Source organism: Aggregicoccus sp. 17bor-14 (assembly GCF_009659535.1).
In the GTDB taxonomy this organism is placed as follows: Bacteria; Myxococcota; Myxococcia; order Myxococcales; family Myxococcaceae; genus Aggregicoccus.
This window is the reverse complement of record NZ_VJZZ01000006.1, coordinates 1-57,671: the sequence shown is the minus strand read 5'-3', so window position 1 is coordinate 57,671 and position 57,671 is coordinate 1. Positions and strand designations below refer to the sequence as shown.

Annotated in this window: 38 protein-coding genes; 16 read left to right on the top strand and 22 right to left on the bottom strand. The window is 72.5% G+C overall.

Annotation, left to right across the window (positions count from 1 at the left end; genetic code table 11):
• Window positions 1-31: 31 nt before the first annotated feature.
• Entirely contained in the window at window positions 32-991 is a 960-nt protein-coding gene (locus FGE12_RS12950; protein WP_153866770.1) for a diiron oxygenase, read from the bottom strand.
• A gap of 72 nt (window positions 992-1,063) precedes the next feature.
• On the opposite strand from FGE12_RS12950, the gene FGE12_RS12945 reads away from it, so the two are divergent.
• On the top strand, window positions 1,064-3,637 hold the full coding sequence (locus tag FGE12_RS12945) for an AAA family ATPase (protein WP_153866769.1): 2,574 nt from the start codon (window positions 1,064-1,066) through the stop codon (window positions 3,635-3,637).
• A 46-nt stretch (window positions 3,638-3,683) separates the two neighbouring features.
• On the opposite strand, the gene FGE12_RS12940 is transcribed toward FGE12_RS12945, so the two are convergent.
• Entirely contained in the window at window positions 3,684-5,507 is a 1,824-nt protein-coding gene (locus FGE12_RS12940) for a PLP-dependent transferase (RefSeq protein ID WP_153866768.1), read from the bottom strand.
• A gap of 122 nt (window positions 5,508-5,629) precedes the next feature.
• Here FGE12_RS12940 and hrpA point away from each other — a divergent pair, with 122 nt between their 5' ends.
• The 3 genes from hrpA (at window position 5,630) to FGE12_RS12925 (ending at window position 12,282) form a co-directional block, all read left to right on the top strand.
• A complete protein-coding gene (hrpA, locus tag FGE12_RS12935) occupies window positions 5,630-9,337 on the top strand; it encodes an ATP-dependent RNA helicase HrpA (protein WP_153866767.1) in 3,708 nt (1,235 codons plus the stop codon).
• A 153-nt stretch (window positions 9,338-9,490) separates the two neighbouring features.
• Window positions 9,491-10,333 carry a hypothetical protein gene (locus tag FGE12_RS12930; RefSeq protein ID WP_153866766.1) on the top strand — a complete coding sequence of 281 codons (843 nt, stop codon included), beginning with the start codon at window positions 9,491-9,493 and terminating at the stop codon, window positions 10,331-10,333.
• Window positions 10,334-10,482: 149 nt separating this feature from the next.
• On the top strand, window positions 10,483-12,282 hold the full coding sequence (locus FGE12_RS12925; protein ID WP_194797839.1) for an ABC transporter ATP-binding protein: 1,800 nt from the start codon (window positions 10,483-10,485) through the stop codon (window positions 12,280-12,282).
• An 83-nt stretch (window positions 12,283-12,365) separates the two neighbouring features.
• On the opposite strand, the gene FGE12_RS12920 is transcribed toward FGE12_RS12925, so the two are convergent.
• On the bottom strand, window positions 12,366-13,589 hold the full coding sequence (locus FGE12_RS12920) for a hypothetical protein (RefSeq protein ID WP_153866764.1): 1,224 nt from the start codon (window positions 13,587-13,589) through the stop codon (window positions 12,366-12,368).
• A 346-nt stretch (window positions 13,590-13,935) separates the two neighbouring features.
• Here FGE12_RS12920 and FGE12_RS12915 point away from each other — a divergent pair, with 346 nt between their 5' ends.
• Complete coding sequence (locus tag FGE12_RS12915) at window positions 13,936-15,021, top strand: sensor histidine kinase (RefSeq protein WP_153866763.1); 1,086 nt, start codon at window positions 13,936-13,938, stop codon at window positions 15,019-15,021.
• Window positions 15,018-15,725, top strand: coding sequence for a LytTR family DNA-binding domain-containing protein (locus FGE12_RS12910; RefSeq protein ID WP_153866762.1), 708 nt, complete (start codon window positions 15,018-15,020; stop codon window positions 15,723-15,725). The genes FGE12_RS12915 and FGE12_RS12910 overlap by 4 nt, the downstream gene beginning before the upstream one ends.
• A 20-nt stretch (window positions 15,726-15,745) precedes the next feature.
• Here the strand turns inward: FGE12_RS12910 and FGE12_RS12905 are convergent, their stop codons facing one another.
• Entirely contained in the window at window positions 15,746-19,327 is a 3,582-nt protein-coding gene (locus tag FGE12_RS12905) for a M1 family aminopeptidase (RefSeq protein ID WP_153866761.1), read from the bottom strand.
• On the bottom strand, window positions 19,317-20,225 hold the full coding sequence (locus tag FGE12_RS12900) for an ABC transporter ATP-binding protein (protein WP_153866760.1): 909 nt from the start codon (window positions 20,223-20,225) through the stop codon (window positions 19,317-19,319). The genes FGE12_RS12905 and FGE12_RS12900 overlap by 11 nt, the downstream gene beginning before the upstream one ends.
• Window positions 20,226-20,620: 395 nt before the next feature.
• Here FGE12_RS12900 and FGE12_RS12895 point away from each other — a divergent pair, with 395 nt between their 5' ends.
• Together FGE12_RS12895 and FGE12_RS12890 are read left to right on the top strand one after the other, a co-directional pair.
• Window positions 20,621-21,058 (top strand): antitoxin Xre/MbcA/ParS toxin-binding domain-containing protein, encoded by a 438-nt coding sequence (locus FGE12_RS12895; RefSeq protein WP_153866759.1) that lies wholly within the window; start codon window positions 20,621-20,623, stop codon window positions 21,056-21,058.
• A complete protein-coding gene (locus tag FGE12_RS12890; RefSeq protein ID WP_153866758.1) occupies window positions 21,058-21,531 on the top strand; it encodes an RES family NAD+ phosphorylase in 474 nt (157 codons plus the stop codon). The genes FGE12_RS12895 and FGE12_RS12890 overlap by 1 nt, the downstream gene beginning before the upstream one ends.
• 502 nt (window positions 21,532-22,033) lie before the next feature.
• Here FGE12_RS12890 and FGE12_RS12885 read toward each other — a convergent pair.
• On the bottom strand, window positions 22,034-23,098 hold the full coding sequence (locus FGE12_RS12885) for a transposase (RefSeq protein ID WP_194797838.1): 1,065 nt from the start codon (window positions 23,096-23,098) through the stop codon (window positions 22,034-22,036).
• Between the two features lie 182 nt (window positions 23,099-23,280).
• The gene (locus FGE12_RS12880) at window positions 23,281-27,189 is read right to left on the bottom strand and encodes a DEAD/DEAH box helicase (protein WP_153866756.1); all 3,909 of its coding nucleotides are present in this window, start codon (window positions 27,187-27,189) and stop codon (window positions 23,281-23,283) included.
• A 164-nt stretch (window positions 27,190-27,353) separates the two neighbouring features.
• Between FGE12_RS12880 and FGE12_RS12875 the strand changes: the two genes are divergently transcribed.
• Together FGE12_RS12875 and FGE12_RS12870 are read left to right on the top strand one after the other, a co-directional pair.
• Window positions 27,354-27,962, top strand: a complete 609-nt coding sequence (locus FGE12_RS12875) for a LemA family protein (protein ID WP_153866755.1) — start codon at window positions 27,354-27,356, stop codon at window positions 27,960-27,962.
• Window positions 27,962-29,074, top strand: coding sequence for a YgcG family protein (locus FGE12_RS12870; protein ID WP_153866754.1), 1,113 nt, complete (start codon window positions 27,962-27,964; stop codon window positions 29,072-29,074). Before FGE12_RS12875 ends, FGE12_RS12870 begins: the two co-directional genes overlap by 1 nt.
• A 52-nt stretch (window positions 29,075-29,126) precedes the next feature.
• On the opposite strand, the gene FGE12_RS30930 is transcribed toward FGE12_RS12870, so the two are convergent.
• The 3 genes from FGE12_RS30930 to FGE12_RS12855 form a co-directional block, all read right to left on the bottom strand.
• Entirely contained in the window at window positions 29,127-30,485 is a 1,359-nt protein-coding gene (locus tag FGE12_RS30930; RefSeq protein ID WP_153866753.1) for a tail fiber domain-containing protein, read from the bottom strand.
• Between the two features lie 298 nt (window positions 30,486-30,783).
• Complete coding sequence (locus tag FGE12_RS12860; protein ID WP_153866752.1) at window positions 30,784-32,958, bottom strand: S9 family peptidase; 2,175 nt, start codon at window positions 32,956-32,958, stop codon at window positions 30,784-30,786.
• Between the two features lie 9 nt (window positions 32,959-32,967).
• Window positions 32,968-34,218 carry a trans-acting enoyl reductase family protein gene (locus FGE12_RS12855; protein ID WP_153866751.1) on the bottom strand — a complete coding sequence of 417 codons (1,251 nt, stop codon included), beginning with the start codon at window positions 34,216-34,218 and terminating at the stop codon, window positions 32,968-32,970.
• Window positions 34,219-34,297: 79 nt separating this feature from the next.
• On the opposite strand from FGE12_RS12855, the gene sugE reads away from it, so the two are divergent.
• Window positions 34,298-34,624 (top strand): quaternary ammonium compound efflux SMR transporter SugE, encoded by a 327-nt coding sequence (sugE, locus tag FGE12_RS12850; RefSeq protein ID WP_153866750.1) that lies wholly within the window; start codon window positions 34,298-34,300, stop codon window positions 34,622-34,624.
• Window positions 34,625-35,785, top strand: a complete 1,161-nt coding sequence (locus FGE12_RS12845; protein ID WP_194797837.1) for a glycerate kinase — start codon at window positions 34,625-34,627, stop codon at window positions 35,783-35,785.
• Here FGE12_RS12845 and yidC read toward each other — a convergent pair.
• Both yidC and FGE12_RS12835 read right to left on the bottom strand, forming a co-directional pair.
• Window positions 35,773-36,435 (bottom strand): membrane protein insertase YidC, encoded by a 663-nt coding sequence (gene yidC, locus FGE12_RS12840; RefSeq protein WP_153866749.1) that lies wholly within the window; start codon window positions 36,433-36,435, stop codon window positions 35,773-35,775. The genes FGE12_RS12845 and yidC overlap by 13 nt on opposite strands.
• Before the next feature lie 177 nt (window positions 36,436-36,612).
• Window positions 36,613-38,436: a DUF1565 domain-containing protein gene (locus FGE12_RS12835; RefSeq protein ID WP_194797836.1), complete on the bottom strand. Its 1,824-nt coding sequence runs from the start codon at window positions 38,434-38,436 to the stop codon at window positions 36,613-36,615.
• Window positions 38,437-39,448: 1,012 nt separating this feature from the next.
• Between FGE12_RS12835 and FGE12_RS12830 the strand changes: the two genes are divergently transcribed.
• A complete protein-coding gene (locus FGE12_RS12830) occupies window positions 39,449-42,433 on the top strand; it encodes a chitobiase/beta-hexosaminidase C-terminal domain-containing protein (RefSeq protein ID WP_153866747.1) in 2,985 nt (994 codons plus the stop codon).
• A gap of 61 nt (window positions 42,434-42,494) precedes the next feature.
• On the opposite strand, the gene FGE12_RS12825 is transcribed toward FGE12_RS12830, so the two are convergent.
• The 3 genes from FGE12_RS12825 to FGE12_RS12815 form a co-directional block, all read right to left on the bottom strand.
• Window positions 42,495-43,097: an RNA methyltransferase gene (locus FGE12_RS12825; RefSeq protein WP_153866746.1), complete on the bottom strand. Its 603-nt coding sequence runs from the start codon at window positions 43,095-43,097 to the stop codon at window positions 42,495-42,497.
• A 98-nt stretch (window positions 43,098-43,195) separates the two neighbouring features.
• Window positions 43,196-44,692 carry an AMP-binding protein gene (locus tag FGE12_RS12820; RefSeq protein ID WP_153866745.1) on the bottom strand — a complete coding sequence of 499 codons (1,497 nt, stop codon included), beginning with the start codon at window positions 44,690-44,692 and terminating at the stop codon, window positions 43,196-43,198.
• A gap of 30 nt (window positions 44,693-44,722) precedes the next feature.
• A complete protein-coding gene (locus FGE12_RS12815; RefSeq protein ID WP_153866744.1) occupies window positions 44,723-45,130 on the bottom strand; it encodes a hypothetical protein in 408 nt (135 codons plus the stop codon).
• 222 nt (window positions 45,131-45,352) lie between these two features.
• Here FGE12_RS12815 and FGE12_RS12810 point away from each other — a divergent pair, with 222 nt between their 5' ends.
• Window positions 45,353-46,735 carry an ammonium transporter gene (locus FGE12_RS12810; RefSeq protein WP_153866743.1) on the top strand — a complete coding sequence of 461 codons (1,383 nt, stop codon included), beginning with the start codon at window positions 45,353-45,355 and terminating at the stop codon, window positions 46,733-46,735.
• A gap of 6 nt (window positions 46,736-46,741) precedes the next feature.
• On the opposite strand, the gene FGE12_RS12805 is transcribed toward FGE12_RS12810, so the two are convergent.
• Both FGE12_RS12805 and FGE12_RS12800 read right to left on the bottom strand, forming a co-directional pair.
• Window positions 46,742-47,683: a D-2-hydroxyacid dehydrogenase family protein gene (locus tag FGE12_RS12805; RefSeq protein WP_194797835.1), complete on the bottom strand. Its 942-nt coding sequence runs from the start codon at window positions 47,681-47,683 to the stop codon at window positions 46,742-46,744.
• A 39-nt stretch (window positions 47,684-47,722) separates the two neighbouring features.
• Complete coding sequence (locus FGE12_RS12800; RefSeq protein WP_153866741.1) at window positions 47,723-48,148, bottom strand: CHRD domain-containing protein; 426 nt, start codon at window positions 48,146-48,148, stop codon at window positions 47,723-47,725.
• Window positions 48,149-48,315: 167 nt separating this feature from the next.
• On the opposite strand from FGE12_RS12800, the gene FGE12_RS12795 reads away from it, so the two are divergent.
• Window positions 48,316-48,906 (top strand): outer membrane beta-barrel protein, encoded by a 591-nt coding sequence (locus FGE12_RS12795; RefSeq protein WP_153866740.1) that lies wholly within the window; start codon window positions 48,316-48,318, stop codon window positions 48,904-48,906.
• Between the two features lie 638 nt (window positions 48,907-49,544).
• Here FGE12_RS12795 and FGE12_RS12790 read toward each other — a convergent pair.
• The 4 genes from FGE12_RS12790 to FGE12_RS12775 are packed head-to-tail and all read right to left on the bottom strand — an operon-like array spanning window position 49,545 to window position 55,290.
• Window positions 49,545-50,066, bottom strand: a complete 522-nt coding sequence (locus FGE12_RS12790; RefSeq protein ID WP_153866739.1) for a TfoX/Sxy family protein — start codon at window positions 50,064-50,066, stop codon at window positions 49,545-49,547.
• Window positions 50,067-50,102: 36 nt separating this feature from the next.
• The gene (locus tag FGE12_RS12785) at window positions 50,103-51,887 is read right to left on the bottom strand and encodes a hypothetical protein (protein ID WP_153866738.1); all 1,785 of its coding nucleotides are present in this window, start codon (window positions 51,885-51,887) and stop codon (window positions 50,103-50,105) included.
• 50 nt (window positions 51,888-51,937) lie between these two features.
• The gene (locus tag FGE12_RS12780; RefSeq protein ID WP_370458970.1) at window positions 51,938-53,104 is read right to left on the bottom strand and encodes a DNA glycosylase AlkZ-like family protein; all 1,167 of its coding nucleotides are present in this window, start codon (window positions 53,102-53,104) and stop codon (window positions 51,938-51,940) included.
• Between the two features lie 26 nt (window positions 53,105-53,130).
• A complete protein-coding gene (locus FGE12_RS12775) occupies window positions 53,131-55,290 on the bottom strand; it encodes a peptidase (RefSeq protein WP_370458969.1) in 2,160 nt (719 codons plus the stop codon).
• Window positions 55,291-55,398: 108 nt separating this feature from the next.
• Here FGE12_RS12775 and dacB point away from each other — a divergent pair, with 108 nt between their 5' ends.
• Window positions 55,399-57,045, top strand: a complete 1,647-nt coding sequence (dacB, locus tag FGE12_RS12770; RefSeq protein WP_153866736.1) for a D-alanyl-D-alanine carboxypeptidase/D-alanyl-D-alanine-endopeptidase — start codon at window positions 55,399-55,401, stop codon at window positions 57,043-57,045.
• A gap of 95 nt (window positions 57,046-57,140) precedes the next feature.
• Here the strand turns inward: dacB and FGE12_RS12765 are convergent, their stop codons facing one another.
• The gene (locus tag FGE12_RS12765) at window positions 57,141-57,506 is read right to left on the bottom strand and encodes a type II toxin-antitoxin system PemK/MazF family toxin (RefSeq protein WP_153866735.1); all 366 of its coding nucleotides are present in this window, start codon (window positions 57,504-57,506) and stop codon (window positions 57,141-57,143) included.
• Between the last annotated feature and the right edge of the window lie 165 nt (window positions 57,507-57,671).

The following is a 57,671-nucleotide window of genomic DNA, read 5'->3' as shown; positions in this document are numbered from 1 at the left end:
GGGCCCCCTCCCGCCCCTCCTGCGGGTCGCTTCAGGCGAACATCGGTGCGGCCTCCGCGATGCGGCGGGCAGCCAGCGGCGAGTGTGCGTCGAGCGTGGCGATGAACTTCTCGTGCACCATGCCCGACCCGATGTACGTCCAGCGGGCGGCCTGGTGCTGCTGCTTGATCATCGCGTCGCGCTCGGCGTAGCGCTTGCCGGTCAGCCGCTCGAGCGCATCCACGTTGAAGGCGGCCTGCGCGGCGAGCCCGCTGTCGAGGAAGCCGCCGATCTCGAAGAACGCGTCCATGACCGCGTCCCAGGCGACGTCGCCCCGGCTCTCGACGAGCGCGTCGACGATCAGCGTGTCGAGCTTGGCGTGCTGGGCCTCCTCGATCCAGTGGCTGCGCATCAGCCGCTTGAACAGCGGGTCGATGTCGCCGTTGTCCTTGATCGAGCCGAGGTAGTGCTGCTGGGTCATCCACTCGATCATGAGGATGACGAGCCCCACCGTGAGCGCGTCGTGGCGCAGCACCTCGGCGCCGATCGCCTCGGAGGGGCCGATCAGCTGCGGCTTCGTCGGGAAGCCGCGCGTGAAGGCCGCGGCGAAGCGCTTGAACATGTGGATGTGCTTGGCCTCCTCGGTGGCGAAGTTGAGGAGCGAGCGCACCCGGTAGTCGTCGCCGCGCAGCTCGGGGCGCGCATGATCGAGCAGGAACGGGACGATGAATTCCTCGACGATGCCGAAGATCGCCAGGTACTGGTTGGCCGAAAGCTGGTTGAGCAACCGCTGCTCGCGCGCGTCGAGCATCTCGAGCGCGGCCGTCCGGGCCAGGCTCTCGGGCATGAAGTTCCTCGAGAAGTCGAGCTCCTGGTCCTGCCTCAGCACGTCGTCCAGGTTCCAGGCCCCGCGCAGCGAGGCGGCCAGCGTCTGCTCGTAATCGAAGTGGTGGTACATGGTGCGCTCCTTGGGTGAGGCCTGGAGGATGCGCCCCCGTGCGATGGCGGCCATCGGAGCGACTGCCCATCTTGGCGGGCGGAACTCCCCATTTTGCCGCCCGCACCTTCCCGGGATTGACGCTCCATGCTCCTGGAACGTGAACCGCTTCTGAGCGCCTTGAGGGCCGGCCTCGAGCAGGCGCTGGCCTCTCGAGGCGGGATGGTCCTCGTGGTAGGCGAGGCGGGGATCGGGAAGACCAGCCTGCTCCGCACGTTCGCCGAGCAGGCGAGGGGGGCGGCGCGCCTCTACACCGCGGCGTGCGAAGACCTGAGCACGCCCGAGGCGCTGGTGCTCCTTCAAGACCTCGGGCTCTCGGCGTGGCGGGGCGCCGCGGACAGAGCAAGGCTGGCGCTGTTCGCCGATGCGCTCGACGAGCTGTGCGCGGCGCCGACCGTCGTGCTCATCGAGGACCTGCACTGGGCCGACGAAGCCAGCATGGACTTCCTGCGCTTCATGGGGCGGCGTCTCGCGGGCAGGCCCCTGCTCGTGGTCATCACCTCGCGCGACGACGACGCCGCCAGCCGCTCGCAGCTTCGGCGCGTCGCCAACGACATCCCGGCCGAGCTCCGGACGCGCCTCGACCTGCCGCGCCTGAGCCCGGCGGCGGTGGCCCAGCTGTCGGTGCGCAGGGGCGTGTACGGGGTGGAGGTGCACGCGCTGACCGGCGGCAATCCCCTGCTCGTCAACGAGCTGCTGGCCAGCAAGGGCAGACAGCCCGCCTCGATTGCGGACATGGTGCTGGGCAGGGCCGACGCGCTCCCGGAGCCGGCCCGCGACGCGCTCAATCAGTGCTCGGTGTTCCCGGGGCGCGTGGGGGTGGCCACGCTCGCTCCGGCGGGCGTCCGCGCCGAAGCGATGGCCCCCTGCCTGGCCAGCGGGCTCCTGGTCAGCGACGGCGACGGCTACGCGTTTCGGCACGAGCTGACACGCCGCGCGGTCGAGGACGCGCTCGACCCGCTCCAACGCCACGCGCTGCACGCCCGCGCGCTGGAGCTGCTCGAGCGCTCGGGCGCGAGCGCAGCCCGGCGCCTGCACCACGCCATCGCGGCGCAGGACCGCCGCGCGATCCGGGCCCTTGCGCCGGAGGCCGCGCGCGCAGCGAGCGCGGCGGGCGCCCACCGGGAAGCGGCACAGTCATGGCGTGCGATGGAGCCGTACGTCGACGGGCTGCCCGCCGTCGAAGCCGCGGCCTATTGGAGCGCGCTCAGCAGCGAGCTTCACGTCACTGGCCGCCTGGCCGAGGCGATCGAGACCATGAACCGCGCGCACGACCTGTTCACCGCCGCCGGCGATGAGGAGCGCGCGGGCGACGCGCTGCGATGGCTGTCACGGTTCCACTACCTGAACGGCGACCGCCAGGCGGCCGATGACCATGCCGCCAGGGCGGTTGCCGCGCTGGAGCCGCTGGGCGAGTCCGCGACGCTGGCGATGGCCTGCTCGAACGTCGCACAGCTCGCGATGCTCGCCGACGAGCCCGCGCGGGCGGTCGAGTGGGGCGAGCGGGCGATCGCCATGGCCGAGCGGCTCGGCCGCAAGGAGATCGTCGTCCATGCGATGAACAACGTCGGGGCCGCGCTGTGCCACGTCGATCCGGAGCGCCGGAGAACCACGCTCGACGCGGCGCTCCGGATTGCGCGCGGGCTCCCGAACTGCGACTTCGAGGTGGCGCGCATCCTGATCACCCGGGCCTCGTGTGCCGCCTTCATCCTGTCGCTGGAGGAGGCGCTCGCCAACGCCAACGAGGGAATCTCCTATTGCCAGGATCGCGATCTCGACGTCTTGCGCGACTACCTCTGCGGCACGAAGGCGCTGGTCCTGCTCGCGAAGGGTGAGTGGGACGAGGCCGGCGAGACGGCGCTGCGCGTCCTCGACAATCGTGCGACCGGCCCCATCGCCCACCATCCGGCCGCACTCGCGCTGGCGACGCTGCGCATCCGTCGCGGCGAGGATGCGGATGAGCCGCTGGCCGAGCTGACCCAGCACATGCTCACCGGGCGCGAGGCGCCGCGCTATCTCGCCTATGCGGAGGTGATGGCCGAGCGGGCGTGGATCCGCCAGGAGGGGCGCGACGCTGCGCTCGCGCTGATCGACGAGGCGGTGACGCGGTTCCCGGACCAGACGAGCGCGTGGCTGACCGGCTCGCTGTGGTTCTGGACCCGCAAGCTCGGCGCAGACGCGAGCCGCTTCGAGCGCGCTCGCCTACCGCCCCCGCACCGCCTGCTCGCCGACGGTGACTGGGAGGGCGCGGCCGCCCGATGGGCCCAGCTCGGCATGCCCTACCCGCGCGCGCTGGCGCTGCTGGAGGGCGATGAGGCCGCGGCGCGCGCGGGGCTCGCCCTGCTGGACGTGCTGGGCGCGGCAGCGTCCGCGAGCCGCGCCCGCGTGGAGCTCGGGGCGCGCGGCCTGCGGGGCCTGCCGCGCGGGCCTCGCCCGTCCACGCGCGCGAACCGCTTCGGCCTGACCCGGCGGGAGATGGACGTGCTCGCGCTGCTGCACGAAGGCCTGAGCAACAAGGAGCTGGGGCGGCGCCTGTTCGTCAGCCCCAAGACCATCGACCATCATGTGTCCGCGATCCTGAGCAAGCTCGAGGCGGGGTCGCGCACCCAGGCGGCCACGATCGCCCGGCGCGAGGGCCTCCTCGACCGCTCCTCGGACTGAGCGACAGCCGCAGGCCCAGGCGTGCTGAGCCACGATGAACCGCGCGTCAGTACTTGAGCGCGAAGAAGCCGTCCATCGCGGCGAGGAGCCCGTCGACGTCCGCGTGCTCGGGCACCGAGATGCGGCAGATCTGGACGTTGTCGTGCTTCTGCGCGTTCTTGACCTCGGCGGAGAGGGCGCCCTGCGTCGACTCCTCCGGGTTGATCACGTAGAAGTAGTCGGGCCTGCCGTCGCCGACGGACTGCCCGTAGCTCACGCGGCTCTTCACCAGCTTCGGCGCGTGCTCGAGCAGATACGCGACGAACTCGTCGACGAGGTCGGCGTGCGTGGTCGGCGCCGGCGGCAGGTAGAACGACAGCATGCCGCTCGCGAGCCCCTCGGCCACCTGCGCCTCCGAGATCGCGTACAGCGTGACCTCGTGCCCCCGCGCCCGGAGCGCACTGCGCAGTCCGTTGGCCAGCCGGATGGTGTTCGCGCTGATCGTGGCCATGCGCGGCCGCAGGTCCTCGAGCCCCGCGCGGAGCTCGGCGAGCTGCGCCGGGCGCGCGAACGAGTCGGCGCCCTGCCCCAGCTCGCGGGCCCGCGCGACGATCTGGCGCGCGACCGGATGGTCCGCGCACGCGACCACCCCGAGCGTGGTCTTGCCCTTGGTGAAGTACTTCGAGCCGCTCTTCACGAGGATGAACGGCCAGTCCTGGGCGAAGTCCTTCGCGAAGATCGGATAGAGCGGAGCGAGCGTGGTGTCGACGATCACCGGCACCTGCTTGCCCGTGCGCGCCTGGTACGCGCGCAGCCCCGCCATCAAGGCCGGGAAGTCGTGCACCTGGAGCTCGGGGTTCGTCGGCGTCTCAAGAAAGAGGCAGGCCGCACCCTCGTGAGCAGCCAGCGACGCGAGCACCCGCTCGACGAGCGTGACGGGACGCCCGGCGGCGTCGCGACCGATGACCTCGAGGGGGCGCGGCTGGAGCACCCCGGCGCGCGAGAGGAGGTCCGCGATCAGCTGGCCCGTCCCGCCGTAGCCGTTCTGTGCGTAGAAGAGCGTGACCGGACCGAGCACGTCGCCGACGGCGGTGAACACCGCTGCTTCCGCAGCGAGGCCGGTGCAGTAGTACAGGCTCTCTCGAATCTGCGGGAACAGCCGCTGCAGCGCGGCGTCGCACTCGGCGGGCGTCGCCTCGGGCAAGGCGGTCGGCGCGAGCCCGGCGATCCGCTCCAGCTCCGCGCGTGCATCGGCGGCAAGCAGCGCGGAGAGCGTGCGCTTGCGGATCAGCTGGATGCCGTAGGGATCGATGCGCGACGCGTCGCGGATGAGGAGCATGCCGCCGTTCGGTACCGGGTAGCAGATCGCATCGGCCGCGCTGGCCTGCACGTCACCGGTGAACGGCTCCTCGGTGACGAGCACCGTGAGCACGTCGGGGCTGCGCGCCGGCAGCTCCCCACCCCACCGCTCGTGGACCTCGACGCCCTTCGGCGAGAAGCGCAGCGCGCCTCGCGCATAGATGCGGACCGGCAGCGTGCGCTTCGGCGACTCGATCACCGACAGCCACGGCTTGGTCACCGACGCGAACGAGAACACGCGCGCGGCGTTCGTGCGCGACTGCACGTACATCTCGAGCACGGTCGACAGCGGCTGACCGAGGCGAGCGTAGTCGAACGGAAGGCCGACCGCGGCGAGCCGCTCGCGAAGCTGGCGCGGCTCGTCGAGCCCGGCGATGTCGCCGAGCGCCGCCTCGAAGCGCGCCCCGAAGGCCGTGTCGGAATCGAAGCGGAACAGGTCGTACGTCGTCGCGCGGTGGTCCCAGTCATCGGGCAACGCACGGAGGATGCGAGGGAGGGCCTGGGTGAGCCGCGCCGCGAAGTCAGGAGTCATCGGAGTGACCATACGCGGCAGGATGCCCTCCCGCTATCGGGTAGGCAGCCTCGGCGCGTGCAGTCGCTCGCCGAGCTCTCGGCCGCGCTCGCGAGCGCCAATCGGTGGTAGGCCCTGCGACCATGTCCGGCGACTCGCCCATCCCCCCCGGCAGCGGGCCCCTCCTGCGCTTCCCCCCCGAGCTCCCCATCTCCGCGCGGGTGGAGGACATCACCCAGGCCATCCGCGCCCACCAGGTGGTCATCGTCGCGGGAGCCACGGGCTCGGGGAAGACGACGCAGCTGCCGAAGGTCCTGCTCGCCATGGGGCGCGGCCGCCCGCGCCAGATTGGCGTCACCCAGCCCCGGCGCATCGCCGCGACGAGCGTGGCGGCGCGCGTGGCGCGCGAGCTCGGCACCGAGCTGGGCACGGACGTGGGCTACCAGATCCGCTTCGAGGACCGCTCCACCCGGAGCACGGCCGTGAAGTTCATGACCGATGGCGTCCTGCTCGCGCAGATTCACAGCGACCCGCTCCTGCGCCGCTACGACACGATCGTGCTCGACGAGGCCCACGAGCGCAGCCTCACCATCGACTTCCTGCTCGGGTGGCTCAAGCGCCTCCTCCCCCAGCGCCCCGACCTCAAGGTGGTGGTGAGCTCGGCCACCATCGAGACCGAGCGCTTCTCCCGGTTCTTCGGGGGAGCGCCGGTCATCCAGGTGGAGGGCCGCACCTTCCCGGTGGACGTGCTCTACGAGCCGCCCCCCGACGAGGCCGAGCTCCCCGACGCCGTCGCCGATGCGGTGGCGAACGTGCTCTCGCTCGACCCGGACGGGGACGTGCTCGTGTTCCTCCCCGGCGAGCGGGAGATCCGCGAGACCGAGAGCGCCCTCAACGCGCGCTCGCTCCGCGGCACGGTGGTGCAGCCGCTCTATGCGCGCCTCTCCGCCGCCGAGCAGTCGCGCGTCTTCGCCAGCATCCCCGAGCGCCGGGTCATCCTCGCCACCAACGTCGCCGAGACCTCCGTCACCCTCCCGGGCATCGTGTACGTGGTGGACACGGGCGTGGCGCGCCTGTCGCGCTACGATCCGCGCTCGGGCACCACGCGCCTGCACATCGAGCCCATCTCCCAGGCCAGCGCCGACCAGCGCAAGGGGCGCTGCGGCCGCGTGCGCGAGGGCATCTGCGTGCGCCTCTACGACGAGGCGGGCTTCACCTCCCGGCCCGCCTTCACCGATCCCGAGATCAAGCGCACGGGGCTCGCGGGCGTCATCCTGCGGATGAAGTCCCTGGACCTCGGTGACGTCGAGGACTTCCCCTTCCTCGACCCGCCCCAGTCGAAGGCCATCGCGGAGGGCTGGCGGGTGCTCGAGGAGCTCGGGGCCATCGAGGGCAAGGAGCGCACCCTGACGCCGCTGGGGCACCAGCTCGCGCGCTTCCCGGTGGACCCCCGCATCGCGCGGATGATCCTCGCCGGTGCCGAGTACGGCTGCCTGGACGAGGTGCTCATCGTCGCCGCGGCGCTCAACCTGCAGGACCCGCGAGAGCGGCCCCGCGAGCTCGCGCAGAAGGCGGACGAGCTACACCGGCGCTTCCGCGACGAGAGCTCGGACTTCACGGGGCTGCTCAAGCTGTGGGCCTTCGTTCGCGAGGCGGAGGCGCGGGGCACGTCGCACCTGCGGCGCGTGTGCCGGGACAACTTCCTGTCCTTCCTCCGGGTGCGCGAGTGGCGGGACGTCCAGCGCCAGCTCGAGGAGACCGTGCGCGAGCTGCGCCTGCCGCGGAAGGGCAAGGGCGCCCCGGCCCCCGGAGACGCCCTGCACCAGGCGCTGCTCACCGGGCTCCTGTCCCGCATCGGCCAGTGGAACCCGGAGCAGCGCCACTACACGGGCGCGAAGCAGACGCGCTTCATGCTGCACCCCTCGTCGGCGCTCGCGAGGAAGCCCCCGGGCTGGGTGATGGCCTTCGAGCTCGTGGAGACGTCCCAGCTGTTCGCGCGCACGGCGGCGAAGCTCGACCCGGCGTGGCTCGCGGCGGCGGCCCCTCACCTGCTCAAGCGCAGCTACTCGGACCCGCACTGGTCGGAGAAGTCCGCGCGCGCGGTGGTGAAGGAGAGCGCGACCCTCTACGGGCTCCAGGTCTTCAAGGACCGGCCCGTGCCCCTCGCCCATACGAACGCGGCCCAGGCCCGGTGGATGTTCCTCGAGCATGCCCTGGTGAGCGGCGAGTACCGCACCAAGGGGGCCTTCCAGGAGCGGAACCGCCAGGTGCTGGAGCGCGTGGCCGTCCTGCGGGACAAGGCCCGGCGCAGCGAGCTCCTCGACGAGGACGCGGTGGCGGACTTCTTCGACCAGCGCGTCCCCCTGGACGTGACGGATGGAGCGGGCTTCGAGGCCTGGCGGCGCAAGGCCGAGGCGGCCGACCCCGACGTGCTCGTCCTCACGATGGAGGATGCGCTCGCGCACGACCCGGGTCTGTCCCCGGCGCGCTACCCGGACGTCCTCACCCTGCACGGCGCGTCCGTGCCGGTGACGTACACCTTCGACCCCTCGGCCGAGGATGACGGCATCACCCTGAGCGTGCCGCTGCTGCTCCTCGCGCAGCTCGCGCCCGGTGAGCTCGACTGGACCATCCCCGGGTGGCAGCGGGAGAAGCTCACCGCGCTGCTCGAGCAGCTGCCGCGCGCCCAGCGCAAGGCACTGGGGCCCCTGCCGGAGCTGATCGAGCGTCTCGAGAAGGAGCTCGTGCCCTTCCGCGGGCCGATGCTTCCCGCGCTCGCGGGTGCGGTGTCCCGTCTGTGCGGGGTGGAGGTGCCGGAGAGCGCCTTCCGGGCGGATGCCGTGCCGCCCTACCTGCGCACCACGCTCAGGGTGCTGGACGAGGGGGGAAAGGAGCTTGCGCGCAGCCGCGATGCCGACGCACTGATTCAGCAGTACGGGGGACGTGCACGCACGGCGCTGCGCAGCGCGGCACCGGCCACGGACTTCGAGCGCAAGGGGCTCACGGCGTGGACCTTCAGCGAGCTCCCCGCGTTCGTCACCCGGCGGGTGGGCGGGCTCGAGCTGCGCAGCTACCCCGCGCTGGTGGACCGGGGAGCGGCCGTGGACCTGGTCCTGCTCGAGACCGCCGCCGCCGCCGACGCAGCCACCCGCACGGGGGTGCGCCGGCTCCTGATGCTCGCCGCGCGCGGACACGTGGCCGTCAGCGCCGCGCGCATGCCGCCGCCCTTTCCCACCCTGGACGGCGCGCCGCCCGCGCGGGGCCACGCAGACGCCTTCAAGGCGCTCGTCCTCGCGCGCAGTGTGGACGAGGCATTCGGGCTGCTGCCGGGTGCGCCGCTGCCCCGCACGAAGGCGGCCTTCGAGGCGCTCGTCCGGGAGGGCTCCCCGCGCATCGAGCCTGCGGCCCGGGCCTGGGCGACGGCCGTCGCGGGCACCTCCGCGCCACTCGCCTCGACGCTCGCAGCACTCAAGGCCGCTGGGCGGGGGCCGAGCGGGAGTGCGGCCGTGCGGGACATCCGCGCGCAGCTCGGACACCTGTTCCCCGCAGACCTCCTCGAGTGGATTCCCCTCTCGCGCCTGCTGGACTACCCGCGCTACCTGCGCGCGGCCCAGCTGCGGCTGTCACGCGCGGTGGAGAACCCCCTCAAGGATGCGGGCAAGGCCCAGCCCTTCACGCCCCTGTGGGAGGCCTTCCTCGCCAAGCGCGCCACCGTGCGAGACCTGCAGGCAGCGGAGGAGCTGCGGTGGGCCTTCGAGGAACTGCGCGTGGCCCTTTTCGCCCCGGAGGTGACGACGCCCGTCTCGGTGACGGTGGCGAAGGTCGGCGCCGCCCTCGCGGCGCTGCGCTAGCGCAGTCGCTCCACCCGCGCCGCGAGCTCCTGCCATTCACGTCGGGCGCCAGGGATGGGGTGCTCGTTTCTCACCCCCGCGGGCACACCTCTCCCTGCGCCGCGGCCACCGGCGCCACCCGCAGGCCCTCGCCTACGTGGTAGATTTCGGTCCATGTCTGACGACGCGGTGATCGTGTTGTTCCGAGACGGCGCGCCGTTGGACGTGGCCCGGGCGGCGAACGCGCTGGTCGGCGCCTCAATCCTCCAGGCCGATGCGATGCGCGCGGTGCGAACCGGCCAGGGCTTTCTCGAGCTCTACGCTCCGGCGGCCTTGCTTCGAAGCGCTGCTGCCGCGCTGGAGAAATCGGGCTTCCCGACGGTGGTGATTCCGCTCTCGCAGCGCGTCCCGGCGCCGACGGCGTTGTCGGTTCGGCGCATCGAGCTCGCGGACGAACAGCTGCGTCTGCGAGACCCGGTAGGTGCTCCGATTTCCTGGAGGGAGATCCGGTTCATCCACCTCGCGAGGGTCCTCCCGAAAAATCTCGAGCTCGGTCTCGAGCGAGACGAGTCCTCGGCACCGAAGATCGCGGTCGGCGGCAGCCCTCTGCTCACCGCCTCGACCGCGATCGCGCGGCAGCAGTTTCAGCTGAAACAGGACGCAAAGCAGAAGGCGGCTGCGGCCGAGCGAAGCGCAGGCAATACGTTCCAGACGTGGCTCGAGCTCCTGGCGGAAACACAGCGGGTGCGAATCCGCCTCGAGTCGTTCGTCTTCGATTGTCTTCCTCCGCCGCTGGCGCCGATCGCTCGGCAGAACTTCACCCGGCTGATCTCCGAGCTGGTCCGGCGTTCACCGGGTGCGCACGCAACGCCGCTCGCAGCCGAGATCGCAAGCGGCAAACCACTCGCCGGCTCCGGACCTGGAGTCGATGAAGTGATGCACGATCGTTACATCTCGTTCCTGCTCACACGCGCGGAGCATGAGCATCGGAAGAACAACCCGGGTTTCGCCGTGTAGCCCCGCGAGACACCCGCGCCCGAAAGCGCCGCGAGCCCCTGCCATTCACGTCGGGCGCCAGAAAAAGGGGTGATGGCTTGGGGGGCAGCCGCGTCGGGTAGCCGACACCGCGCGGGCGCGCCGGTGGCGGGGTGCCTAGCTTGGCGGCCGTGCGTACCGCCGCTGCCCACAAGCCACGTCTCGAGCCCAACGAGCGGCCGAAGAAGGTCGAGCGCACGACGCTCGCGCGCATCGCGCGCTACGGCCGCCCCTACGCGCGGCACGCCGCCGGCGCGGTCGGGCTGATCCTCGGCGCGTCGCTGCTCAACCTCGCTCCGCCGCTGTTGATCAAGCGCATCGTCGATCGCGCCATCCCCGAGGCGGACGTGCGGCAGCTGCTCGTGCTGTGCGCGCTGATGGTCGCCGGCCCGCTCGTGGCCGGCGTGCTCGGCGTCGGCCAGCGCTACCTCTCGTCGCTGATCGGCGAGCGCATGATGTTCGACCTGCGCGTCGACCTCTTCAAGCAGCTCCAGAAGCAGCCGATGGGCTACTTCGCCTCGACGCGCCCCGGCGAGCCGCTCTCGCGCGTGCTCAACGACGTGCAGGGCGTGGGGCAGACGGTGAGCAAGACGCTCACCGAGGTGGTGCAGAACGCGATCGTGCTGCTCAGCACCGCGGTCGCGATCGTCTGGCTCGACTGGCGGCTGGCGCTCGTCTCGCTGTGCATGCTCCCGCTGTTCATCGCGCCCACGCGGCGGGTGGGCAAGAAGCGCAAGGCGCTCAAGCGCAAGGCGCAGGAGCGCATGGGCGAGCTCACCGGCATGCTCTCCGAGACGCTCTCGATCTCGGGCGTCCTGCTGCTCAAGACCTTCGGCACCGCCAAGCGCGAGCGCAAACGCCTAGAGGCCAAGTCGCGCGAGCTGATGGAGCTCTCGCTCGAGCAGACGCTGGTCGGCCGCTGGTTTCAGATGCTGCTCGGGCTGTTCGAGACGCTGGGGCCGGCGATGGTGTTCGCGGTCGGCGGCTACCTGGTGATCGAGGGCCACGCCGCGCTCGGCACCCTCGTCGCGTTCGTCACCCTGCTGCGGCGGCTGTACCCGCCGGCGTCGGCGCTCGCCGGCGTGCACGTGGACCTCGTCACCAGCTACGCGTACTTCGACCGCGTCTTCTCGGTGCTCGACCTCGAGCCGGCGATTCGCGATCTGCCCGGCGCGCGCAAGCTCGAGAGCGTCGAGGGCGACGTCCGCTTCGAGGGCGTCTCGTTCGCATACGGCGAGCAGCCCACGCTGGCCGACGTCGACCTGCACGTGAAGCCGGGGCAGACGATCGCGCTGGTGGGGCCGTCGGGAGCCGGCAAGAGCACCGTCTCGGCGCTGCTCGCGCGCCTGTACGAGCCGACGAAGGGCCGGGTGCTGCTCGACGGTCAGGACATTCGCGGGCTCAAGCTCAAGAGCCTGCGGTCGCAGATCGGCGTGGTGACGCAGGAGACGTACCTGTTTCACGGCACGCTGCTCGAGAACCTGCGCTACGGCCGGCCCGACGCCACCGACGAGGAGGTCGTCGCCGCCGCGCGCGCCGCGCAGATCCACGACTTCATCTCGCAGCTGCCCGGCGGCTACCAGACGGTGGTGGGCGAGCGCGGCACGCGGCTGTCGGGCGGCGAGCGCCAGCGGGTCGCGATCGCGCGGGCGGTCTTGAAGAACCCGAGGATCCTCATCCTCGACGAGGCGACCAGCGCGCTCGACTCGCAGAACGAGGCCCTGGTGCAGAAGGCGCTGCAGCCGCTGCTCAGGGGCCGCACCTGCCTGGTGATCGCGCACCGGCTCTCGACCGTGCGCGAAGCCGACCAGATCGCGGTGCTCGAGAAGGGCCGCGTGGTCGAGCGCGGCACCTTCGACGAGCTGCTCACCCAGGGCGGGCTGTTCGCCGCGCTCTACCACGAGCAGTTTCGCGAGCTGCGCGCGGCGTGAGCGCCGGCCAGAGCCGGCTCACCGATGGGATGAGGCGGCGGGCCACCACGAACGTGGTAGCCCGAAGGCCCCACACAGGGGTGTCAGTGATGTTCGACGGCCTGCTTCGACTGGCCGCGGCCCGCAGACGCGCCCGCTTTTCTGGCCCTTGCCCGGATGGCTTCGATCATCGAGCTCGAGTACACGGCACCGGTCGACTCGGTGGTCTCCATCATCGACTTCCAAAGCGGGAAGATGCCTAGCTCGTAATCGGTAAAGCGTTTGAAGCCGCAGGCATAGAAGCCGCGATAGCTCTCCACGCTGCCTTCGAGCGCCGCACACTCCTGGATCAACTTGGCCGCGTAGGCGTCGGCGTCGGCTGGACTGAGCAGGCCGCTCCCCCGCAGTCCCGCCAAGGCGATCGCCTCCGCACCCCCTTCGTGCACCCACGCCTCGGTGCCGCCGATGCCCCCCCGGGCGACATTGTTTTGCCAGACATGCGCCCACTCGTGGGCGATCAATTCCGTCACGATCCTCCTCACCTGCTCCGAGCCCCCCAGCAGGGCCTTCCCTCCCAGGCGGTACACGACTTGCTGCCCCACCGCGCCCCCCTTCGTTGACAATCCCCGCGTCTCGAAATCCGAAATGGAGACGAGCATCAGGGGCCGATAGGTCAACGGACGCTGGAACGCGCGATTGTAGAATTGCGTGATCTTCGTCGTGGTTTCCTGCATCAGCTCGACCAGCCAGTCGGGCGTCCTGGGGTCGAGGATGAGTTTTCCGACACCGGCAGGAGTGGGAGTCGCCGGGCCGAAATAGGCATAGCTCGGCTGGTCGGGATGACGGTCATCGGGGGCAATGACGTTTTCGTGCGCCAGCCCCGCCAGCTGCACCTTCAGGTGCAAGGGACGGGTGCGGCGCCCTTGCACGGCATCGCCGGTGAAGAAGCCGATGAAGACCGCGGTGCCGCCATCGGACATGCGGTCGAATGCGGTGTAGTTCCCTTCCGCATAGGGCAAATAGAGGCTGACTTCGACGCTGAACGCCGAGAACGCCTTGCCCCCAGCGCTGATGGTTTGCTGGTCCTCTAGCGTCACCAGCCCCACTCCCGGCGTCAGGATTCGCCAGGCCTGTTGGCGGTATTCGCCAATCTTTGGACCGAGATCGATGCTCGTCACGGGCTCGGCAAGGGCATATTCGGCACGCCACGTGTCAGCGGCGATGTGAGTCAATTTGAGTCGCCCGGGGAGCGGGGACGCCGTCTCGGCCTGGGCTGTCGGCAAAAAGAAGACGAGGCCAGCCCACAGGCACAGCAGCTGTCTGTTCATGTTCGCAACCTACCGTGAAGCGGAGCACAGGAGGAACAGCCCGTGTTTCTCGCGCAGCGTCTTGCCGCGCTCGTGTCCGTTGACCCCGCCGCACCGTGGAAGTCCCCGCCTCGAGGCCACTGCACGGCGTCCTCGGCCCGCCTCGCAGGCGCAACCCTCGGGCCTCGAGCGCCCCCCTGTGCGCCCAGGGCACCCTGCCCGTCCTGCAGCCGCGGGGCGATGCGCTTCCAGAGGGAGTCGGAGGCGAGCACTTCGGGAATGGCGGCCGTAAGATGGACACGGCCGCATCAGGTGGCTCACCGAGCGGTCTTGTTGGGCGCTCGCCATGCAGTGGAAGAGATAGACCATGTTCCAGCCGTCCCGCCTCCACACGGCTGTTCCGCCGGCGACCCCATCGAGTCACGACTACTGGCTGTTCCAGCTGGGCGGCTGGGGCGGCATGGCCGTGCTCGCGGTGCTGTCGAGCCTGACCAGCTGGAGCGAGGCCGCGTTTCGCTTCGTGCTCGCCAAGTCGATGACGGTGGTCAGCGGCTTGCTGCTGTCGCACTGCTGGCGCTTGTTCCTGCGCCGCCGCGGCTGGATCGACCGTCCCAGTGCGCCGCCGCTGAAGGGCGTGCTCGGCGGCCTGCTGGTTCTCAGCGTCGCGCAGACCGGTGTGATGGTGATGGCCGATCTGCTGTTCCGGCATGGCGCCCTGCTCGACGACCCGGCCGAGACACCGAGCCTCCTGATCGCCGCTTGCCTGCTGTGGTACGCCACCTTCTCGGTCTGGACCCTGTGCTACTCGACCATGCTGGCGCGCCGGCGCGCGCTGCGCTTCGAGCTCGAGAAGCTGCAGCTCGAAGTCAGCATCAAGGACGCCGAGCTGCGTGCGCTGCAGGCCCAGGTCAATCCGCACTTCTTCTTCAATAGCCTGAACAGCATCCGCGCCCTGATCTACGCGGACCCTGACCTGGCTGCGCGCGCGGTCGGACAGCTCGGCGGCATGATGCGCCACAGCCTGCGCGCCGGACAGGTGGCGACGGTGCCGCTGGCGGACGAGCTGGCGGCGGTCAGCGCCTATCTCGGCATGGAGAAGCACCGCTTCGACACCCGACTGCAGCTGCGCTTCGAGATCGAACCCGGGCTCGACGCCGTCCCGATTCCGCCCATGGCGCTGCAGACCCTGGTGGAGAACGCCGTCAAGCACGGGGTCGAGCCCAGCATCGGTCCCTGCGAGCTGCGCATCGGCGCGCAGCTCGCAGGCGGCCGGGTCGTGCTCACGGTCGCCAACCAGGGCCGCCTGGCCGAAGCGAGCGGCTCGACGCGGGTCGGGCTGGCGAACACCAGCAAGCGCCTGTCGCTGCTGTTCGGCCCCGACGCCTGCTGCACGCTGGCGGAACGCGACGGCTGGGTCGTCGCCGAGGTTGCTCTGCCCCAGGAGCATGCATGAAGGTCTTGATCGTCGATGACGAGCCCCTGGCGCGCCTCGAGCTGCGGCGCTTGCTGGCCGCGCACCCTGACCTCGAGGTGGTGGGCGAAGCGGCGAATGCGATCGAAGCCCGCGCGGTGATCAATCAACGGGCGCCGGAGCTGGTCTTCCTCGACGTTCAGATGCCGGGCGGGAGCGGTTTCGACCTGCTGGCCTCGCTCGACGATCCGCCCCCCGTCATCTTCACCACCGCCTTCGATCAGTACGCGCTGCGCGCCTTCGACGTCAGCGCGCTCGACTACCTGCTCAAGCCGATCGAGCCGCAGCGACTGGCACATGCGCTGAACAAGGTGTTGCGCCAGCCGGATGCGCCGAAGGGCGAGAGGTTGCAGGCGCCGGACGGCAAGGTCTTCATCAAGGACGGCGAACGCTGCTGGTTCGTCGCGCTCGACCAGATCATGCTGTTCGAATCCGAGGGCAACTACACCCGCGTCTACTTCGACCGGCACCGCCCCCTGATGCTGCGCTCCCTGAACCAGCTGGAAGCCCGCCTCGATCCGGCGCGTTTCCTGCGCGTGAGCCGCCGGCAGATCGTCAACCTCGACTTCGTGGCCGGGGTTGCGCCGACCGCGACGGGCAGCATGGAGCTGACGCTGACCGGCGACCTGAAGGTGCCGATGTCGCGCAGACGGGCGGCGCAGTTCAGGCAGCTGAAGGGCCTGTAGCCGCGCCGCCAGGCGCTCCCCTACTGCACGCTGACCTGCTTGCGGTTATCCGATGGCATGCGGTCGATCAGGAGGTTGTACGGGTCCACGCCCACCTCCGCCGGCCTGTCCTTCACGGTGACCGTCACGCTCGTATCGCCGCCCGCCAACCGGCGCTTCTCGCGCAGCAGAACCTCGCCCGCCGGACCGAACACCGCGAGCTCCACCGGCTCGTCGTAGCTGCGCACCGTCTCCTGGCCCTTGCCGTCGGCCTGCAGCTTGGCCAGATGGAGCTGCAGGGTCACGTCCCACTGGCCGTCGGCGCGCTGCTTCGCGCCCGCCGCGCTGACACGGTTGTCGTACAGGACGATGCGCTCGAACAGGTCGGTGAGCAGCTCCTGCTTGTCGGCCGGGGTCTCGGCGCGGATCGCCTGCAGCAGGTCCCGGCTGGTGATGTAGCTGCCGGTCTGGAAGCGGTGCGCCGACACGAAGCCCTTCAGCGCGCGGTTCAGCGCCGCCTCGCCGATCTCCTCGCGCAGGCGGTAGAACACCATGCTGCCCTTGCGATAGCCGATGTAGACCTGGTTCTCCACGCTCACCAGCGGCTGCTCCTCCACCAGCTCCTTGCCGCGGCCGGCCAGGTACTGGTCGAGGTCGTAGCGCAGGAGATGGCGCGTCTTCTCGGCGCCGAACTCCTTCTCCACGGTCATCAGGGCCGCATATTCGGCCACCGATTCCGTCACCATCATGCTGCCCTGGGTGTTCGCGGCGATGACCTGGTCGCCCCACCACTGGTGCGAAACCTCGTGCGCCGTCACGTAGAACACGTGGTCGACGCCGCCGGGGTCGCGCAGGTCGCTGATGAAGCCGAGCGACTCCGAGAAGGGAATGATGCCCGGGAAGCTGCGCGCATACTGCTGGTACAGCGGGAACTCGGTGATGCGCACGTCCCTGTACGGATAGGGCCCGAAGTTGGCGCTGTCGTAGTCGAGTGCGCGCTCGGCCCCCTTGATCATGCTGCCGACGTTGTACGCATGCTTGCGGTCGTGGTGGACGCGGATCGGCACGCCGTTCCACTCACCCTGCGCCACCTCCCAGCGGCCCGACTGGAACACGAAGAAGGGCAGGATCGGCCGGTCCATGCGGTAGTGGAAGAAGCGGCGCCCCTTCTCTTCCCAGCTCTTCACGAGCTGGCCCGGCGCGATCGCGACCTGGTCGGCACTGGTCGACACCGTGGTCTCGAAGTCGACCAGGTCAGCGTCGAAGCCGAACAGCTTCCAGTAGTTGCTCCTGCGGGCGGACACGTCGTCGAGCTTCGGCATGCGGTGCGGCTCGCCGAGGCCGCGCTTGCGGCGTTCGGCGCGGTCTTCGATCTCCCGGGCCTGCACGTAGCCGAACTTCGGGAAGAAGCTCTCGGACGTGAACAGGGTGCCGTTCTGGTTCACCGGGCCGGGCGCGCCGCTGTTGGTGAAGCCCGCGCTCTCCACTTCGACCCTGAAGGCGAACGTCAGGCTCGCGCCTGGCGCCAGGGGCTCGCGCAGCTCGAGGACCCGGACTCCATGGCGGGCATCGTCGAGGGCCACCGCGTGCGGCGGCAGCTGGACGAGCTCGGTATGCGCGGCCGGGTCCAGCTGGATGCGCAGGGTGTCGAGCGGCGCACCGCTGTCGTTGCGCAGCTGGTAGCTGCCCGCGATGCGGACGCGCTGCTCGGCCGGGAAGATGGCGACGTCCGCGCGCACCGCGGTCACGCTGGGATTCGGCAGCTCGAGGAAGCCCCGGTAGCGCTTCTCGTAGTCGGCAGCGCTGTCCAGCGCAGCGTCATGCGACTCGTAGCGGTTCAGGACATTCGTGTTGTAGAAGATCCAGCCGCCCACCGCAGCGAGAGCGGCGACGCTGAGCGCCAGTCCGAGGCCGCTCCCGCCGCGCAGGCCGCGCAGGCCCGCAGCCAGGCGCGCACGCCAGCCCGGGGCCGGGCCTCGCACGCGGAAGGCCTGGGCCAGGAACAGGAGCGCGGCGGCGAACAGCATCCAGTACGCCGCGAACCAGCACCAGCCCCTCAGGTAGTGGCCGTAGCCGTTCAGGTCCGAGTACGCCAGCGGCGGCAGCGAGCCGAAGCTCAGCAGGCGATGCTCCAGGCCCAGCACGTCGCCCGACCCCAGCAGGGTCGCGCCGAGCAGGTAGCCCAGGTACTTGTGGTGGGCCAGCGCCTGCAGGGCCAGCAGCGCGATGGCTGCGATGACGAAGTACGCGGCGGAGATCAGCGTGCCCTGCACGTACAGCCCGAGCTCCACCGGCGCCCCACCCTTGAACAGCTGCATGGCGACGGCCACGAGCGCACCGGCGCCCAGGAACACCAGCACCACCGCGCCCAGGGCCCCGGCCTTGGCCAGCAGCGGCACCCAGCCCGGGAGAGGCGTGGCGTCGCTGACGTCGGCGACCTTGAGCTGGCGGTCGCGATGCACCAGCTCGCCGCTGTAGAACAGCAGCACCAGCACCAGCACCGCGTCGGTGGAGCCGATCAGCTCTTCCAGCATCAGGCGCGTGAGCGGATACGGCACACTGTCGAAGCGCATGCCGCCGATCGAGTAGTTGGCGACGAAGTTGGCCAGCGCCAGCAGCAGCATCACCAGGAAGGGCAGGCTGCGGACGGTGCTGCGCAGGTCGAAGCGCAGCAGGTGCCAGGCCTGGGCAGCGCCGGTCCAGGCGTCGAAACGCGGTGCGGTGCGGGGTACCGGCGGCACGCGCAGCGCAACGGCGGCAGGGGCCTGCGGCTGCGCCTTCCCGAAGCGGCGGCCGGCCGTACCCGCACGCTGCGGCCTGAACAGCGCCACCGTGGCGCCGAGCATGGCCAGCGCCGTGCCGCTCCACAGCAGGCGGTTGGCCAGCAGAAGGCCGGAGAGCGGAGGCAGCTCGGTGTTGAGCTGGGCGGCGCTGAAGTAGCGGGTCAACCGGGCCAGCACGCGCACGCCGAAGGGGTCGAGCAGCGCCGCCACGGGCGCGCCGCCGCCGGCGCTGCCATTGCCAGCGCCGAGCGCCGCGGCGACCGCCCACAGCACGATGACGGCGACCACGCCGGCATACACCGCGATCATCGAGCGGGTCAGGGCCGCCAGCAGCATCAGCAGCGCGGCCACGAACAGCAGGTTGGGCACCACCAGCACGCCGAAGCTCCAGGCATAGGGCCACAGCGAGAACGCGCCCAGCCGCTCGGGGTCGACCGAGGGCAGGCTGGCGCCAGCCATCATCGCCAGCGTGATCGCGGAGAAGACCAGCAGGCAGACGGCAAAGCCGGCCAGGAAGCGTCCGAACAGGTAGTCGCGCTTGCGCAGCGGCGTGGCGTACAGCAGGTCAGCCATGCCGGTCTCGCTGTCGCGCAGCACGGCGCCGGCGACGAACACGGTCACCAGCAGCATCGAGATCATGCTCAGCACGCCGAGCTGGTTGGCGATGACGACGGGCGCATTCAGGTGCACGTTGCCGATGCCGCCGGGCCCCGTGCCGATGCGCACCGAGGTGCTGCCGGCACTCGCGAAGGCCATCCCCCCGAGCACCGCCGTGGCCAGCCACAGCAGGGGCTGGCGCAGCTGGTAGCGCAGGTCGAAGCGGAAGAACTCACGCCACATGACGCTCTCCGCGAGCCGACGCAGGGTTGGACTGCACGGCGCGCAGCTGGAGGAAGTAGACGTCCTCGAGGCCGGGTTCGACCGGCGTGAAGCCTTCCTCCGGCTGGGTCTCGGCGTAGACGTGGATCTGCGGCTTGCCGCCCACCAGGCGGGTCGACAGCACGGCGAAGCGGCGCTGGTATTCGTCGAGCTGGGCATCGTCGACGCGGCAGCGCCAGACGCGGCTGCGCAACAGCTCGATCGCATCCTGCGGCCGGCCGGACACCAGGACCTGGCCGCGCGCGATCATCGCCATGCGGGGGCACAGGTCGGTGACGTCGTCCACGATGTGGGTGGACAGGATCACGACCACCTGCTCGCCGATCCGCGCCAGCAGGTTCAGGAAGCGGTTGCGCTCATCCGGGTCGAGGCCGGCGGTGGGCTCGTCGACGATCACCAGCCGCGGCGCGCCGAGCAGGGCCTGGGCGATGCCGAAGCGCTGGCGCATGCCGCCCGAGTAGCTGGCCACGGCGCGCTTCCTCGCATCCCACAGGTTCACCTGGTGCAGCAGGCCTTCGACCGCCTCCTTGCGCTCGCCGCGCCGGGTCAGTCCCTTCAGCACCGCGAAGTGGTTCAGCAGCTCGAGCGCGCTGGTCTTCGGATAGACGCCGAACTCCTGCGGGAGGTAGCCCAGCTGACGGCGCAGGCCCTCCTTGTCCTGCACGACGTCGCGACCGTCCAGGTGGATGCTGCCGCTGTCCGGCTCCTGCAGCGTGGCGATGGTGCGCATCAGCGTGGACTTGCCGGCGCCGTTCGGGCCGAGCAGCCCGAACAGGCCGGTGGGGATCTCCAGCGTGACGCCGTTCAGCGCATGCACCCCGTTGCCATAGGTTTTGTGAAGCTGCTTGATCGAAAGCATGTCGCGCGCTCCTTGAAGGTCCGGGCCGGCTCCGGGCTGGCCAGTCCCGTCAAAGTAGCGAGCGTGTTTTCTCGGACCTATGGACGATGAAAGAGCGGCGGGTTCTCGTGGTGAGCGGTCGAAAACCAGGATGAACGGCGGCCCCTCTGCTCCGAGCATCTGACGAACGTCCCGTGTTTCTCGCGCGGCCGCCCGCAGTGGCACCTGCATAGGCGCGCCTACGTACAGGGCGGACCTGGTCTCACCTGCATCCGTTGGCCAAGCAGGCAAGCAGGCAGCCCCATTCGCGAGCCTCTGGCCAGAAGAAGACCCGGACGTAGCGCTGCGCCCGACGACTCCTTGGCAAATTGCCAAATGGCCATTATGTTTTGGCCACTGGTTCGGGAGGACAAGGCATGGCGCCGATGGATTCGCTGACGAAGCTGCTGGGGGGCCGCACGGTGCTGGGCACCACCCTCAAGAACGAGGATGACCTCGTGGAGCTGGTGCGTGAGGGCCTCCCCTACGCCTCGCTCGAGCGCGTGGCGGACGGCCTGCAGCTCACGCTGGACGAGGCGGCGGACTCGTTGCGCCTGCCGCGCCGCTCGCTCAGCCGCCGCAAGGAGAAGGGCGAGAAGCTCAACCCCCAGGAGTCGGAGCGCGCGCTGCGGCTCGCGCGCCTCGCCGTGCGGGCCGAGGAGGTGCTCGGCGACATGGAGAAGGTCTACCGCTGGCTGCGCAAGCCCAACCGAGCCCTGGGCGGCAAGCCGCCCCTCTCCATGCTGGATGTGGACGTGGGCGCAGCGCAGGTGGAGCACGTGCTCGGCCGCATCCAGTACGGCGTCTACAGCTGATGCTGCTCTGGCGCCTCGTCCCTGAGCGCTGGGCGGACACCGCCTTCACCGGCGAGGGCGCCCGACTGTACGGCGGCCGCTGGAACAGCGCCGGCACGCCCCTGGTGTACCTCTCCTCCGCGCTCTCGCTCGCGGCGCTCGAGGTGCTGGTGCACGCAGACGTGGAGGACCTGCCGAGCCGGTTTGCGGCGTGCTCCGTGGAGGTGCCCGCGGCCGTCGCGGGCGCCATCGAGACGGTGGACCCCGAGACGCTCTCCAAGGACTGGCGGGCCGTCAGCGCGCCGCCCGAGCTCCGGGCCTTTGGCAACGCCTGGGTGCGGGAGGCCCGCTCCGCCCTGCTGGCCATGCCCTCCGTCATCATCCCCGAGGAGCAGAACTTCCTGCTCAACCCCGCCCACGCGGACTTCAAGAAGCTCGAGGTGCGGCCCTCGCGGGCCTTCTTCTTCGACCCGCGGCTCTACGCTGCGGACTGAGAAGCCCACGCCACTGGCACTGGAAGGGGCGGCGCGCGCTGCCCCTCCCAGGAGACAGGATACTGGGGCGACTGCGCAGAGCGCCGCGCCTCCTTCGGTTCCATCAAGTCTGCCGCATCGAGCTGCGTGCCGCGTCCATTGTCGTGGAATCGCAATGATGCCTCCTTGCAGCCCTCATGTCCGCAGGCGTCGAGCTCACGACTCGCCCGCAGCCAGGAGCCCTTTGTGACGTGATTGATGTCGTGGGCGTCGAACTTGGCGAAGTCCATTACCCAATCGATGTCGTTGCCGTGACTGGCTTGGCGCATAGGAGGAACAGCCCGCGTTTCTCGCGCAGCGTCTCGCCGCGCGCGTGTCCGTTGAGCCCTCCCCAACCGTGGAAGTCCCCACCTCGAGGCCCCCGCGCGGCGTCCTCGGCCAGGTGGCCGGCGCACCTCGGGCCTCGAGCGCCCCCTGCACGCCCACGCCCCTTCCCCGTCCCGCTCCGAGTCTGCGCGCTGCCCTACTCCCACCCCGGCGGGCCCTGCGCCGCCGCCAGTGGCGCCACCCCCGTCGCCTCGCCTACGTGAGCGAGGATGGCCCGCACGACAGGGGGGTGCGTCAGGTAGGCGAGCACGCGGCGCTTGCCCCCGCAGCGCGTGCACCGGAAGACGTCGAGCGCGAAGGTGCGCTGCAGCAACCCTGCCCAGTCCAGGCGCGGCGTCCGCGCGCGCGAGGCTGCCGCGACCGGCTTCACGTGCACTGCGGCGGCGGCCTCACCCGAGGCAGCCAGTGCTGAAGCGGGCACCGGCGCCACGGCAGCCCGCAGCCTCGCCCCTGGCGCGAACACGCCATGAAAGCGCACCAGGTTGCTGCGCGGCGGCGGCACCAGCGCCGTCAGCTTGCGCAAGAGCTCCAGCCCCGTGAAGTGCAGGTGCGTGCGGCCCCCGGGCAGCACCCGCTTCATCCGGTACGCGATGCGGCCGTCGGGTGCGCGCTCGAAGCGCTCCAGGGCCAAGGGGCCCCGGGCCCCGTAGCGACACAGGCGCGCGAGGCCTTCCCGGTCGTTCGGGTGCAGGTGGGTGTTGGCATGCAGGCTGAAGCCTTCGAAGAAGGCGCAGCGGGGCTGCTGGCGGGGAGGGGCGCGCACGTCGAGGCGCAACAACGCCAGCTGTCCGCGCAACGAGTGGGCCCGGTAGCGTTCCAGCGAATCGTCCTCCGCTTCTGCCTCCAGCACCCCGCGCGCAGCCAGCAGCGCCAGCACCCGGCGGCGCACCCGCGCGAGAAGCCGCTCCACCTCCGGCTGCGTAGGCGGCGGCAAAGGGACGAAGGCTCCCTCCTGAGTGAAAACTCCGTCGGGCACCAGCGCGTGATTGCAGGAGGGACACACGCCGCGCCCCTTGCAGCTGAAGGCCACCTGCAGCTCGTCACCGCACGCTTCGCACCGCACGCGCGCGAAGCCGTTTGCCAGCTGGCCACAGTCCAGGTAGCGCGTGAAGTCGCGCTGCACGTAGCGCGGCAGGCCGCGGCCCACTGCGTCTGCCTCGCTGATGAGCGTGGCGAGATTCTCGCGCACGGCGGCGTACAACGCCGAGCCCTCCGGTTGCCTTCTCCGGTACCTGCGCCCGCACTCCGCCCCCTTCGCCTGCGTCTCCCCTCCACCCATTCCCGCCCGGCTCCCGGGCGAGACGCTACCGGGCATGGCTGACGGGGCGCTGCGGGCCTGCACGAGAGACGGCGCCTGCGCCCGGGCCGCCCTTCTCGCGGGGGCTAGTGGAGGGTATCTCTGGGCGCTTTCGAGGCGGCAGCGGGCATGGCGGCGGGCTCGTCCCTTTCCGCTCCCGTGAAGCGCAGCAGCGCGAGGAGCTGCTCGCCCGTGAGGGCCGCAGCGCCGTCTGCGCCGGCCAGCAGGCTCTGCGCGAGCTCGCGCTTCTCCGCGTGCAGCTGCACGATCGCCTCCTCGATCGTGCCCTGGCTCACCAGCCGGCTCACCGTCACCGGCTTGTCCTGCCCGATGCGGTGCGCGCGGTCCGTGGCCTGGTCCTCCACCGCCGGGTTCCACCAGGGGTCCAGGTGGATGACGTGGTCCGCCGCCGTGAGGTTCAGCCCCGTGCCGCCCGCCTTGAGGCTGATGAGGAACAGCTCCGCCCTCCCCGCCTGGAACGCGTCCACCCGCGCCGCGCGCTCCGCGGGCGGCGTGCTCCCGTCCAGGTAGAGGTAGCCCACCCCCGCCTCGTCCAGCGCCTCGCGCACCAGCGCGAGGTGGCGCGTGAACTGGCTGAAGACGAGCGCCCGGTGCCCCTCCGCGCGCAGCTCCTGCACCAGCTCCATGAAGCGCGTGAGCTTGCTGCTGGGCACCTCGCTCCTCGGGTCCCCGAGCCGCGGGTGGCACGCGAGCAGCCGCAGCTTCGTCAGCGCCGCGAGCACCTCGATGCGCATCTCCGGCGCGCTCGCGCGCCCTCCCAGCTGCGCGAGCGCAAGCTTGCGCGACTCGTCGTACAGCCGCCGCTCCGCCGGCGTGAGCGCCACCGTCACCACCACCTCGGTGCGCGCGGGCAGCTCGCGCGCCACCTGCCCCTTCGTGCGCCGCAGCAGGAAGGGGCGCAGGACCGCCGCGAGCGCCGCGCGCCGCGCACCGTCTCCGTCGCGCTCGATGGGCGTGGCGAAGCGCCCGCGGAACACGTCCCGGCTGCCCAGCAGCCCCGGGAACAGCAGCGCGAAGAGGCTCCACAGCTCGCTCAGCCGGTTCTCCACCGGCGTGCCCGTGAGCGCCACGCGCGCGTCCGCCTGCAGCTGGCGCAGCGCCCGCGCGCGCTGCGTGTCCGGGTTCTTCATCGCCTGCGCCTCGTCCACCACCAGCGTGCTCCACTGCACGCCCGCGAGCCGCGCCACGTCGTTGGCCACGAGGCCGTAGCTCACCACCACCACGTCCCCCGGCCCCAGGCCCACGAGCAGCGCCCCGCGCGAGGACTCGCGGTAGGCGTGCAGCGTGAGGCCCGGCGCGAAGCGCGCCGCCTCGCGCTCCCAGTTGAAGCAGACGCTGGTGGGCGCCACCACCAGCGCGGGGCCGCGGGATGCTCGGTGCAAGAGCAGCGCGAGCGCCTGCAGCGTCTTGCCCAGGCCCATGTCGTCCGCGAGCGCCGCGCCCGCGCCCCACTCGGTGAGCCGCGCCATCCACACGAAGCCCTCGCGCTGGTAGTCGCGCAGCTCCGCCCGCAGCCCCTCGGGCACGGGCACCTCGAGCGTGCGCGAGCGCGCGATGCGCTCGCTGAGCTTGCGCCAGTCCGGCGGCGCCGCCACCTGCGCGCCCGCGGCCGCGAAGGCCTCGAGCAAGGGCGCTGCGGCCACCGAAAGCTGCAGCCCGCTGCGCGTCGGGTGCGCGAGGTCCGCGAGGGCGCCGAGCTGCTCGCGCAGGCTCTGGGTGAGGCGCATGAAGCGCCCCTTTCCGAGCGGCACGAAGTGCGCCTGCGTGCGCGCCGCCTCCAGCAGCTGCTCCAGCGTGAGCTTCGTGCCGTCCACCTCCAGCGCGCCGCCCACGCCGAACCAGTCGCGCTGCTTGCGCACCTCCACCTTGAGGCTCGCCCACGAAGGAGCCGCCACCACCCGCAGCTCCTCCTCGGGCCACTCCACGCGCAAGGTGGGGGACAAGAGCCCCTGCAGCCGCTCGAGCACGGAGAGCGCCTCGGTGGGGTCCTCGAAGAGCAGCGCCCAGTCCGCCCCCTCCACCTTCACCCCCAGCCGCGCGCACAGCGCGTGCGCCTCCGCGCGCTCGGCCTCCAGGTCTCTGCGGGTGACGAGCCGCTCGCCCTCGCGCGTGGCGCGCACCTGCACCGCGCCCTCGCCGGGAGGGAAAAGAGGCGCCTCGGGCAGGGGCTCCACGCGCAGCACGCCGGTGAGGCCGCCCGCGCCCGTGGGCTGCAGCCGCACCACCTGCGTGCCGGCGGGCGGCACGCTGCGGCCCTCCAGCGCCTGCGGCAGGGCGAGCGGAAACGCGCTCTCCAGCGCCTCCAGCCGGTCGAGCACCGGGCGCAGCGCCTCGGCCGGCAGGCGCGCGCCGTAGTCGCGCAAGGCCTCCAGCACGCTGCCCGCGGCGGGAGCGGCCTGGATGAGCGTCAGGCGCGGGAGCTGAGGCTCCAGGTGCACCCAGGGCCAGCCGCGCGGGGCGCGCTCGCGCGCGAGCAAGAGCGCATCCAGCTCCACCGACTGCCCGCCCACCGCGGGCGCGACGCGCAGGCGGCCTCCCTCCTCGTCCACGAAGGAGAGCCCCAGCGGCAGCTCGCGCACCTCGAGCGGCGCCTCCAGGCGCTCGGAGAGGAAGAGGCGGGGGCTGCCCGCGAGACAGCGCAGCAGCCGCAGCACGATGCGCCGCTCGTCCTCGCCGTACGCGCTCTGGCTCAGCAGGCGCAGCTCCAGCGCCTCGCGCTCGCGGGGGCTGCGCGCCGCCTCCAGCGCCACGTCGTGGTCGCGCGCCGTGAGGCGGCTTCCCGCGGAGAGGCCTCCGCCCTTGCGCGGTCGGTGCAGGTAGGGCTCGAGCCGGGGCACCCCGCCCTCGAAGCCCTCCAGCCGCCACGTCACCTCGTGCCCACCGCCGGCGCGCGCGGGCGCCCCGTGCGCCGCGGCCTCGAGCGCGCCCAGCAGCTGCGTCCAGGGCCGCTCCACCAGCGCCTCGGCGAGGCTCGCGTTGCGCCCCGCGCGCGCCGGCTCCGCGAGGTCGCGCAGCGCCGCATCGAGCGCGCTGAGCGCGTGCACGCAGGAGGGGGCCAGGCCGGGCGTGCAGGTGCAGCTGAGCGCGGGGCTGCCCTCCATCAGCGCGGGCAGCCGCACCACCACCTCCACCGGCACGGGCAGCCGGGTGCGCCCCGGGGTGAGGGCCCACAGCGTCTCGCGCAGGCGAAAGCGCGGCGGCCGCTCGTTCCACTCCCGCTGGGCGGGCTCGCTTCCTTCCGCCCGGGGGCTCGCGCTCTCGCGCAGGCGCGCCCGCAGCTCGCGCAGCCGCTCGGCGAGGGGCAGGAGGCGCGCGTCGGTGGGCGCCTGGCGACCCCGGGCCCCCTCCTCCTCCAGCCCGCGGCGCACGCGCGCCGCCTCCTCCTCGAGCCAGTCCCAGGCGCAGGCGTGGAGCCGCTCGAGCAGCGCGCCCTCCACGGGCCCGAGGAAGTCCGCCACCCGGCCCGCCGCCGCGTCCGCGACGGAGGCCGCGCGCGGCAGCAGGTACTGCAGCCGGTCCAGGGCGCGCGAGCCCAGCGCCTGCGCGAGCACCCGGATGCTGGTGTCGCGCGCGTGCACCACGCCGTGCAGCGCGAGCCACGCCTCCGTCGCCTCCTCGGTGCTGGGGCGGGGCTCGGGCGCGGGGCCCCGGCGGCGCGGCGCGTGCGCAGGCGCCTCCGCCTGGGCCTCGAGCTGCACGAGCCACGCGAGCCCGAGCGCCACCGCGTGCTTGCACAGCCCGCCGGCCTGGGCCGCGGGGCACTCGCACAGCCCCTGCAGCCCCTCCTCGTCCGCCCCCAGGTGCACCTGGTAGCGCCGCGTGCCCACCACCTCGCCGCGCAGGCCCGAGGGCTCCACCGCGAGCCGCGCGACTCGGCCCTCGCCCGCGTAGTCCTGCCCACGCGCGTACGTGGCGGCGCCCGCGGCGTCGCGCAGCGCGTCCGGCCGCAGCCAGGTGGCGAGGTGCTGATTCATCGGGAAGCGGACTCTCTGCAGGAGCGGGCGCGCCGGCGCAACCTCCAAAGCAGGGTGTGAGCCGCTCGGCCGCCTGGCCGCATCCGCCTTGACTGCGCCGCGGGCTGCTTATTGTCCCTGCATCACGCGGTCCTTACCTTGAAGTTCCTATGCACGAGAGCCCTATGCGCCCCTCTTCCCTTCGCAGAGCCCTGGTGGTGCCGGTGCTGGTCGCCCTCGGTGTGGCGCTGCTGCCCGGCTGTCAGAAGTACGACGTCCTCATCGAGAAGGACCAGGTGTGCGAGCAGCGCTGGGCGGACCTCGAGGCCCAGCTGCAGCGGCGCGCGGACCTCATCCCCAACCTGGTGAACACCGTGAAGGCGGCGGCCGCCTCGGAGAAGGACATCCTCACCGGGGTGCTCGAGGCGCGCGCCAAGGCGACGAGCATCCAGCTGAGCGGCGAGGACCTGCAGGACCCCGCCAAGGTGGCCGCGTTCCAGAAGGCCCAGGAGGGGCTGACCAGCGCGCTGAGCCGCCTGCTGGTGGTGCAGGAGAAGTACCCCGAGCTCAAGAGCAACGAGAACTTCCGCGGCCTGCAGGTGCAGCTGGAGGGCACCGAGAACCGCATCCTGCGCTCGCGCGAGCAGTACAACGCGGCCGTCGCCGACTACAACGCGGAGCTCGGCAAGATTGGCGGCGCGGTGGTGAAGCGCGCCACGGGCGGCACCTTCAAGCCCCGCCAGTACTTCCGCGCCAGCCCCGAGTCCCAGGCCGCCCCCAAGGTGAACTTCTGATGGCCCTCGCGGCGGCAGCCCGGCGGCACGCGCGCCCCGCGGCGGCCGCCGCCCTCTCCTGCGCGCTGCTCCTGGGCGCCGCGAGCGCGCAGGCGCAGAACCAGTCCTCGCTGCAGCCCCTGCCCCCGGCCCGGCGTCCCGAGACGCAGGCGCCGCGCAGCCCTGCAGCGCCCCCCGCCTCCGCAGGCCCCGACGAGGCACCGCCCTCGCCGCGCAGCAGCGGTGGCGCGCAGCAGGCCCCTGACGACGGGCGCAAGGACGACGCGCGCCCGGGTGCCACGCCCGCGACGGACTCGCCCCCGGCCGAGACCCCGGCCGCGCGCGGCGGCCCCGCGGCCCTTCCGCAGGACGACGAGGCGGCGCGCCCCTCGAGCGGCCCCTATCGCCCGCCGCCCCTGCAGGGCTACGTCACGGACACGGCCGGCGTGCTGAGCGCCGAGGAGCGCGCGACGCTGAACCAGCGCCTCAACGCGCTGGACCGGCAGAGCGACTTCAAGGTCGCCGTCTTCGTCGTGGACACGCTGGGCGGCGAGACCATCGAGGACGTGGCCTACGCGGCCTTCAACACCTGGAAGATCGGCAGCGCCGGCAAGGACAACGGCGCGCTGCTGGTCATCGCGCCGCGCGAGCGCCGGGTGCGCATCGAGACGGGCAAGGGCGTGGGCGGTGAGCTCACCGACCTGCAGACCTTCGACATCCTGCAGAAGTACGTGAAGCCCGCGCTGAAGGAGAACCGCTACTACGACGCCGTGGCGGACGGCACCAACGCCATGGCCATCGCCGTGACCGGCCAGCCGCTGCCGGGCGCCGCGCCCCTGCCCGCGCGCCCCACCTCGCGCGAGCCCTCGGGCGACACGGGCTTCGGCGGCGTGGGCTGCCTCATGGCCGCCTTCTTCGCCTTCTTCCTCTTCAACATGTTCCGCGGCGGAGGCGGCGGGCGCCGGCGCCGGCGCGGCATCATGTTCTTCCCGCCCTTCTTCGGCGGCGGAGGTGGCTGGGGCGGCGGAGGCGGCGGCTGGGGTGGAGGCGGCGGAGGCGGCTGGGGCGGTGGCGGTGGCAGCCCCGGCGGCGGTGGCAGCTCCGGCGGCGGCGGCTCCAGCGACAGCTACTGAAGCTCCGGGCCGCAGCGCAGCAGGCTGCGGGCCGTCCCCTTTCGCCCGCCCTCTAGCGCTTCTGGCGCGCGAGCTCCTGCTCGATGCGGCCCAGCTGGCGCTTGAGCAGCTCCACCTCCTGCTGAAGCGTCTGCACCTGGCGGGTGCTCGCCTGCAGCTCCTCGGTGCGCTTCTCCAGCGCCTGGATGGCGACCATGTTGATGCCGTCGATGTCCAGGCTGTTGATGGTGCGGTCGTTCAGGCCGAGGCCGAAGGCCGCGTGGAAGTCCTGCGCCATCGGGCCCACGTGCCGCGGCTGCTGCTCCTCGGCCTTGTAGACCCAGGTCTGCAGCGGAATCTTCGAGAGCTTCGCGAGCACCTGCTCACCGTCCACCGGCTGGAAGGCCGTCTTCGCATTGCGGTCGGAGAGCACGTTCCACGAGGAGCCGCCGGGGTTCAGGCTGACGCCCGTGGTGAGGCCCGAGTTGGTGAAGAGCCGCACGCCGCCCGCCGCGCGGATGGCGAACTGGTTGCTCGCCGTCACCAGGTTCGAGGGCACGGTCGTGGTGGACCCGTCGCCCCAGGCGAAGGCGCCGTCGAACCCGTTGGTGCTCACGCGGTTGCCGAGCGCGACGCCGTAGGCACCGTCTGCCGTCACACGGTAGCCGAGCGCCGCCGAGCCCATGCCGCTGGCCGTGGTGTTGTAGCCCAGGGCCGTCGCATAGGCGCCGGAGGCCAGGTTGTAGTAGCCGAAGGCGAGGCTGTAGTTCGCCGAGGCCCGCGTGTTGAAGCCGCCCGCCCACGAGTAGAAGCCCACGTTCGCGTCGTCCCAGTGCCCGAGGTTGCCGTCCACGCCGCCGGCGCGGAACGCGGCCTTGAAGGGGTGCCACATCATCCGCGTGCCATCGCCCGAGGCAGGGATGAAGCCGATGCCCAGCTGGCCGATTGCGGCGAGGCCGCTCGCGTTGTCCACGCGCAGCACGTCGGTGATCGGGTAGCCGGGCTGCGAGGGCGCGCGCAGCTGGAGCAGCGTCGTCGCGTTGTAGAGCCCGTCGTTGTTCGTCTGCACCCGGACGCGATCGCCCGCCGTGAAGGTGCCACCCACGGCACCTGAGCCGCTCACGTTGAAGCTCGAGTCCGCCTGCTGGACGGTCCCGTTGCGGATGTACTGGGTCACGTTGGGCGCGAGGCAGTCCGCCACGGTGCAGCTGCCGTCCGCGTCCTTGTCCTCGCTGCCCACGTCACAGGCGTGGTTCGTGTTGAGGTCCCAGCAGGCGAAGCCCGGCTCGCCGTGGCAGAGGTACTGGGTGAGGGCTGGGTTGATCTCACCGGGGTCCAGCTGCATGTCCCCGTCGATGTCCGGTCCGAACTCCAGCTTCGTGCCGCCGAAGGTGCAGTGCGCCCCTGCGGGCTCGGAGGAGTTGAGCGTCACCACCGGTGCGCCGGAAGGACCCGCAGGGCCCGGCGCGCCCGTGGCCCCCGGCGAGCCCGTGGCCCCCGGTGCGCCCGGCGCTCCAGGAGTGCCCGGCGCGCCCGCCTCGCCCTCCGCGCCACAGCCCACTGCCAGGAGGAGCGCGGCACCCAGCGCCGCAGGAAGGCTCCACCCACCGCTTCGATTCACCCCGTGATGCATGCTGTCCCCGTCGGCCCTCGGGGGCCGGCTGCCAATGTCGAGCGCGCGACACTAGCAGCCTCGGGGTGCGGGCCGCGAATGGGCCCCCGCCGGGCGCCTACAGGCTCTCGTGGAAGTGGCGCATCGTGCGCTCCCAGCGCCGCTCCACCGAGAGCGGGTCCACGGGCATGTGCGTGGAGCCCGAGAGCGTGAGCAGCGAGAAGGGCTTGCCCGCGCGCAAGAGCGCGTCGCACAGCCGCAGCGTGTGGCCGAGGAAGACGTTGTCGTCCGCGGTGCCGTGGATGAGCAGCAGCTTGCCCATGGGGCCGGGGGCGCTCGCCGCGGGGAGCAGCGAGTTGCGCGCGTAGGCCTCGGGGTGCTCCTGCGGCAGCCCGAGGAAACGCTCGGTGAGGTGCGAGTCGTAGTCGCGCCAGTCCACCACCGGCGCGCCCGCCACCGCGGCGCGGAAGACGTCCGGGCGCTCGAGCACCGCCATCGCGGCCATGTAGCCGCCGTTGCTCCAGCCCTCGATGCCCACGCGCGCGAGGTCCAGCTCCGGTACCTGCGCGGCGAGCGCGCGCAGCGCCTCCACCTGCTCGTCCAGCCGGCCCACGAAGTCGTACTTCAGCGCGCGCTCCCACGCGCGGCCGCGAAACCACGTGCCCCGCCCGTCGATGCTGACGACGAGGTAGCCCTGGTCCGCCATCCACTGCGAGTCGAGGTGCAAGGTCATCCCCTGCTGCACGAGCGGGTGCGCGGCGCCGTAGATGCGCACGATGACCGGCAGCTTCACGCCGGGCTTCGCCGCGCGCGGGCGCACGAGCGAGGTCCAGTACCCCGCCTTGCCCACCTGCCGCACCTCGAGGCGCGGCGTGAAGGGCGGCTCCTTCGCCACCGAGGGCAGCTCGCCTGAAGTCGTGCCGTCCGCGCGCAGCACCCGCGTGCGGCGCAGGTGCGTGGGGCTCTCGCTCGTGAGCACCACCACCCGTCCGTCCGGCGTGACGGTGGCGCTCTCGAGCGCGGGCGTCTCCTGGCTCACGCGCTCGGGCGCCCCGCCCCGCACGCTGCGCCAGAGGTAGCGCTCGGTGGGGTTGGGGCCGCCGAGGAAGTACAGCGTGTCCTCCGCCTCCACGTAGCGCACCAGCGCGCGAAAGCCCGCCCCCGGCGCCACCCGCGAGCGCAGGAGCCGCCCGTCCGCACTGCGCAGCTCCAGCTCCGTGTCGCCGTTGCGCTCGGTCTGCCAGAGGAAGCCCGTGCCGTCCTCGCGCCAGAGGGGGAAGTCCTGGTCCAGGTTCACCCAGGCCGGGTCCCTCTCGGTGAGCAGCGTGCGCGTCGCGCCGGTGCGCGGGTCCGCCGCGAGCAGCAGCTCCTCCGTCTGGGCGCGGTTCTGCACCAGCAGCGTGAGCGGCCCCCGCTCGGGCCAGCGCACCGTGGCGAGGTAGGGGTAGCGCTCCAGGTCCCAGCGCACCTCGCGCGGGCTTCCGCCGGTGGCCTGCGCGACGAAGAGGCGCACCCGCGCGTTGGGCGTGCCGGGCCGCGGGTAGGGCACGCGCTCCGGGGCGCGCTCGGGGTGGGCGGGGTCCGCGAGCGCGAGCTTCTCCACGCCGCGCGTGTCGCTCTCGGTGAAGGCGAGCTGGCGCGCGTCCGGGCTCCACCAGTAGCCGGTGAAGCGCCCCATCTCCTCCATCGCCACGAACTCCGCGAGCCCGTGCGTGCGCTCGGGCGTGCCCCCGCGGCTCACCCGGTGCTCGCGCCCGGTGCGCAGGTCCAGCTGGTACAGGTCGCTCCCGCGCACGTAGGCCACGTGCTCGCCGTCCGCGGAGAGGCGCGGGTCGATGCCGCCGGCCGCCGCCTTCAGCTCGCGCACCTGCCCGCTCGCGCGCTCGAGCAGGAAGAGGCGCCCGGAGAGCGTGAGCAGCACGCGCCGCCCGTCCTTCGAGAGCGCGAAGGTGGTGAAGCCGCGCGCGCCCACCCGCATCCGCTCGCGCCGCGCCGCCTCCTCGCGGCTGAGGGTCTCGCCCACGCCGCCCAGCACGCCTTCCGGGGTGAGCAGCTCCCTCGCCTGTCCGCTCGCCACGTCGAAGGCCCAGAGCGAGAGCGCGCTGGAGGTGGGGCTGCTGCGCAGGAAGAGCACGGTGCCGCCGTCCGGCGTGGGCGTGGACGCAATGGGCCGGCCGGCCGTGTAGCGGCGGGTCTCGGTGAGCTCGCGCAGGAAGGAGGTCGGAGCGCCCTGCGGCTGGGCGAGAGCGGGGAGCCCCAGGAGCACGGCGGCAGCGAGGACGAGGCGGGTCATCGCCCGACTCTAGCCAGGGAGCGTCTCCACGCTGAAGGTCATGCCCGCGCGCCGCAGCCGCTCCACCAGCGTCATCCCCAGGGCCGTGCCCACGGTGTGCACGCCGCCCGCGGCGGGCAGCGCGTCCTGCGCGAGGCAGAGCGCGCTCTCGGAGAGCATCACCGCGGTGGCTGCGTAGCCGGGGTCCCCGCGGCTCGCGACCTTTCCCGCGAGCCGCACCTGCTCGCCGGTGCGCGCCGAGCGCCCCTCACCGCGCAGGTGCGCCTCGAAGAAGCCGCGCTCGCGCTGCTCGGGGCTGGGCCCCTGCCCCGCCGCGGGCAGCCGCTTCTGCACGAGCTTGCGCAGGGGCTTCACCGACACCGCGCCCACGAAGGCGCCGAGGCCCGCGGACATCGCGCTCGCGCGCGCGAGGCCCCGCGGCCCCGGCCCGAAGGCCTGCACCTCCGAGTAGCGGAAGCCCTCGCCCCAGGGAAAGCCGAGCAGCGCGTTCGTGCGGCGCACGCCACGGGTGTTCACGCTCGCCATCACGAAGGGGCCCGTCCAGCTGCCCAGCTCCTCGCTGTAGCGCACGCCGAGCTGGTCGCTGCCGTCGGGGCCGCGGCGCTTCGGGTCCGGGTCCAGGCCGTAGGGGTTGCCCAGCACGCGGCGCACGCTGCGGTCCTTCGTGGCCTCGTCGAGCGCGTTGAGCATGCTCGCCACCGTGCCGCCACTCGCGCCGCCGCGCATGCGCCCCATGTAGAAGCGCACCGCGTCCAGGTGGCCGCCGTGCTCGGCGCGCATGTGCTCCTGCAGCATCAGCGTGCCCAGGACGGAAGGGATGGAGTCGAAGCCGCACGCGTGCACGATGCGCGCGCCGGTGCGCTGCGCCTCCGCGTGGTGCTGGTCGATCATCCGCCGCATCCACTGCACCTCGCCGGTGAGGTCGCAGTAGTCCGTGCCCGCGCGCACGCACGCCGCCACCAGCGCGCTGCCGTACAGCGCGTAGGGCCCCACGGTGGAGCAGACCACGCGCGTGCGCGAGGCGAGCGCATCGAGCGACGCCGCGTCCTGCGCGTCCGCGAGGAGCAGCGGCAGCTGGGCGCAGGCGGGGTCGATGCGGGAGAGCCCCTCGCGCACCCGCTCCAGCTTCGCGCGGTCGCGGCCCGCGAGCGCCCAGCGCGCGCCGTGCTTGCCGCGCGCGAGCGCCTCCGCCACGAGCTGGCCGGTGAAGCCGGTGGCACCCCACAACACGACGTCGAGCTCGGCAGAGGACCTGGGCATGGGCGCATTGCGTCGCTCGCCGCGCCTCCCGTCAAGGTTTCCGTGGACAGCGGCGCGCCGGGGCCGTACGGCCCTGCGCATGGCATGGCTCCTCCTCATCGTCGCCGGGCTGCTCGAGACCTGCTGGGCCGTGGGGCTGAAGTACACCCACGGCTTCACCCGGCTGTGGCCCACGCTCTTCGTCGCGGCCACGCTCGCCGCGAGCATGGTGCTGCTCTCGCTCGCCGTGCGCTCGCTGCCCATCGGCACGGCCTACGCGGTGTGGGTGGGCATCGGTGCGCTCGGGGCCGCGGTGCTGGGCATCTTCCTCTTCCACGAGCCGGCGACCCCTGCGCGGCTGCTCTTCCTCGCGCTGCTGCTCGTGGCCATCGTGGGGCTCAAGTTCACCAGCAGCGCGGGGGACTGAGTGAAGCTCGTCATCGCGCCCGACTCGTTCAAGGAGAGCCTCAGCGCGCCGGAGGTGGCGGCCGCCATCGCGCGCGGCTGGGCGAGCGTGGACCCGCAGGCCGAGCTGCTGCTGCGCCCCATGGCGGACGGCGGCGAGGGGACGGTGGACGCGGTGCTCGCGGCGACGGGCGGCGAGCGGCGGCAGCAGCGGGTGCAGGGGCCGCTGGGAGCGCCGGTGCTCGCGCACTGGGGCTGGCTCGCGGACGGCACGGCGGTGCTGGAGATGGCCGCGGCGAGCGGCCTGCACCTCGTGCCGCGCGCCGCGCGCGACGCCACCCGCGCGAGCAGCCACGGCACGGGAGAGCTGGTGCGCGCGGCGCTGGACGCGGGCGCGCGCCGCATCATCGTGGGCCTGGGCGGCAGCGCGACGAACGACGGGGGCGCGGGGCTGCTCCAGGCGCTCGGCGTGCGCTTGCTCGATGCGCACGGGGTGGCGCTGCCTCCCGGGGGCGCGGCGCTCGCGCGGCTCGCGCGCGTGGACGTCTCCGGGCTCGACCCGCGGCTCGCGCAGGTGCCGGTGGAGGTGATGGCGGACGTGGACAACCCGCTGTGCGGGCCGCACGGCGCCTCGGCGGTGTTCGGCCCGCAGAAGGGCGCGAGCCCCGCGCAGGTGGCCGAGCTGGACGCGGCGCTCGCGCACTACGCGGGCGTGGTGGCGGCGGCGCTGGGGGAGGACCCCCGCAGCGAGCCCGGCGTGGGCGCGGCCGGCGGGCTGGGCTTCGCGCTGCGGGCCTTCCTCGGCGCGCGCTCGCGCCCGGGCATCGAGTGGGTGGCGGAGCTCTCCGGGCTCGCGCAGGCCTGCGCCGGCGCGCAGCTCGTCATCACCGGTGAGGGGCGGATGGACGCGCAGAGCCTTCGCGGCAAGGCGCCCATGGGGGTGGCCCGCATCGCGCGCGCGGCGGGCGTGCCCGTCATCGCGCTGGTGGGCAGCCTCGGCGAGGGCTACCAGCGCCTCTACGACGTCGGCATCGAGGCCGCCTTCAGCCTCGTGCCCGGGCCCCTCTCGCTGGAGGAGGCGATGGCGGGCGCGGCGCAGGCGCTGGAGGCGCGCGCCGCGGACCTCGCGCGGCTGTGGCGGGTGGCGCGCGCTTCCGCGGCGGGCGCACCTCAGCGCCGCTGACCGCCGGTGCCCTGCGCACTGCGGGCGGGAGCGCGGCGCAGCAGCGCGGACTGCAGCAGGCCCACGCCGCTCGAGGCCGCCCAGTAGAGGCCGAGCGCCGCCGAGGCGCGCCAGAGGAAGAGCACGCTGAGGGCCGCGGGCAGCAGCACCATCAGCGTCCGGCCCTCGCGCGGCAGGTCGGGGTTGAGCGCCGCGCCCGCGCCGCTGAGGCAGGCCACCAGCGCGAGCAGCAGCACGTCCGGGCGCGCGAGGTCCGCCATCCAGAGGAAGGGCCCCGCCGCGAGCCGCCCCCGCGAGAGCGCGCTCACCAGGCCGCCCACCACCGGCGCCTGCGCGAGCAGCGCGAGCAGCCCGCGCCCGTCCACCGGCGCCACGCCGTGCGCGCGGTAGAGCGCGAGCGTCTCCTGCGCGAGCCGCTCGGGCTCGGCCTTCAGGCGGCGCTGCAGCGCCTCGAGCTCGGGCTTCAGCGCCGCCAGGCGCGCGCGCTGCTCGCGCGAGCGCCGCGCGAGCCGCAGGGACAGCGGCAGCAGCGCGAGCCGCACCGCGAAGGACAGCGTCACCACCGCGAGCCCCACGCTGCCGCCGTACAGCCCGGAGAGCGCGAGCACCGCGTCCGTCACCCACTGCACCCAGTCGGTCCACAGGCCCATGTCGTGCGCACTCCCGGCGCGCTCACTGCGTGAGCCTCAGGAGTAACCAGGCAACCGGGCGGGTCAAGGCGACACGAGGGCGTGGACCTCGCGATCCACGCCCTCGGCCTGTGCTCAGGAGCGTCGAAGGTGCGCCGGGCTCCGCGACGCGGAGCCCGGCGCAGGGGTGATGCGGGACTACAGGACCTCGTCGGCCCCGATGTCCACGCGGCCGCCGAGGAGGCGCGTGCCGCCGCCGAGGTCCACCGCGCCCACGTCACCCGTCGCGGTGGCCGGGTCGCCCGCGTTGGCGGCGGGCGAGGTGGAGCGCAGGGAGAAGTCCCCCGCCGCCGGGTTGGTCAGCTGCGGGTCCACCGTGAGCTTGTGCGCGTCAGGGCCGGCAGGGCTGCCGCTGTACAGGTTGTAGTCCATGGGACCCAGCGGCCAGTTGAGCGAGTTGGCCAGCGGGGTGGGCGTGTTCACGAGGAGGTTGTTCTTCCACTGCACCGTGGCGCTCTGGTGCGGCCGGATGACGAAGCCGTGGGTCGAGCCGTAGACCGTGTTGTTGAGGACCTTGATGTTGTACACGGTGGAGCCGTTGGTGTTGCTGTACCAGGTGCCCACGAGGAACGCGGCGTAGTTGCGCAGCGACACGTTGTTGCGGATGACGATGTCGTGGCTGTCCGGGTAGTTCGGCTCGGAGCACACCTCGTAGGCCCACTCGGAGTCGCGCACGGTGTTGCGCTCGATGACGGAGCCGGCCGCGCCGTTCACGTAGATGGACGCCGCCTGGCTGCCGTACCAGACGCTGCCGTCACGCTTGCGGCTGATCCACTCGAGCAGGTTGCCGCGGATGGTGAGGTTGGTGGGGCCGCCGCCCGAGGCGAGGTGGCCCACGTTGATGCCGATGGCGTCCGTGTCGTGGATCCAGTTGTTCTCGATGAGCACGTTGCTCGTCGCGAGCGTGAGCGTCTCGCCGTAGTTGGAGACGATCTCACCGAGCTCGTTGCCGGCCACCGTCACGTTGGTGGCGGGCGTCTCCACCCAGAAGTTGAGCAGCGCGTTGGTGCCGTCCCAGGCGCCCGGGTTCTTGATGCGCAGGAAGCGGTTGTTGCGCAGCTCCACGCGCTGCGAGGCGCCGTGCACCCAGACGCCGCGCTGCATCGCGCCCAGCGTGTTGTAGTTCTGGAAGGTGAGGCCCTGGATGCGGATGTCCGTGCGCCCGTTGATGTCCAGGTAGGGCACGCCGTCGCGCACGGTGCCAAGCGAGGTGTAGTCGAGGATGACCTTCTCGCCGCCGCACGCGACGCCCGTGTAGCCGCCGCAGTTGGGGCCGCCCGAGAAGCCGTAGGGCTGGAAGGTGATGGGGCTGCCGGAGGTGCCGGACACGCCCACGCTGAGGCGCTCCGGATAGGTGCCCCCGCGGATGTTCACCGTGGAGCCTGCCGTCGCCGAGCGCATCGCCTTCTGAATGGTGCGCCAGGGCTGCGCCTCGCTGCCGGGGTTCGCGTCGTTGCCCGTGGTGGAGACGAAGAACTGGGGGCCGGTCGGCGTGGGAGTCGGCGTCGGCGTGGGAGTCGGCGTCGGCGTGGGAGTCGGCGTCGTGTTGGGCACGGTGCCGTTCTTCGCCGTGAACGTCACGGTGACGGCGCTCGTCTTGCCGTTGCCGAAGGTAGCGCGCACCGTGAACGTGTGCGTGCCGTCCCCGAGCAGGGCGCTGTTGTAGACGTTGGGCGTGCCGCCGGACGAGGTGCCCAGGAAGTCCCAGGGCGAGCTGGTCTCGGTGGTGGCCGGCGTCTGCGAGGCATCCGCGTAGAACTCCACCTGCCGGGCGGTGGTGACCGAGCCGGACTGGAGGAAGATGTAGACGTTGCCGGTGAGCGTCGCGCCCTGCAGCGGCTGCGAGTTCGACCGATCGGCGCTCTTGCTCACGCGGACCATCGACGCCGTGAGCGTCTGGCTGCGCAGTCCGGCCTCGGTCGTATCGAGTCCGTCGGACGTCGTTTCGTCGCCACCCTCCATGTTGCCTCCCCCGCAGGCTGCGAGGAGCAGTGCGCTGCTCAGGAGAAGGGCAGTGCCGCGGGCACGGCCGCGGGGACGACGGGGACAGACAACCTGCATCACATGACTCCTTGGAAGGGGGGGCGGGGTCCATCGAATCGGCGCCACTGCGCCTCTGGACGCCACGCCCGGCCACGAGTCCGCAGTGCTGCCTGGACCGCCACCGGACGCGACTACCCGTCCCCGTGAGGCCCGCAGTGGTGCGGGAGCGATCGTTTGAATTCAACCGATTTCGAGAGCGAGCACCGCCGGGAGCGAGCGGCGGGCTCGCGCCCTGCTGCAGGCACGGGCTCAGGGAGCGCTCGGTGCCGCCGGCAGGTGCGAAGGCGCAGGGGGATGTCGCCTCCCTCAAGCTGCTGTCGCAGGGGCGCGCTGTCTACCCACACGCGCTTTCGGCGAATCAGGACTACGCCCAACCGCGAGTCCCGCACAACCCGCAACTTCGATGGCCGCCTGCTCCCCCGCTCCTGCGGGCCCCCTGTCGGTCACCTGCTGCCGGGCCACCGCCACGGACCTACAGCGGAGCCCACGAGCAGACGGACCGCCGCGCGGCCGCGGGTCGGTGGCGAGCGCGCCGCGCGGCCGCTGTGCTGCCCCCTGGCCCCCACGGAGCGCGAAGCGGGTGCATTCCGGCGCGCGATGCGCTCGAAGTGGGCCCCGCACAGGGCGGCCTCGCCGCGGCCGCGTCAGGCCTTGCTGCGGGGTGGGCTCGCCCCTGCTGCGCAGCGCGCGCGCGTGACGGTCGAGCTCCGCGTGCGGCCGCGCTCCGGCCGCGCCTGCGCTCGGGCCTCGGTGCCAAGACGCGCGCGCTCGGCATCGCCGCTCGTCGGGGTCTTCCTGACCCACGCCCGTGAGGTGACACCCTGGGTTCTGCACGAGGCTGCGCGAGGCCTCTGTTGCTCGGGTGGGAGGCTTGCAGTGGAGCGCTCGGCAATGAAACTCTGCGCCGCCTCGAACTCCCCGGAGCATCCAAGTGACCCCCACGCTTTCCCGGCTCAGCCGGTGTGCTGCCGCACTGCTCGTGGTCCAGCTCGCGAGCGCCTGCGGCTCCAGCTCGCCCCCGACCCCTCCCCCGACCCAATCGGCCGACACGACGGCCCCCACCACCCGCGCCACCCCCGTGGGCGGCAGCTTCGCGGGCAGCGTCACGGTGACGCTGCAGTGCGACGACGGCGCGAGCGGCAGCGGCTGCGCGGCCACCTACTACACGTTGGACGGTGCAGCGCCGACGACCTCCTCGCTGCGCTATGGCAGCGCGCTGAAGCTCTCGAGCGAGACCACGGTGCGCTTCTTCTCCGTGGATGTGGCCGGCAACGCGGAGGCCGCGAAGAGCGAGCACTACACCTTCGCGGTGTCTCCCTCGGACACCACCGCCCCCACGGTCTCCGCCTCTCCCGTGGGCGGCCTCTACCGCACTGCGCAGAGCGTGACCCTCACCTGCACCGACGCGGGCAGCGGCTGCGCCGCCATCCACTACACCACCGACGGCAGCACGCCGACGCAGTCTTCGCCGACGTACACGGCGCCCCTCGCGGTGACGCAGAGCACCGCGCTGCGCTTCTTCGCGGTGGACGTCGCGGGCAACGCGAGCGCCGTCGCGAGCGAGGACTACACGCTCGACGGCGCCGCCCCCACCACCGAGGCCACTCCGGCCGGAGGCACCTTCGCGGGGGACACCGCCGTCACGCTCGCGTGCACGGACGGCGCCGGCAGCGGCTGCAACGCGACCTACTACACGCTCGACGGCAGCACGCCCACCCGTGACTCCACGCCGTACACGGCCGCGGTCGTCGTCGCGCAGAGCGCCACGCTCAAGTTCTTCTCGGTGGACAAGGCCGGCAATGCGGAGGCGGTGCGCACGGAGAGCTACCTCATCGACGGCGCCGCGCCCACCACCACGGCCTCGCCCGCGGGCGGCACCTACGCCGCCGCGAAGAGCGTCACCCTGGCCTGCACGGACGGAGAGGGCGGCAGCGGCTGCGCTGCGACCTACTACACCGTGGACGGCAGCGCTCCGACCACCGCCTCCACGCGCTACACCGGCGCCATCGAGGTCTCGGTCGACACGACCGTGAAGTACTTCTCTGTGGACGCGGCCGGCAACGCCGAGACCGTGCACACGCAGACCTACGTCATCGACGCGGACGCCCCCTCGACCACGGCGAGCCCCGCCAGCGGCTCCTACACGGGGACGCAGTCCGTGGCCCTGACGTGCAGCGACGGGGCCGGCAGCGGCTGCAGCGCGACGCACTACACGCTGGACGGCAGCACGCCCACGAGCGACTCGCCGCTGTACGCCTCGCCCCTCTCGCTCACCGGCAACGTGACGCTGAAGTTCTTCTCGGTGGACCTCGCCGGCAACGCCGAGGCGGTGCGCACGGAGACCTACGTCATCGTGCCCTCGCCCGCCGAGGTCTCCGCGCGCATCGCGAAGATCCGCGCGCTCGCGGACGGCCCCATCTCCGAGGACGTGGAGCGCGCGGTCGTGACGTTCACGAAGGTCCTCACGGGGACGGCGGCCTCCGACCCCGCAGGCTTCTTCCTCCAGGCGGAGCAGAGCGGCCCGGCCGTGTTCGTGGCCGTGGACCCGGCCACCCTCAGCCCGGCGCCCACGGTGGGCGACACGGTGTCCTTCCACGCCACCGCCAAGGCGACGGTGGGCTCGCAGCCGCGCATCGCCGCGCTGGACGCGGCGAGCTTCACGGTCGTCTCCTCGGGGGCTTCCGTGGACGCGCTGCGCAAGGACGTGAGCAGCGAGGACCTCGTCGCGGGCCTGAACGAGCTCGACAGCGAGCTCGTCACGGTGAGCGGCACCGTCGCCTCCGCCTTCGCCGCGGCGGGCACGGGCCACGTCTCGGCGAGCTTCGTCACCCTCGGCGTCGCCGCGCTCAGCCCGAACCTGAAGCTGCGGCTCACCACCGCCGTGCAGGACTCGCTCGACGTGGCCCAGGGCTGCTCGCTCACCACGGCGGCGCCGCTGTGGCGCTTCAACGCCCAGGCGCAGGTCTCTGCCTGGACGGACCCGGAGGTCCTCGCCATCGCGTGCCCGGCGCCCAAGGTGCTCAGCGCGACCGCCACCAGCAGCACCGGCGTGCTCGTCACCTTCGATCGCCGCATCGACCCTGCGAGCGTGAACGCCGGCGGCCAGCAGTTCACCCTCACCAATGGCCTGGTCGCGAGCTCCGCCACGGTCACCGGCAAGCAGGTCCAGCTCACCACCTCTCCGCAGGTGTCGAGCGCCAGCTACCAGGTCACCGTGGCCTCGAGCGTGGCGGACACCCACGCGGCCGGCGTGGACGCGGCGGCCAACAGCGCCAGCTTCACCGGCTTCCTGGTGCCGGCGCAGCTGGTCATCAACGAGCTGAACCCCAACCTCCCGAGCAGCCACGATCTCATCGAGCTGCGGGTGGTGAGCGGCGGCACGATGGACAAGATCACGCTGGTGGAGTCGCCGAGCACCGTCGTCGCGACGCTGCCCAACGTCGTCGTGGCCGCGGGCGACCTCATCGTGGTGCACCTCGCGCCCATCGCGGGCGAGGTCACCGAGACCACCAGCAAGTCGCAGGTCCAGGTCCCGACCTTCTACGACACCGCCTGGGACGTGGTCGGCGGTACCACGGGCCTCACCTACGGAAACCGCGTGCTGCGCGTGAAGGACCCGTCGGGCACCACCCAGGACGCCGTTCCCCTCATCGTGACCACCGGCACGCCCGCCAGCGCGTTCCCCGCGCAGCTCCAGGCCGCCCAGGCCGAGGGGCTGTGGCTCCCCACGGACTGCGGCGGGGCCCTGTGCACGTACACGAGCACCCCGTCGGCGTCGACGGTGTCGGTGAACATGACCGGCCTGACCAACACGACCGCCTCGTCGGTGCGGCGCATCAGCACCACGGACTCGAACACCCTGTCCGACTGGGTGAGCGCGACCACCGGCGCCAGCTTCGGTCTGCCCAACCCGTAGTGCGGCATCCCGCTCGGGAGGGGCCCGTGCAGCGGCCTCTCCCGAGCCGGGGCTCCCCGCCTCAGAACACCCAGGGCCCCAGCCCCGCGGGCGCACCGCCGCAGGCCGCGCGCAGGGTCTCGAGCGCCTCGTCGTAGGAGAGCCGGCCCGCCTCGTGCTTCAGCTGCGCGCTGGCCCACTTGCGCCAGGCGCGCAGCACCGCCTCGTGCTTTCCCTCCTCGTTCTGCGCCTCGGCGAAGTGCACGAGCAGCCGCTCCTCGAGCGCCTCGCGCGCCTTGGTCCACGGCCCCTCCTCCTTCGCGAGCCGCACGACGCCGTCGCGCTCCACCTGGGTGAGCAGCCCGCGCGCGTGCGGCGAGAGTCCCTCGAGCGAGCGGCGCCGGCGCTCCGGCTCCATCGCCACCCGGTACACCTCGGGCCACAGCGCGCGGTCCACGAAGGCCACCTTGCCCTCGACCAGCCGCACCGCGAGCACCTCGGGCGAGGCGCGCAGCTGGCGGCCGAGGCGGTACACGAGCCGGCCCTTCGCGTGCTCGCGCCAGCTGCCCTGCGGCACCCTCCCGATGACGGCCGCCACCAGGGAGGTGGGCCCGTGCGTGGGCACCTCCGTCACCACCTGCCGCTCGCGCACCAGCTCCAGGGCGTCGTGCTGAGTTCGGATCATCCGCAGAAAGCTAAGGCCCGCCCGCGGGCGCGGGCGCGGCGCGCGCATGCCCGCTCGCCGGGTAGCCGCGGGAGCACCGGCGCCTCCGCACCGGCGCCTCAGCGCAGGCGCTTCACCAGCTCGGGCTTCACCACCTTGCCCATCGCGTTGCGCGGCAGCTCCGGCAGCAGCACCACCTGCTTCGGGACCTTGTACGCCGCCACGCGCTCCTTCGCGAAGCTGCGCAGCGCCTCCTCGGTGCAGGCCGCCTCGGCGCCCGCGCGCGGCACCACGCAGGCCACCACGCGCTCGCCCCACACGTCGTCCGGCACGCCCACCACCGCGACCTCGCCCACCGCGGGGTGCTCGCGCAAGAGCTCCTCGAGCTCCAGCGCGCTCAGCTTGTAGCCACCGCTCTTGAGGATGTCGACGCTGGTGCGCCCGAGGATGCGCACGCAGCCGTCCGGCTCGCGCTGCACGGTGTCCCCGGTGCGAAACCAGCGCACGCCGGCAGCGTCCGCGAAGGCCGCGCGCGTGGCCTCCTCGCGCCGGTGGTAGCCGGGAAAGACGCTGGGGCCGCGCACCCACAGCTCGCCGCTCTGCGCCTCCTGCCCGCCCTCGTCCACCACCCGCACCTCCACGCCCGGCAGGGGCCAGCCCACGTGGCCCGCTCGACGGAGCCCGGGCTCCAGCGGGTTGCTCAGCGCGACGCCGATCTCCGTCATCCCGAAGCGCTCGAGCGGGATGTGCCCGGTGAGCTCGCGCCAGCGCGAGGCGAGCCCCACCGGCAGGGCGGCGCTGCCGCTGGTGGCGAGGCGCAGCTGCACGGCGTGAGCGGCCCAGCGCGCGCGGGTGGCCTCGTCCGCGGCGTCGTAGGCGGCGAAGAGCTTCGCGTAGATGGTGGGCACCGCCATGAAGACCGTGCACGCGCCCAGCGTCTCCCACACGCGCGCGGCCTCGTAGGCGACGAAGCGCACGCAGCCCCCTGCGCCCAGCGCGTCCAGCATCGCGATGGAGAGCCCGTGCACGTGGTGCAGCGGCAGGCAGTGCAGCAGCACGTCGTCCTGCCGCATCCCCCACGCCTCGCCCAGCGCCGCCTGCTGCGCGCCGAGGTTGCCGTGCGTGAGCACCGCGCCCTTGGGCTTGCCGGTGGTGCCACTGGTGTAGATCTGCAGCGCGGGGTCGTCGTCCGTGGGCTGGGTCTCCACCGCACCGAGCGGCGCCTCGCGCGCTTCCTCGAGCCCGAGCACGCGCACGCCCGCGCCGAGCGGCGGCACCTTCGCGCGCTGGCTCTCGCCCACCAGCAGCGCACGCACCTCGGCGTCCTCGCAGAAGTAGCTGCTCTCGGCCGGCGGGTGCAGCGGGCTGAGCACCACCGCGCAGCCACCCGCGAGGAAGATGCCGTAGAGCGCCTCCACGAAGGGAGCGCCGGGGTCCGCGAGCAGCGCCACGCGCTCTCCCGCGAGTGTGGCGCGGCCCTGCAGCAGCACGCCCGCGACAGCGCGGGCGCGCGCATCGAGCGCGGCGTAGGAGTGCTCACCGGCCGCGTCGAGCACGGCGGTGCGGGAGGAGGCGACCTGGGCGCGCCAGCGCGCGAGCACGGAGGAGGGAGCCATGACCCCTGCTCTAGCAGGAGCGCGCGCGGCCTAGAAGAAGGCGAACGTGAGGGGGAAGAGCATCACCGCTTCGCCGCCCGGGAGCGTCAGCAACTGCATGGCCCGCACGCCCAGGTCCACGCTGCTGCGCTCCCCCGCGCGGTGCCGCCATCCGAGCGACACGTGCACCATGGACGCGCCGATGCCGGTGTAGCCGCCGGAGGAGTAGCTGGACCCGGTGTGCGAGGGCAGGAGCGAGAAGCCCAGCTCCGGGCCCACCCCCGTCTCGAGCACCACCCCGTCCTTCAGGCCCAGGGGAAACTCGACCGCTCCGCCGGCGGCGAGCAGCGAGACGAGCGCCTCGAAGTGCACCTCTCGCTCGGGCTCGGGCTCAGACGCCGAGGATGTGGGGGTCTGGGCGAGCAGCGACAGCAGCGACACGAGGGCAAGGCTGGACATGGATGACTCCTGGCGATGCGTCCGGCCCGAAGCGGGCGACATTTCATGCGAAACCCGCGCACAAGGGAAATGGAGAGCGCTTCGGGGGCTCGTCAGCGCTGCAACGCGACGCATTAGAAACCAGCGGACTGTCGTGGATTGTCGATGAATAAGCCTTCGCAAGCTTGATTTTGTCTCAGCCCATGCGGAATCTGGCCTTGTCGTCTTCTCGGGAGGGCCAGGATGCGCAAGACGCTGGTGGGGGCCGCGCTGGCGGCGGTGGGGGTGCTGGGGCTCAGTGTGCCCGAGGTGCAGCAGGCGCAGGTGGGGGGCCCGCTGAGCGGGGCGGACACGGCCTGGATGCTCACGGCGACGGCGCTGGTGCTGCTGATGACGCCCGGACTGTCCTTCTTCTACGCGGGCATGGTTCGGCACAAGAACGTGGTGTCCACGCTGCTGCAGAGCTTCATCGCGATGGCGGTGGTGAGCGTGCTCTGGGTGGTGGTGGGCTTCAGCTTGAGCTTCGGCGACAGCGTGGGCGGCCTCGGGCTCATCGGCGACCCGCGCACCTTCCTCTTCTTCCGCGGCGTGGGCGTGGAGACGCACCCCGCGCTCGCGCCCACCATCCCGCTGATGCTCTTCGCGCTCTTCCAGCTGAAGTTCGCGATCATCACGCCCGCCCTCATCACCGGCGCCTTCGCCGAGCGGGTGCGCTTCAAGGCGTACCTGCTCTTCATGGTGCTCTTCAGCCTCTTCATCTACGCGCCGCTCGCGCACTGGACCTGGCACCCGGAGGGCTTCCTGCGCCGCTGGGGCGTGCTCGACTTCGCGGGCGGCACGGTGGTGCACATGAGCGCGGGCTTCGCGGCGCTCGCCGGTGCCCTGGTGCTGGGCAAGCGCCACGCAGTACCGGCCGCGCACGCGCCAACGAACCTGCCCTTCGTGCTGCTGGGCACGGGGATGCTCTGGTTCGGCTGGTTCGGCTTCAACGCGGGCTCGGCGCTGGGGGCCAACGGCGCGGCGGCGCTCGCCTTCGCCACCACCAACACGGCCTCGGCGGCGGCGATGCTCGGGTGGATGACCTACGACTGGATGCGCGGGCGCAAGCCGAGCGCGCTGGGCGCGTGCACGGGCGCGGTGGTGGGGCTCGTCGCCATCACCCCGGCCGCAGGCTTCGTGAGCGTGGGGCAGAGCCTCGTCGTGGGGCTGGTGGCGAGCCTCGTGAGCCACGTGGCGGTGCACCTGAAGAGCCGCACCGGCATCGACGACACGCTGGACGTGTTCCCCTGCCACGGGCTGGGCGGCGTGGTGGGGATGCTGCTCACCGGCGTGCTGGCCAAGGACGTGGGGCTGCTCTCCGGCCACCCGCACACCTTCCTCGTGCACCTCGCGGCGCTGCTGCTCGTCTCGGCCTTCTGCCTCGGCGGCTCCTTCCTCCTCTACAAGCTCGTGGACCTGCTGGTGCCCCTGCGCGTGACGCGCGAGGAGGAACTGCAGGGGCTGGACCTGAGCCAGCACGGAGAGACCGCGAGCGAGGTGTCTGCACAGCCGCTGCTCCCCGACGCGGTGGCTGCGAGCGTGCGTCCTTCGAACGATGCAGTGGGCCCCCTGCCCTCGCTCGCGTGAGAGGCGCTAGGCCTCGAGCACGCGCACCGGCGTGCCCGCGGCCCAGGCGCGGATGTCCTCGAGCGCGTCGCGGTAGTACACGACGTAGTTCTCCTGCGTGACGTAGCCGAGGTGCGGGGTGAGCACCGTGTGGGGCGCAGCACGCAGCGGGTGCTCCGGCGGCAGCGGCTCCACGGAGAAGACGTCCAGCCCCGCGCCGGCGAGCCGGCCCTGCTGCAGCGCCGACACGAGCGCGGGCTCGTCCACGAGGCCCGCACGTGCGGTGTTCACGAGGAAGGCCGAGGGCTTCATCCGCGCGAGCTCGGCTGCGCCCACCACGCCGCGGGTACGCTCGGAGAGGACGAGGTGCAGCGTCACCACGTCCGCCGTGGCGAAGAGCGCGTCCTTGTCCACGCGCCGCACCCCGGCCACCGCGGCGCGGGCGTCCGTGAGGTTCGGGCTCCAGGCCACCACGTCCATGCCGAAGGCGAGTCCCACGCGCGCCACCTGCGTGCCCAGCTTGCCCAGCCCCACCACGCCCAGGCGCTTGCCCTCGAGCCCCTGCGTGAGCCCGAGCTGCCACGCGCCCTCACGCAGCGCGCGGTCCTCGGTGGGGATGCGCTTGAGCAGCGCGAGCAGGAGGCCCCAGGTGAGCTCGGCGGCCGGTGCGCCCACTGCGCGCGTGCCGCACACGGTGATGCCCTGCGCGCGGGCGGCCGCCACGTCGATGGAGGCGTTGCGCATGCCGGTGGTGACGAGCAGGCGCAGGTGCGGCAGTTGAGCGAGCAGCGCCGCGGGAAAGGGCGTGCGCTCGCGCATCGCCACCAGCACGTCGAAGGGGCGCAGGCGCTCGGCGCGCCCGGCCTCGGGCAGGGGCGCGCGGAAGACCTCCACCTGTGCGCCGAGGCTCTCCCAGTCGGCGAGCCCGAGCGCGACGCCCTGGTAGTCATCGAGAATGGCGACCTTCACCGTCAGCTCCCTGTGCGCGGGCTGCGTCCGCGCGCGTGCTCACTCGAGCTGACCGCGGATCTCCCCGTCTGGATAGTTCTGCGTGTGCACGTTGATGTACGTCTGACCGTCCTTCAGCTGCTCGATCTGCGCGTCGCTGAAGTCGCAGGTCCCGCCGATGGTGCCGCTGGTCCCGTTGGCGCTCGACGCCGTGACGGTGAGCCCGCAGAGCACCGGCGCCGCGGTGTCCTTGTCCGCGGGCCCGTGGATGTGGGCGGCGATGGCGGTGCTCGTCAGGTTGTCGAACACGCCCGCCACCACGACCGTGTTGCCCTTCACGTTGGCCTTCGCCTCGCCGGTGCCGCCGCTGACCACGGGCGTGGGCCGCTCCTGCGGGCCCGTCATGCTCGCCTTCAGCTCGTTCGCGTTGTCACAGCCCGCGAGCGCGAGCATCCCCAGTACCGCTGCCACTGCCCGCCGTCCCATCACGCCTCCTCCTCGAGGTGTGCGCCGCACACCTTCCCCATGGGAAGCTGCGGCGGCGGGAGGGGCGCAGCGACTGTCTGGAAGGGTGAGGGCACGGAGAGGAAGCAGACAGCGCAGAGAGGTTGTCCTCCGTCCGCGCCCGGCCTATGGAGAGGCCGGAGCCCACCATGACCCGTCCCCTCCTGCTCGCCTCCCTGCTGCTCGCCGCCGGTGCGGCCCAGGCCTCCGGAGCCCCTCACACCCACGACGGCTTCTACCTGCGCCTGCAGGGGGGCTTCGGCGGCACGAGCGCCAGCAACGACGACATCACCCTCAAGGGCGGCTCGGGCGGGCTCAACGTGGAGATCGGCGGCGCCCTCACGCGCAACTTCATCCTCTACGGCAAGCTGTTCGGCACCGGCACGCCGGACCCCGACGTGAAGATCGGCGGCATCACCTTCGAGACGAACAACGACCTCAACGGCAACTTCGGCGCCGTGGGCATCGGCGTCACCTACTACTTCATGCCGGTGAACCTCTACATCTCGGGTGCCATCTCGGCGACGAGCCTCAGCCTCACCCAGAACGGGGACAAGCTCGGTGACCCCGGCAACGGCGGCGGCCTGCACCTGGGCATCGGCAAGGAGTGGTGGGTGGGCGACCAGTGGGGCCTGGGCATCGGCGCCGAGCTCGCCGGCACGCACGTGAAGGGCGACAACGACACGAAGGACTGGAACGCAGGGAGCTTCCTCCTGCTGTTCTCCGCGACCTTCAACTGAGGCGCGGTCCGTCACGCGTCGCTTCGGGGCGAGCACGTCGACAGCGCTCGGAAGGGAAACGGACGGGACGGGTTCCTCTCGTAAGTGGCCAGCGCGCGCGGGCGTCGGCCTGCGCGGCGCTCCGGGGAGGCTCGGGGGAGGGACCACTTCCGCAGGAGCGGCGAGACGGGTCGCTGGTCCCGCACCTTCTTCGCCGAAGTGCACGCGCGTGCGGGTTCGGCGGGGGCAGGCGCGCTCGCGGAGAAGCACCATTCTCGCCTCGAGGCCTGTAAGTCCTACCGCAAAGCCCCCGACATCTCAGAACAGGAGTGCGCGACTCCGCGGCCGGAGGGGTACCCCTCCCGGACGCAGGTCGGTGCGCTCCTGGATACAGACCTCGGGACTTCTGAAAACTCCCGAGGTTTGTACTCAGCTGCGCGCAGCACCTCGCCCGCCCCCCACCTCGCGCATCCCCGGAGCGTCGCGCAGGGCGGTGCCCGTGCGCGCTGGGCGCATGCGACAGGAGCCCGTCCCGTCCGGCTCCCCCACAGAGCCTGCCGCGCGCGGGGCACGGCGGGGCGGGCCCATCCCTCGCCCTTTCCCTCTCCCAGTGAGAGAAGGGACAGTCGCGCCCGTGAGCGGCGGAAGAAGAGTCCGCTCTACTTGCGACCTCCCCTCTTCTTCGTGGCCGCTCTGCGCGCGATGGGCTTGGCCTCAGCCTGCTTCGCGGGCACATTCTTCGCGACGGGACGCTTCGTCTGAGCAGCACCCTTCTTCGTCGCGACGCGCTTCACAGGCTCAGCCTCGGCTGCAGCGCGCTTTGTTGCGGCTCGCTTCTTGGGCTGCTTGCGCAGCGCCGCGCGCTCGGCGGCCTCCACTGCCCGGCGCGCCCACGGCGTGATGGCGCGAGGGTCATCCGCCACTGCCTCCGGTGGCGTCCAGTAGCTGGTCGCCATCGACTTGCCGCCGCCCTCGTAGACGAAGGGCCGGCAGCCCGAGCGCTCGAAGTCGGGTCGCGTGAGCTCGTCCGTCTTGAGGAACAGCTGTCCCTCCGCGATGAGCCCGAACATGCGCCCATGCAGGTAGAGGCCCCAGCCGCCGAACATCCCCCGCCCCTGCACCGGCCCCACCATCCGCAGCAGGTCCACCGCCTCCTCCATCAGTGCCCGGTCTCGCGCCATCTCGCACCTCCTCGCAGCAAGGGTATGCGCTGCCGCTCAGGGCTCGCGCGTGAAGGCGCAGCCCGGGCTCCAGCTGACGCCGCCGTCCGGCAACGTATTGGCGACGGGCGCAGGGCAGCTCACCGTGGACGTGCCGAGCGTGAAGCTGCGCGGGTACGGCGCCCACGCGGTGCGCACGGCGTAGTGCACGGGCGCGTAGCTGGTGCGCCCCACGGCGCTGACCTGGAGGCGCAGCGTGCCGCCGCGCACGAAGCGCGGCTCGAAGCACGCGCAGGCCTCGTCGGTGAGGGTGGTGGTGGTGAGGCCGAGCCGCGCGTCCTCCCGCTGCCGCGTGAGCAGCAGCGGTCCCGCGCCGGTGTCGGGCGCGTGCCACGGAACCCGCGGCGCCTCGAGGTAACGCAGCGTGAGCGGATTGCCCCGGCTGCTGGTGGTCACGGGCGTGCAGCCGCTGCCCCCGGCGCTCACGTCACCGTCACAGAAGGTGAGCCCCACTGCGAGCCCGTAGGGCGTGCCTCCGTCCGCATCGTGCTCCACATCCCACGCGAGCTTCCACGCGAGGTCCTGCGGCGCCGGGACATTGGGCAGCTGCAGCTCGAAGGTGTCCACATCCGAGGGCACGGCGTCGTAGTCCGAGGGGCCGCGCACGCCGCGGGGCTCCGAGCCCAGCGCACCGTGGCCCGCGAGCAGCGTGCCGCGCAGCTCGAAGCCCTGCCCCGTCGGCGGCTCGCTGCCGGCGTCCGCGCGCAGGTCCTGCTGCAGGGTCTGCATCGGAGGCGTCCCTGTCTCGTCCGGGTCCACCTCCCACGAGAGCTCGAGGCGGTAGTCGCGATCGTCCGCCCAGCGCCCGCTCGCGCTCAGCACCTGCACGAGGAGCCGCTGCGTGGACGTGTGCGGGGGCAGCGCGAGCACGCCCTCGAAGTTGCGCAGCTCCTCGAAGCCCGCGGCCTGCTGCCGCAGCGCCTGCAGGCACAGGGGCTCGGGGAGCGCGCAGCCCTGCTCGCGCGCAGCGAGGGCCGCCGCCGAGGCTCCCGGCGCAAGCGGGCACACCGCCACGTCCGCACGGCAGTCTGCTCCCGGAGCCACGCGGCTCAGCACGCGCACGGAGAGGTCCGGCTCCACGGGCAGCAGGGGGTAGCGGCCGCCCGTCCCCAGCGGCACGAGTCGCCAGTGCAGCACCGTGGGCTCGCCGCGCGCGGGCACGTCCACCGCGAACGCGTCCACGTCCCCTTCCGTCTCCAGGCGCCCCGTGGCGCTCCCCGCGGCAGGCAGGCTCGCGGGCGCGAGCGTCACGGTGCGCGGCGCTGCATCGGGCTCCGGCGCGTCCGCCTCCTCGAGCACCTGCACCTGCAGCGCGTAGGTGAGGCGCGAGCTGCCCCCTGCGGCCCCCTGCAGTGCCCGCACTGCGAGGGTGTAGGTGCCCGGCTGTGCGAGCCGCGCGCGCGCGAGGCGCCCCGCTCCCGCCGCCGGCGCCTCCTCGCTCAGCTCCTCGCTGCCGTCTGGTCGCAGCAGCGAGTAGCCGAGCCGCAGGCCGGACGCCGCGCCTTGCGCCGCGGTGCTGAGCTGGAAGTAGAGCACCCGCGCTCCCTCCAGGGTCACGAGGTAGCGCTGCACCTCGCCCACCGCCGTGAGCGCGCCCTGGGCGTCCGCGCGGAGCCCCTCGTCCGGCGGCGCGGGGGCGAGCACGAGCGCGATGGGCGCCGCGGGCTCGGGCGGCCCTCCAGCGTCCGGCGTGGGCGTGCCGGGGCCGGGAATCGCGGGCGTGTCCGAGCAGGCGGCGAGCAGCAGCAGCGCGAGGGCGAGCGGGCGGAGCGGGAGGGCCATGTCGCCGCGGGACCCTAGACGCACCCGCAGGGCCAGGTCGAGCCGCGCGCTCAGCCCTTCGCCCGCCGCGGGCGCTTCACCCGCGCGGCGCCCAGCGCCTCGGCGTGGCGTGCGAGCGCGGCATCGAGCGCGTCCTCGTCGAAGCCGCGCCCCCGCTCGCGCCACAGCCGGCTCACCACGAGCGCACCCTCCTCCACGCGCCCCTCGAGCCTTCCCACCAGCTGCCCCCGGTGCAGCAGCGGGCACACGTACCAGCCCCAGCGCCGCTGGTGCTCGGGCTTGTACACCTCCCACACGTACTCGAAGCCGAAGGCGCAGCGCACCAGCTCGCGGTCCCACAGCAGCGGGTCCAGCGGCCCGAGGAGGCGCATGCGCCCGTCCGGCTCCGGGTGGCGCCGCGCGCGAAAGCCCCTCGGCGCCAGGTAGCGGCGCGGAGAGCCCTCCACCTCCACCTCCTCGAGCAGCCCCTCCGCGACCAGCGCGTCCGGCAGCCCCGAGGTGCGCACCGGGGCGAGCATGCTCCAGTGCGCACCCCCCGCGCGGCTGAGCAGACCCGCCGCCTCGACGCGCTCGAGCAGCGCCCAGCGCAGGAAGGCCTCCTCCGCATTCCCCGCGTGCGCCACCTGCACGCCGGCCACCTTCGGCAGCGCGCGCTCCGGCACGTCGTAGCGCTTGCCGCGCGGCTCGCGTCCGCACACCACCACCTGGCAGCGCGTCCACAGCACCTCGAGCGCCATCGCGGTGGCCCGGCCCGTGCCCTTCCAGCCGCTCCAGTCGATGGGCACCACGCTGCCGTGGTCGGTGAGCTCGGCGGCGCTCACGGGGCCGCGCTCGCGCACCTCGTGCAGCACGCGCTCCACCACCTGCGGGGGCAGGCGCTGCTCGCGGTCCCCGAGCCGCCACCACGGCGCCTGCGCCGCGCGGTCGCGGTAGTAGGGAAAGGCGTACGCGGGCAGGAGGCAGCGCTCCTTCGCGAAGTGCTCGAAGGCGTGGCCCGGCAAGAGGGCCCGGTACACGTCCCCCTTGCGCAGGCCCTCCACCCGCGCGAGCGCCACCAGGTCCGCGTTGGTGCCCAGCACGTCCAGGGGGTCCAGCTGGATGCAACGCAGTTGCAGGAGCAGCTGGCGCACCCCGCGCACGCCCGGGGAGAAGTCGGGCGCGGCGAGGTGCTGGTGGCCCACGAGGAAGCGCGCGGCCTCCTCGCGGGAGAGGCGCACCGCGGGCCCCTGAGCGCGCCGGGGGCTCACTTGACGGGCTTGGGCGGGCGCCAGCCGAGGTCGCGGAAGGCCTGGCGCAGGGCCGCCGGCGAGGACTCGAGGTTCGCGGCGATGCGCGTCGCGTCCGTGGGCGGCAGGCGCCCGAGCAGGCTGCGCTCCAGGTGCTGCTCGATGAAGGGCTGGCCGTGCGTCACCTTCAGGTCCACCACCGCGCCTTCGGCGCCCAGCACCGGCTGCAGGCGCGGGCTGGACATGAAGAGCACCGTGGGCACCTTCGCCTTCTTCACGCGCGCCGCCACCTCGTCGCGCAGCTTCGGGTCGAACTTCACGCCGTACTTCTGCACCAGGTCGCGGATGCCCGCGTAGTCGCCCGTGGCCTTGATGACCATCAGCTTGCCGAGCAGCTCGCCCACGCCCTCGCGCATCTTCGCGAAGTCCTTCACCACCCAGTAGCTGCGCCCACCCTGCTTCACCTGCGCCACCGAGCCCTGCTGCATCAGGTAGCTCACCGTCATGTGGTGGCCGCGCTGGTGGTCCTCCTCGAAGGCGTCGCCCACCTTCACGCGCTCGAGCGCGGTGAGCCCCTCCACCAGGAAGTCGCGGTACATCTGGCGCGCCACGGCTTCCGCGTCCGGGGAGAGCTCGGTGAGGGCGGGGTCGAAGGCGTGGTAGAGCGCGACCAGGTCCGCGCGCGCCTCCTCCAGCGTGTTGTCGTACTCCTTGAGGAACTTGCTCGGCGAGGCGCCCTGGAGCTTCGGGTCCACCTGGCCGCTCGCGTGGCCCAGCACCTCGTGGAAGGCGACGAGCCACTTGCGCGCCGTCACCGAGTACTTCTCCGCGAGCTTGCGCTCCTCGGGGGTGAGGCTGAACTCGAGCGCGAGCGGCAGGCGCTTCACCGCGCTCGCCGTCTCCATGACGTTGGCCACCAGCACGCTCTTGCTGCCGTACTTCTCGCGGATGTGCTGCTCGTTGGGCAGGTTGATGCCCGCGGGCGGCTGCGGGTAGCTGTCCACCAGGTTGATGGCCTTGGCCACCGGCAGCGCCACGCCCTTGCGGCGGTACTTCTCCGGCCAGGGCATGCGGTCCTCGAAGTACTGGGCGCGGCTGCCGATGAGCTGCATCACCCGGTTCTCCGCGACGTCGCGGTAGTTCACCAGGGCCTCCCACTGCCCCTTCTGCCCGCGCGCATCGACGTAGGTCTCGATGAAGCCGAGGTTCGCGTCCACCATCGGGTCCGCCTTGAGCCAGGCGATGTTGTACGCGTCCCAGTCCGCGGCCTCGCCCGTCTGGAAGTAGCGCACCAGGCGCTTGAGGGCCTCGGCCTGCGCGGGCGGCGCGCTCTTCGCCGCGTTCATGAGGTGCGCGTTCACGCGGCCCAGCTCCTGCGCGTACAGGCCCGGCGCCACCTTGCCGTCCGGCGTGCCGGTGCGGAAGACGCGCTCCTGCAGCTTGCCCTCCACCTTCACCACGCGGCTGTTGAGCGGGTACTTCTCCTGGAAGCCCTCCAGGTCCTTGAGCTTCACGTCGCGCCCGTAGGCCGTGTTGCCCGAGGCCGTGAGCAGGTCCTGCCCCGGGGGCGGCGCCTTGCTCGTCACCAGCGGCTCGAACTTCGCGTCGAAGAGCGTGGGGCCCAGCTCCTTCAGCCACGCCTTGAGCCCCGCCTCGTCCGAGACGCCGAAGGGGGCGCCCGCGGCAAAGGCCCGCAGCGCCGCGGCCTCGAGCTGCGCCGGGGTGAAGGCGGGCACGAACTTCTGGCTCGTCACCTGGTCGTGGTTGCCGGTGTGGCCGTAGAAGCGCAGCAGGTACTCGGTGAGCTTCGCGTCGAAGCTTCCGGCGGCGGCGCTGCCGGGCTTTCCCTCGAGGCCGAAGAGGTACACGCCCTCGAGCAGTTGCTTCACCGAGACGAGGCGCCAGCCGAGCTGATCGTAGGCAATCTCCTCGCCCGCGTGCGCCGCGAGCGTGAGGTGCCAGGCCACCTGCTTCTCCTGCGGGCTCAGGTCCGCGGCGCCCGGCGCGTACAGCTGCGTGACGGCGTCCGGGCCCACGTGCGCGAGCACGAAGCGCGGCGGCGCGGCGGCGGAGGCCGGCTTCGCGGCGGCGGCGGTCGAGGTGGCCTGGCGCGCGGCGAGCGCCACGGCGGGAGTGGCGCTGAGCACGCCGGTGAGGAGGAGGGCTCGGGTCTTCACGCGCATGCGGGGCTCCGGCGAGGGAAAGGTTCGCCAGTCTCCCCTCTCCGCCGCGCGGCTCCAAGCACCCGCTGCAACGGGGCGCGCGCCCGCGATACAAGCGACCCCATGCGTCACGCGTCATGGATGGCCGTGCTCCTCGCGCTCGTGCTGGGCTGCCGCACGTCGGCGCCCCGGCCCACGCCCCCCACGCCCGAGGCTCCGAAGACGGAGGCCCCGAAGCCCGAAGCGCCGAAGCCCGAAGCGCCCAAGCCCGAGGCCCCCCAGGCCGAGGCGCCGAAGCCGAAGCCTCCGCCGCCCGCGAAGCCCGCGCCCCCGCCGTGGCGGATCTCCGCGGTGCGTCCCTATGCGCCGCCCGCGCCCGCGCCGAGCGACGCCGCGGTGCTGCAGCGCTTCGGCTTCGCGCCCGAGCGCGTCTCCTTCCTCCTCTACGACCCGCGCACCCACGAGGCCGTGGCGCAGCAGGGCGCGGACACGCTGCACGCGCCGGCCTCGACTGCGAAGGTGTTCACCGCGCTCGCGGCGCTGGAGGTGCTGGGGCCCTCGCACACCTTCCCCACGGCGCTGCTGCGCCGGGGGCCGGTGGCGGGCGGTGTGCTGAAGGGGGACCTCTACCTGCGCGGCAGTGGAGACCCGCAGCTGAGCTACGCGCGGCTCGCGGCGCTCGCGCAGGCCCTGAGGGCCGCGGGCATCACCCGCATCACGGGCCGCTTCCTCTACGACGACGCCTTCCTCTGGGTGCCGCCGACCATCGACCCGGAGCAGGCGGAGGATGCGTCGTACAGCCCGGCGCTCTCCGCGCTCAGCGTGGACTCGGACCGCTTCTCGGTGCGCTGGCGGCCCACGGGCGCGCCGGGCGAGGTGGAGGGCTACACCGTGCCGTCCTTCGGCCGCAGCCCGCTGGACGTGTACCCGGGCCCGGACGACGGCGTGGGGCTGCACCGCGCGCCCGCGCCCGAGGGCTGGCTGCTCTCGCAGGACCTGCCGCCCAGCGGCGAGCGCCGCGTGCCCCTGCGCGCGCCGAGCGCGTGGGCGGCCGTGGCGCTGCGGCGCTTCGCGGCGCAGGCCGGGGTGACGCTGCCCGAGCCCGCGCAGGGGCTGGTGCCCGCAAAGGGGGCGCTGCCCATCTCCACGCAGCGCGGCCCGCCGTTGATCGACGAGGCCGAGGCGACGCTGCTGCCGAGCAACAACGCGATGGCGGAGCTGCTCCTGATGTCCACCGCGCGCCAGCTCACGGGCAAGGCGGTGCCGCTGCCGGCGGCCGGCGAGGCGCTCGCGGCGTGGTGGCGCGCGCGCGTGCCCCAGGGCAACTGGGAGGGCTTCAGCCTGCAGAACGGCTCGGGGCTGAACGCGAAGAGCCGCGCCACGCCGCGGCAGCTGGTGCAGGCGCTGGAGTACGCGCGGCGCCACACCCGCACCTATGGCCGGCCCTTCTTCACCCTGCTGCCGGTGGGCGGGTGGAGCGGCACCCTCGCGGGGAGGCTCACGCAGCCGGAGACGGCCTTCAACGTGTGGGCGAAGACCGGGAGCATGGACTACGCGAGCGGCATGGTGGGGCACCTCTTCACGCCCTCGGGGCGCGAGCTGCTCTTCTGCATCCTGGTCTCGGACCTCGCGCAGCGCGATGCGCAGCGCGCGCGGCCGGTGGCGAACCTCAAGGAGCAGGAGGGGCGCGAGAAGGCTGCGGACGCGTGGATGAGCCAGGCGCGCGCGCTCCAGGACGCGCTGCTGCAGCGCTGGGCGCTCGCCTACTGAGCCTCACTTCCATTCTTCTCAGTGAGCGAAGCCGTCCCCTCTCCCTCTGGGAGAGGGTGAGGGATGACTTCGCGCGGCTTCAGCGCTGAAGGGCGCTACCGCCCGAAGAACGACGCCTGCTGGAAGCGGAGGCCCGCGAGAATCTGGTCCACACGCTCCTGCGACAGCGAGCCGATGCGCTCGCCCAGCCGGCTCTTCTCCACCGAGGAGATCTGCGACACCACGATCACGCTCTGCTTCGCGAGCCCCCCCTCGCCCGGCTCGAGCAGGACGTTCCCCGGCTCCGTCATGCGGTGCAGGTTCGACGTCAGCGCGCAGACGACCACCGTCGTGATGCGTGAGTGGTTGAAGACGTCGTCCTGCACCACGACGTGCGGATGCGAGTACTCGGGCGCGGGGCCTCGTGAGTCGTCTGGAGCAATCCAGCAGAGGTCACCGCGGTTCACTGGGTTCGTCGACATGACGCGAGCGTTCTATCCCTCACCCCGTCCCTCTCCCAGAGGGCACCCCTTTAAACCTCATCGTTTGACGTAGTCGACGGTGCCGGCGGCGAGGACGCGGGAGGTGGCGACCTGTCGCAGGTACTGGGCGTGGGGCACGCGGCGCTTCTTGCGTTTGGGCTTCGG

What these genes read in the sequence shown, in the direction of transcription:
- FGE12_RS12950 (WP_153866770.1), bottom strand. Translation starts at nt 991, where the DNA reads ATGGCCGCCATCGCACGGGGGCGCATCCTCCAGGCCTCACCCAAGGAG.
- FGE12_RS12945 (WP_153866769.1), top strand. Translation starts at nt 1,064, where the DNA reads ATGCTCCTGGAACGTGAACCGCTTCTGAGCGCCTTGAGGGCCGGCCTC.
- FGE12_RS12940 (WP_153866768.1), bottom strand. Translation starts at nt 5,507, where the DNA reads ATGACTCCTGACTTCGCGGCGCGGCTCACCCAGGCCCTCCCTCGCATC.
- hrpA (WP_153866767.1), top strand. Translation starts at nt 5,630, where the DNA reads ATGTCCGGCGACTCGCCCATCCCCCCCGGCAGCGGGCCCCTCCTGCGC.
- FGE12_RS12930 (WP_153866766.1), top strand. Translation starts at nt 9,491, where the DNA reads ATGTCTGACGACGCGGTGATCGTGTTGTTCCGAGACGGCGCGCCGTTG.
- FGE12_RS12920 (WP_153866764.1), bottom strand. Translation starts at nt 13,589, where the DNA reads ATGAACAGACAGCTGCTGTGCCTGTGGGCTGGCCTCGTCTTCTTTTTG.
- FGE12_RS12915 (WP_153866763.1), top strand. Translation starts at nt 13,936, where the DNA reads ATGTTCCAGCCGTCCCGCCTCCACACGGCTGTTCCGCCGGCGACCCCA.
- FGE12_RS12910 (WP_153866762.1), top strand. Translation starts at nt 15,018, where the DNA reads ATGAAGGTCTTGATCGTCGATGACGAGCCCCTGGCGCGCCTCGAGCTG.
- FGE12_RS12905 (WP_153866761.1), bottom strand. Translation starts at nt 19,327, where the DNA reads ATGTGGCGTGAGTTCTTCCGCTTCGACCTGCGCTACCAGCTGCGCCAG.
- FGE12_RS12900 (WP_153866760.1), bottom strand. Translation starts at nt 20,225, where the DNA reads ATGCTTTCGATCAAGCAGCTTCACAAAACCTATGGCAACGGGGTGCAT.
- FGE12_RS12895 (WP_153866759.1), top strand. Translation starts at nt 20,621, where the DNA reads ATGGCGCCGATGGATTCGCTGACGAAGCTGCTGGGGGGCCGCACGGTG.
- FGE12_RS12890 (WP_153866758.1), top strand. Translation starts at nt 21,058, where the DNA reads ATGCTGCTCTGGCGCCTCGTCCCTGAGCGCTGGGCGGACACCGCCTTC.
- FGE12_RS12880 (WP_153866756.1), bottom strand. Translation starts at nt 27,189, where the DNA reads ATGAATCAGCACCTCGCCACCTGGCTGCGGCCGGACGCGCTGCGCGAC.
- FGE12_RS12875 (WP_153866755.1), top strand. Translation starts at nt 27,354, where the DNA reads ATGCGCCCCTCTTCCCTTCGCAGAGCCCTGGTGGTGCCGGTGCTGGTC.
- FGE12_RS12870 (WP_153866754.1), top strand. Translation starts at nt 27,962, where the DNA reads ATGGCCCTCGCGGCGGCAGCCCGGCGGCACGCGCGCCCCGCGGCGGCC.
- FGE12_RS12860 (WP_153866752.1), bottom strand. Translation starts at nt 32,958, where the DNA reads ATGACCCGCCTCGTCCTCGCTGCCGCCGTGCTCCTGGGGCTCCCCGCT.
- FGE12_RS12855 (WP_153866751.1), bottom strand. Translation starts at nt 34,218, where the DNA reads ATGCCCAGGTCCTCTGCCGAGCTCGACGTCGTGTTGTGGGGTGCCACC.
- sugE (WP_153866750.1), top strand. Translation starts at nt 34,298, where the DNA reads ATGGCATGGCTCCTCCTCATCGTCGCCGGGCTGCTCGAGACCTGCTGG.
- yidC (WP_153866749.1), bottom strand. Translation starts at nt 36,435, where the DNA reads ATGGGCCTGTGGACCGACTGGGTGCAGTGGGTGACGGACGCGGTGCTC.
- FGE12_RS12835 (WP_194797836.1), bottom strand. Translation starts at nt 38,436, where the DNA reads ATGGAGGGTGGCGACGAAACGACGTCCGACGGACTCGATACGACCGAG.
- FGE12_RS12825 (WP_153866746.1), bottom strand. Translation starts at nt 43,097, where the DNA reads ATGATCCGAACTCAGCACGACGCCCTGGAGCTGGTGCGCGAGCGGCAG.
- FGE12_RS12820 (WP_153866745.1), bottom strand. Translation starts at nt 44,692, where the DNA reads ATGGCTCCCTCCTCCGTGCTCGCGCGCTGGCGCGCCCAGGTCGCCTCC.
- FGE12_RS12815 (WP_153866744.1), bottom strand. Translation starts at nt 45,130, where the DNA reads ATGTCCAGCCTTGCCCTCGTGTCGCTGCTGTCGCTGCTCGCCCAGACC.
- FGE12_RS12810 (WP_153866743.1), top strand. Translation starts at nt 45,353, where the DNA reads ATGCGCAAGACGCTGGTGGGGGCCGCGCTGGCGGCGGTGGGGGTGCTG.
- FGE12_RS12800 (WP_153866741.1), bottom strand. Translation starts at nt 48,148, where the DNA reads ATGGGACGGCGGGCAGTGGCAGCGGTACTGGGGATGCTCGCGCTCGCG.
- FGE12_RS12795 (WP_153866740.1), top strand. Translation starts at nt 48,316, where the DNA reads ATGACCCGTCCCCTCCTGCTCGCCTCCCTGCTGCTCGCCGCCGGTGCG.
- FGE12_RS12790 (WP_153866739.1), bottom strand. Translation starts at nt 50,066, where the DNA reads ATGGCGCGAGACCGGGCACTGATGGAGGAGGCGGTGGACCTGCTGCGG.
- FGE12_RS12785 (WP_153866738.1), bottom strand. Translation starts at nt 51,887, where the DNA reads ATGGCCCTCCCGCTCCGCCCGCTCGCCCTCGCGCTGCTGCTGCTCGCC.
- dacB (WP_153866736.1), top strand. Translation starts at nt 55,399, where the DNA reads ATGCGTCACGCGTCATGGATGGCCGTGCTCCTCGCGCTCGTGCTGGGC.
- FGE12_RS12765 (WP_153866735.1), bottom strand. Translation starts at nt 57,506, where the DNA reads ATGTCGACGAACCCAGTGAACCGCGGTGACCTCTGCTGGATTGCTCCA.